The 57,671-nt window shown below is 40.8% G+C and carries 49 protein-coding genes, 4 tRNA genes and 1 pseudogene (2 of these 54 running past the window's edge); 29 read left to right on the top strand and 25 right to left on the bottom strand.

The features are described from left to right. On the top strand, window positions 1–1,813 hold the 3' portion of the coding sequence (locus KSX81_RS24020) for a BamA/TamA family outer membrane protein (RefSeq protein WP_149944210.1). The gene continues 497 nt to the left of window position 1, outside the view; the window shows 1,813 of its 2,310 coding nt (coding positions 498–2,310); its start codon lies off the left edge, out of view; it ends in the stop codon at window positions 1,811–1,813. Here the strand turns inward: KSX81_RS24020 and KSX81_RS24015 are convergent. The 4 genes from KSX81_RS24015 to KSX81_RS24000 all read right to left on the bottom strand — a co-directional run bounded on the left by KSX81_RS24015 (window position 1,767) and on the right by KSX81_RS24000 (window position 3,932). Next, the gene (locus KSX81_RS24015) at window positions 1,767–2,219 is read right to left on the bottom strand and encodes a hypothetical protein (RefSeq protein ID WP_004295890.1); all 453 of its coding nucleotides are present in this window, start codon (window positions 2,217–2,219) and stop codon (window positions 1,767–1,769) included. The two genes, KSX81_RS24020 and KSX81_RS24015, sit on opposite strands and share 47 nt — an antisense overlap. A 93-nt stretch (window positions 2,220–2,312) precedes the next feature. After that, the gene (locus tag KSX81_RS24010) at window positions 2,313–2,864 is read right to left on the bottom strand and encodes a DUF3332 domain-containing protein (protein ID WP_004295891.1); all 552 of its coding nucleotides are present in this window, start codon (window positions 2,862–2,864) and stop codon (window positions 2,313–2,315) included. A gap of 93 nt (window positions 2,865–2,957) precedes the next feature. Further along, on the bottom strand, window positions 2,958–3,407 hold the full coding sequence (locus KSX81_RS24005) for a DoxX family protein (RefSeq protein ID WP_004295892.1): 450 nt from the start codon (window positions 3,405–3,407) through the stop codon (window positions 2,958–2,960). A 90-nt stretch (window positions 3,408–3,497) separates the two neighbouring features. Next, window positions 3,498–3,932, bottom strand: a complete 435-nt coding sequence (locus tag KSX81_RS24000; RefSeq protein ID WP_004295893.1) for a copper resistance protein NlpE — start codon at window positions 3,930–3,932, stop codon at window positions 3,498–3,500. Between the two features lie 144 nt (window positions 3,933–4,076). Here KSX81_RS24000 and KSX81_RS23995 point away from each other — a divergent pair, with 144 nt between their 5' ends. Then, window positions 4,077–4,325, top strand: a complete 249-nt coding sequence (locus KSX81_RS23995; protein ID WP_004295894.1) for a DUF6965 family protein — start codon at window positions 4,077–4,079, stop codon at window positions 4,323–4,325. Window positions 4,326–4,437: 112 nt separating this feature from the next. On the opposite strand, the gene KSX81_RS23990 is transcribed toward KSX81_RS23995, so the two are convergent. Then, complete coding sequence (locus KSX81_RS23990) at window positions 4,438–4,860, bottom strand: BT0820 family HAD-type phosphatase (protein WP_004295895.1); 423 nt, start codon at window positions 4,858–4,860, stop codon at window positions 4,438–4,440. A gap of 96 nt (window positions 4,861–4,956) precedes the next feature. Between KSX81_RS23990 and KSX81_RS23985 the strand changes: the two genes are divergently transcribed. The 4 genes from KSX81_RS23985 (at window position 4,957) to KSX81_RS23970 (ending at window position 7,497) form a co-directional block, all read left to right on the top strand. After that, window positions 4,957–6,345, top strand: a complete 1,389-nt coding sequence (locus tag KSX81_RS23985; RefSeq protein ID WP_004295896.1) for a peptide MFS transporter — start codon at window positions 4,957–4,959, stop codon at window positions 6,343–6,345. Between the two features lie 82 nt (window positions 6,346–6,427). Continuing rightward, on the top strand, window positions 6,428–7,231 hold the full coding sequence (locus KSX81_RS23980; protein WP_004295897.1) for an MBL fold metallo-hydrolase: 804 nt from the start codon (window positions 6,428–6,430) through the stop codon (window positions 7,229–7,231). An 88-nt stretch (window positions 7,232–7,319) separates the two neighbouring features. Next, window positions 7,320–7,392, top strand: a tRNA-Lys gene (locus KSX81_RS23975). Between the two features lie 32 nt (window positions 7,393–7,424). Beyond that, window positions 7,425–7,497 (top strand) — tRNA-Lys (locus KSX81_RS23970). A gap of 152 nt (window positions 7,498–7,649) precedes the next feature. On the opposite strand, the gene uxaC is transcribed toward KSX81_RS23970, so the two are convergent. Continuing rightward, window positions 7,650–9,056 carry a glucuronate isomerase gene (gene uxaC, locus KSX81_RS23965; RefSeq protein WP_004295898.1) on the bottom strand — a complete coding sequence of 469 codons (1,407 nt, stop codon included), beginning with the start codon at window positions 9,054–9,056 and terminating at the stop codon, window positions 7,650–7,652. Window positions 9,057–9,254: 198 nt separating this feature from the next. Here uxaC and KSX81_RS23960 point away from each other — a divergent pair, with 198 nt between their 5' ends. Beyond that, entirely contained in the window at window positions 9,255–10,322 is a 1,068-nt protein-coding gene (locus KSX81_RS23960) for a substrate-binding domain-containing protein (RefSeq protein ID WP_004295899.1), read from the top strand. A gap of 26 nt (window positions 10,323–10,348) precedes the next feature. Continuing rightward, window positions 10,349–11,788, top strand: coding sequence for a tagaturonate reductase (locus KSX81_RS23955; RefSeq protein WP_004295900.1), 1,440 nt, complete (start codon window positions 10,349–10,351; stop codon window positions 11,786–11,788). A gap of 74 nt (window positions 11,789–11,862) precedes the next feature. On the opposite strand, the gene KSX81_RS23950 is transcribed toward KSX81_RS23955, so the two are convergent. After that, window positions 11,863–12,396, bottom strand: coding sequence for an FHA domain-containing protein (locus KSX81_RS23950; protein WP_004295901.1), 534 nt, complete (start codon window positions 12,394–12,396; stop codon window positions 11,863–11,865). 18 nt (window positions 12,397–12,414) lie between these two features. Further along, window positions 12,415–13,500 (bottom strand): SPOR domain-containing protein, encoded by a 1,086-nt coding sequence (locus tag KSX81_RS23945; protein WP_004295902.1) that lies wholly within the window; start codon window positions 13,498–13,500, stop codon window positions 12,415–12,417. Window positions 13,501–13,590: 90 nt separating this feature from the next. Here KSX81_RS23945 and rfbC point away from each other — a divergent pair, with 90 nt between their 5' ends. The 3 genes from rfbC to KSX81_RS23930 are packed head-to-tail and all read left to right on the top strand — an operon-like array spanning window position 13,591 to window position 16,313. Then, entirely contained in the window at window positions 13,591–14,139 is a 549-nt protein-coding gene (rfbC, locus tag KSX81_RS23940) for a dTDP-4-dehydrorhamnose 3,5-epimerase (protein ID WP_004295903.1), read from the top strand. 26 nt (window positions 14,140–14,165) lie between these two features. Beyond that, window positions 14,166–15,479 (top strand): UDP-glucose dehydrogenase family protein, encoded by a 1,314-nt coding sequence (locus KSX81_RS23935; RefSeq protein WP_004295904.1) that lies wholly within the window; start codon window positions 14,166–14,168, stop codon window positions 15,477–15,479. Between the two features lie 36 nt (window positions 15,480–15,515). Then, on the top strand, window positions 15,516–16,313 hold the full coding sequence (locus tag KSX81_RS23930; protein ID WP_004295905.1) for a DUF4738 domain-containing protein: 798 nt from the start codon (window positions 15,516–15,518) through the stop codon (window positions 16,311–16,313). Window positions 16,314–16,364: 51 nt separating this feature from the next. Here KSX81_RS23930 and KSX81_RS23925 read toward each other — a convergent pair whose 3' ends face one another. Together KSX81_RS23925 and serB are read right to left on the bottom strand one after the other, a co-directional pair. Then, a complete protein-coding gene (locus tag KSX81_RS23925) occupies window positions 16,365–17,633 on the bottom strand; it encodes a DEAD/DEAH box helicase (RefSeq protein WP_004295906.1) in 1,269 nt (422 codons plus the stop codon). Between the two features lie 46 nt (window positions 17,634–17,679). Then, complete coding sequence (serB, locus tag KSX81_RS23920) at window positions 17,680–18,909, bottom strand: phosphoserine phosphatase SerB (protein ID WP_004295907.1); 1,230 nt, start codon at window positions 18,907–18,909, stop codon at window positions 17,680–17,682. Between the two features lie 266 nt (window positions 18,910–19,175). Here serB and KSX81_RS23915 point away from each other — a divergent pair, with 266 nt between their 5' ends. Beyond that, window positions 19,176–19,679: a thioredoxin-like domain-containing protein gene (locus tag KSX81_RS23915; RefSeq protein ID WP_004295908.1), complete on the top strand. Its 504-nt coding sequence runs from the start codon at window positions 19,176–19,178 to the stop codon at window positions 19,677–19,679. Between the two features lie 337 nt (window positions 19,680–20,016). Here the strand turns inward: KSX81_RS23915 and KSX81_RS23910 are convergent, their stop codons facing one another. The 4 genes from KSX81_RS23910 to lon all read right to left on the bottom strand — a co-directional run bounded on the left by KSX81_RS23910 (window position 20,017) and on the right by lon (window position 26,325). Beyond that, the gene (locus KSX81_RS23910; protein WP_217726205.1) at window positions 20,017–21,375 is read right to left on the bottom strand and encodes a transposase; all 1,359 of its coding nucleotides are present in this window, start codon (window positions 21,373–21,375) and stop codon (window positions 20,017–20,019) included. 256 nt (window positions 21,376–21,631) lie between these two features. Continuing rightward, window positions 21,632–22,729, bottom strand: a complete 1,098-nt coding sequence (locus KSX81_RS23905; protein WP_004295909.1) for an LptF/LptG family permease — start codon at window positions 22,727–22,729, stop codon at window positions 21,632–21,634. 3 nt (window positions 22,730–22,732) lie between these two features. Beyond that, on the bottom strand, window positions 22,733–23,863 hold the full coding sequence (gene tgt, locus KSX81_RS23900; RefSeq protein ID WP_004295910.1) for a tRNA guanosine(34) transglycosylase Tgt: 1,131 nt from the start codon (window positions 23,861–23,863) through the stop codon (window positions 22,733–22,735). Further along, entirely contained in the window at window positions 23,860–26,325 is a 2,466-nt protein-coding gene (lon, locus tag KSX81_RS23895) for an endopeptidase La (protein WP_004295911.1), read from the bottom strand. The genes tgt and lon overlap by 4 nt, the downstream gene beginning before the upstream one ends. A gap of 215 nt (window positions 26,326–26,540) precedes the next feature. Here lon and KSX81_RS23890 point away from each other — a divergent pair, with 215 nt between their 5' ends. Further along, entirely contained in the window at window positions 26,541–27,251 is a 711-nt protein-coding gene (locus KSX81_RS23890; RefSeq protein ID WP_004295912.1) for a tRNA1(Val) (adenine(37)-N6)-methyltransferase, read from the top strand. A 282-nt stretch (window positions 27,252–27,533) separates the two neighbouring features. Here the strand turns inward: KSX81_RS23890 and KSX81_RS23885 are convergent, their stop codons facing one another. The 3 genes from KSX81_RS23885 to KSX81_RS23875 form a co-directional block, all read right to left on the bottom strand. After that, on the bottom strand, window positions 27,534–28,043 hold the full coding sequence (locus KSX81_RS23885; protein WP_004295913.1) for a hypothetical protein: 510 nt from the start codon (window positions 28,041–28,043) through the stop codon (window positions 27,534–27,536). 536 nt (window positions 28,044–28,579) lie between these two features. Next, window positions 28,580–28,654 (bottom strand) — tRNA-Pro (locus tag KSX81_RS23880). A 35-nt stretch (window positions 28,655–28,689) separates the two neighbouring features. Beyond that, window positions 28,690–28,764, bottom strand: a tRNA-Pro gene (locus tag KSX81_RS23875). Between the two features lie 734 nt (window positions 28,765–29,498). Between KSX81_RS23875 and KSX81_RS23870 the strand changes: the two genes are divergently transcribed. After that, window positions 29,499–29,693 (top strand): hypothetical protein, encoded by a 195-nt coding sequence (locus KSX81_RS23870; RefSeq protein ID WP_004303066.1) that lies wholly within the window; start codon window positions 29,499–29,501, stop codon window positions 29,691–29,693. A gap of 63 nt (window positions 29,694–29,756) precedes the next feature. Here KSX81_RS23870 and KSX81_RS23865 read toward each other — a convergent pair whose 3' ends face one another. Together KSX81_RS23865 and KSX81_RS23860 are read right to left on the bottom strand one after the other, a co-directional pair. Next, a complete protein-coding gene (locus KSX81_RS23865; protein WP_004295918.1) occupies window positions 29,757–31,028 on the bottom strand; it encodes a sensor histidine kinase in 1,272 nt (423 codons plus the stop codon). Continuing rightward, window positions 31,025–32,401 (bottom strand): sigma-54-dependent transcriptional regulator, encoded by a 1,377-nt coding sequence (locus KSX81_RS23860; protein WP_004318225.1) that lies wholly within the window; start codon window positions 32,399–32,401, stop codon window positions 31,025–31,027. The genes KSX81_RS23865 and KSX81_RS23860 overlap by 4 nt, the downstream gene beginning before the upstream one ends. Before the next feature lie 191 nt (window positions 32,402–32,592). Here KSX81_RS23860 and KSX81_RS23855 point away from each other — a divergent pair, with 191 nt between their 5' ends. The 6 genes from KSX81_RS23855 (at window position 32,593) to KSX81_RS23830 (ending at window position 43,256) form a co-directional block, all read left to right on the top strand. Then, window positions 32,593–34,065 carry a TolC family protein gene (locus KSX81_RS23855; protein WP_004318226.1) on the top strand — a complete coding sequence of 491 codons (1,473 nt, stop codon included), beginning with the start codon at window positions 32,593–32,595 and terminating at the stop codon, window positions 34,063–34,065. A 75-nt stretch (window positions 34,066–34,140) separates the two neighbouring features. Then, window positions 34,141–35,391 carry an efflux RND transporter periplasmic adaptor subunit gene (locus KSX81_RS23850; protein ID WP_004295921.1) on the top strand — a complete coding sequence of 417 codons (1,251 nt, stop codon included), beginning with the start codon at window positions 34,141–34,143 and terminating at the stop codon, window positions 35,389–35,391. Window positions 35,392–35,416: 25 nt separating this feature from the next. Continuing rightward, a complete protein-coding gene (locus KSX81_RS23845; RefSeq protein ID WP_004295922.1) occupies window positions 35,417–37,795 on the top strand; it encodes an ABC transporter permease in 2,379 nt (792 codons plus the stop codon). A gap of 12 nt (window positions 37,796–37,807) precedes the next feature. Further along, complete coding sequence (locus tag KSX81_RS23840; RefSeq protein WP_217725921.1) at window positions 37,808–40,204, top strand: ABC transporter permease; 2,397 nt, start codon at window positions 37,808–37,810, stop codon at window positions 40,202–40,204. Window positions 40,205–40,232: 28 nt separating this feature from the next. Further along, entirely contained in the window at window positions 40,233–40,907 is a 675-nt protein-coding gene (locus KSX81_RS23835) for an ABC transporter ATP-binding protein (protein WP_004295924.1), read from the top strand. A gap of 27 nt (window positions 40,908–40,934) precedes the next feature. Then, window positions 40,935–43,256, top strand: a complete 2,322-nt coding sequence (locus tag KSX81_RS23830; RefSeq protein ID WP_004295925.1) for an ABC transporter permease — start codon at window positions 40,935–40,937, stop codon at window positions 43,254–43,256. Between the two features lie 81 nt (window positions 43,257–43,337). Here the strand turns inward: KSX81_RS23830 and spt are convergent, their stop codons facing one another. Beyond that, entirely contained in the window at window positions 43,338–44,522 is a 1,185-nt protein-coding gene (gene spt, locus KSX81_RS23825; RefSeq protein WP_004295926.1) for a serine palmitoyltransferase, read from the bottom strand. Window positions 44,523–44,742: 220 nt separating this feature from the next. On the opposite strand from spt, the gene KSX81_RS23820 reads away from it, so the two are divergent. The 3 genes from KSX81_RS23820 to KSX81_RS23810 all read left to right on the top strand — a co-directional run bounded on the left by KSX81_RS23820 (window position 44,743) and on the right by KSX81_RS23810 (window position 48,026). Beyond that, a complete protein-coding gene (locus tag KSX81_RS23820; protein ID WP_217725920.1) occupies window positions 44,743–45,768 on the top strand; it encodes a diacylglycerol/lipid kinase family protein in 1,026 nt (341 codons plus the stop codon). A gap of 108 nt (window positions 45,769–45,876) precedes the next feature. Then, window positions 45,877–47,640, top strand: coding sequence for an aspartate--tRNA ligase (gene aspS, locus KSX81_RS23815; RefSeq protein ID WP_004318227.1), 1,764 nt, complete (start codon window positions 45,877–45,879; stop codon window positions 47,638–47,640). Next, on the top strand, window positions 47,637–48,026 hold the full coding sequence (locus KSX81_RS23810) for a GtrA family protein (protein ID WP_004295929.1): 390 nt from the start codon (window positions 47,637–47,639) through the stop codon (window positions 48,024–48,026). The genes aspS and KSX81_RS23810 overlap by 4 nt, the downstream gene beginning before the upstream one ends. A 121-nt stretch (window positions 48,027–48,147) precedes the next feature. Here the strand turns inward: KSX81_RS23810 and KSX81_RS23805 are convergent, their stop codons facing one another. The 3 genes from KSX81_RS23805 to KSX81_RS23795 all read right to left on the bottom strand — a co-directional run bounded on the left by KSX81_RS23805 (window position 48,148) and on the right by KSX81_RS23795 (window position 50,847). Further along, window positions 48,148–49,032, bottom strand: a complete 885-nt coding sequence (locus tag KSX81_RS23805; protein ID WP_004295930.1) for a carbon-nitrogen hydrolase — start codon at window positions 49,030–49,032, stop codon at window positions 48,148–48,150. 67 nt (window positions 49,033–49,099) lie between these two features. Continuing rightward, complete coding sequence (locus KSX81_RS23800) at window positions 49,100–50,221, bottom strand: agmatine deiminase family protein (RefSeq protein WP_004295931.1); 1,122 nt, start codon at window positions 50,219–50,221, stop codon at window positions 49,100–49,102. 83 nt (window positions 50,222–50,304) lie between these two features. Further along, window positions 50,305–50,847 (bottom strand): ferredoxin domain-containing protein, encoded by a 543-nt coding sequence (locus tag KSX81_RS23795; protein WP_004295932.1) that lies wholly within the window; start codon window positions 50,845–50,847, stop codon window positions 50,305–50,307. Between the two features lie 180 nt (window positions 50,848–51,027). On the opposite strand from KSX81_RS23795, the gene KSX81_RS23790 reads away from it, so the two are divergent. Genes KSX81_RS23790 through KSX81_RS23775 form a run of 4 tightly spaced genes read left to right on the top strand, consistent with a single transcriptional unit; the run spans window position 51,028 to window position 54,376 of the window. After that, window positions 51,028–52,584, top strand: coding sequence for an ATP-binding protein (locus tag KSX81_RS23790; protein WP_004295933.1), 1,557 nt, complete (start codon window positions 51,028–51,030; stop codon window positions 52,582–52,584). A gap of 36 nt (window positions 52,585–52,620) precedes the next feature. Next, window positions 52,621–53,241 carry an ATP-binding cassette domain-containing protein gene (locus KSX81_RS23785; RefSeq protein ID WP_004308918.1) on the top strand — a complete coding sequence of 207 codons (621 nt, stop codon included), beginning with the start codon at window positions 52,621–52,623 and terminating at the stop codon, window positions 53,239–53,241. A gap of 47 nt (window positions 53,242–53,288) precedes the next feature. Next, window positions 53,289–54,083: an ABC transporter permease gene (locus tag KSX81_RS23780; RefSeq protein ID WP_004295936.1), complete on the top strand. Its 795-nt coding sequence runs from the start codon at window positions 53,289–53,291 to the stop codon at window positions 54,081–54,083. Then, a complete protein-coding gene (locus KSX81_RS23775; RefSeq protein ID WP_004295937.1) occupies window positions 54,080–54,376 on the top strand; it encodes a hypothetical protein in 297 nt (98 codons plus the stop codon). The genes KSX81_RS23780 and KSX81_RS23775 overlap by 4 nt, the downstream gene beginning before the upstream one ends. 19 nt (window positions 54,377–54,395) lie before the next feature. Here KSX81_RS23775 and KSX81_RS23770 read toward each other — a convergent pair whose 3' ends face one another. Then, complete coding sequence (locus KSX81_RS23770) at window positions 54,396–54,809, bottom strand: DUF4891 domain-containing protein (protein ID WP_004295938.1); 414 nt, start codon at window positions 54,807–54,809, stop codon at window positions 54,396–54,398. Window positions 54,810–55,040: 231 nt separating this feature from the next. Further along, window positions 55,041–55,545: pseudogene (locus tag KSX81_RS23765) on the bottom strand (RNA polymerase sigma factor). A 278-nt stretch (window positions 55,546–55,823) separates the two neighbouring features. On the opposite strand from KSX81_RS23765, the gene KSX81_RS23760 reads away from it, so the two are divergent. Together KSX81_RS23760 and KSX81_RS23755 are read left to right on the top strand one after the other, a co-directional pair. After that, window positions 55,824–56,918 (top strand): Nif3-like dinuclear metal center hexameric protein, encoded by a 1,095-nt coding sequence (locus KSX81_RS23760; protein WP_004295941.1) that lies wholly within the window; start codon window positions 55,824–55,826, stop codon window positions 56,916–56,918. 5 nt (window positions 56,919–56,923) lie between these two features. Further along, window positions 56,924–57,671, top strand: the 5' portion of a protein-coding gene (locus tag KSX81_RS23755) for a zinc ribbon domain-containing protein (RefSeq protein WP_004295942.1). 83 nt of this gene lie beyond the right edge of the window; only the first 748 of its 831 coding nucleotides appear in the window; it begins with the start codon at window positions 56,924–56,926; the stop codon falls past the right edge of the window.

Genomic DNA, 57,671 nt, shown 5'->3' with positions numbered 1-57,671 from the left:
ACAGGATTCTGCCAGAAGTTTGCTGAAGGAAGGAATGTATTTTGATGTGAATGTATTGGATGCGGACAGGCAACGTATCACGAATAAGTTACTTCGGAATGGTTACTATAAGTTTAATAAGGATTATATCGGATATACTGCCGATACCGTTCGTAATACTTATAATGTAGATCTGACTCAACATTTGCAGATGTATAAAGCTCATGCGAATGATTCTGCAAGAGCACATCGGCAATATTGGATCAATAAGATTAATTTTATTACGGATTATGATGTTTTGCAGTCCTCGGCAATGAGCAGTGTGGACATCAATGATTCGGTACATTATAAGGGATATCCGATTTACTATAAGGATAAACTCTATTTGCGTCCTAAAGTTCTTACGGATAACCTTCGGTTTGCTTCCGGTGATCTGTATAATGAGCGCGATGTGCAGCAGACCTATTCCAGTTTTGGACGTTTATCGGCATTGAAATATACGAATATCCGTTTTATTGAGACTCAAATAGGAGATTCAACGATGCTCGATTGCTATGTGATGCTGACCAAGAGCAAACATAAATCAGTGGCTTTCGAGGTAGAGGGAACTAATTCTGCCGGTGACTTGGGAGCGGCTGCTTCCGTCTCTTTTCAAAACAGGAACCTTTTTCGCGGATCGGAAACTTTTATGATAAAATTCCGTGGAGCGTATGAAGTCATTTCCGGACTTCAGGCAGGTTATTCGAATAATAACTATACAGAGTACGGGGTGGAAACGAGTATCAACTTCCCTAATTTTCTGTTCCCTTTCATTTCCTCTGATTTTAAACGGAAAATCAGGGCTACAACAGAGTTTGGTTTACAGTATAATTATCAGTTGCGACCGGAGTTCTTGCGTACGATGGCTTCTGCTAACTGGAGTTACAAGTGGACACAACGTCAGAAGATACAACACCGTATTGATTTGATAAATATTGCTTTCCTTTATTTGCCCCGTATCTCTGAAAGGTTTAAAGAAGACTATATAAATAAAGGACAGAACCATATATTCCAGTATAATTATCAGGATCGACTGATTATAAATATGGGATATAGCTATAATTATAATAGCGTGGGAGGATCGATTATCAATAATACGATTGCTTCTAATTCATACTCCATCCGTTTTAATTTCGAATCGGCGGGAAATGTAATGTATGCTCTGTCAAAGGCTGCAAACATTCGGAAGAACAGTAATGGTGAATACGCTATTCTGGGAATTCCTTATGCTCAATATCTGAAAGGGGAGTTTGATTTTGCTAAGAATATCAGAATCGATTATCGTAACTCTTTTGCGTTTCATGCTGGTGTGGGAATAGCTGTACCTTATGGAAATGCGAAGACTATTCCGTTTGAGAAACAATATTTCTCTGGTGGAGCCAATAGTGTCCGCGGATGGAGTGTTCGCGATTTGGGACCGGGCTCTTTTGCAGGAAATGGGAATTTGCTCGATCAATCCGGAGATATTAAACTGGATGCCAGTATTGAATACCGAAGCAAGTTATTCTGGAAGTTTCAGGGGGCGGTATTTATTGATGCTGGTAATATCTGGACCATCCGGAGTTATGCCAATCAACCGGGAGGGGTTTTCAAGTTTGATAGGTTTTATAAGCAAATAGCAGTGGCCTACGGATTAGGTCTCCGCCTGGATTTGGATTTCTTTATTTTGCGTTTTGACGGAGGTATGAAAGCTGTCAATCCTGCCTATGAAACGAGGAAAGAGCATTTCCCCATCATTCATCCTAAATTCAGTCGTGACTTTGCTTTCCATTTTGCTGTGGGATATCCTTTCTAATCAGCCATTTATTATTTACTCTTACTAATTCGAGCGTATCTTGCAGGGAACTTACGTATTCCATTTTTCCTCCGATGGGATGAATGACGAATGCATTTTTGATTTGGCAGACAACCGACGCTTCTTCTAAATTAGCATCTATCTCACTTGAAATAACAGAAACTTTTGCAGCGCCTCGTGTCTTAAGTTGCTCCAGATGGGGTTGCCCGACATTAGATGCTAAGAAACTAAGATAAGATTGAGAAGAAGGCGTGCTCCATTCTTTGGCGACCGGATAATTGAAATTATAAAAGGCTTCACAGAAATCTATGGCTGTCTGTTCTATTTGAGTTTGAGGAGTCTGTTGCTGACAAGATAGACAGGTGAAGATTAGAACAGAATAGATAAGTGTATGTAGTTTATTCATAGTACAAAAGATTCTTGATAGAAGAAGATAAGATTGAAAAAGGAGATGAAACTCCTATATGATGTTTCATCTCCTTCGTATTTGTTTTTATTTTTAGCGGGCGGCAAACATAAAATTGCTCATTGTAGCCTGGCGTGCTGCCAGCATGCCTTGAGCATCCAGCGTTACATTCATCTTTTCGCCATTTGGCAAGAACAAATCAGCAGTGCCATCATTGTTCATTTTTACTAATTCAGCGCTTTCACCGTTTGCAACGACATTCCATGTGTTGGCTTCTTTGTTGTAGATCAGGTCCATTGAAGCAGTTTCGCCCTCTTTAGTAATGGAATATCCATTCTCAAGAGTTTTCACCATGTAGTTGCCGTTTTCTCCTTTTACTTTCTTTACGTCACCTACATTAGCCATCGGATTGGAGCCACTCCAGAATTCGATTGAGTTGATAACTAAAGCATCAGCCAGGTAAGCTACACCATAAACCGGAACAATGTTGAAAGCAAGGAATACGAGTTCGTTTACAAACTTGTTTCCAACTGATTGATTCCAGGAAGACAGGCGGTTGAATAAACCAAATGATCCTACACAAGAACTGAATAATAAGCTACCACTAAGTACTACTGCGACTAAAGTCAGTTTTCCTCTTTTCATGTTAAAATGTTTTTGATTAATAAAAAATATTGATAATTTCTCTCTTATGTGTATGCAAATATAATATTTTTTAATTAATCGGGGCTGTTATTTCTAATTTTTGTATACTCTTGACTTCCGCCGTGACAATTCGTTTCCTATGATATGGTCTATTGAAAATTTACCGGGACCGGCAATATACATCAATATAAATACAACTAAATAGATGAAAGCTAGCTCTTTAACCGCAAATACGTCATTAGCATGAACAACAAAGAAGGCTACTATCATTGTGAAAATCATCGGGATCATTGCCAAGCGATACAGGAATCCGATGATAAATGCCATCGAACATACGAGTTCGCCAAAAATTGCTAATCCGAGAGATAGGGGACTTCCTATTCCAAGCGGATCAGGAAATACTGCTGACATCTCCTGGAAGTTACTCCATTTCTGGATACCGTGGTTCATTAATAATATACCGAAGATGATCCGGACAGCCAATAGCAACAAAGATACTTTCGTTGTATTCGATTTTGTGGGAAATAAAAAACTATAAATCATAAGTTGTTCTATTTTTAAGTTTATATCTATTTATATAAACATAAAAAATATTGAATTTGTTCTCTATTGATAGCAAAATTTGTTTGGACCTTATTCCTTATTTAAAACATAATGGTCTGCAAGTTCTCCGGTTATTTCTTGTTTATCCATTGTTAGTTTGCGTAAATGATTTTCTTCTACTTTATAATAAGAAAGTTCTCCGCCTTCTTCATTAAGAGTCAATAGGTTGTCTTTTAAAGTATATGTACCTTTTTCGTCAAATGAGCTGTCTCTATCGATATATACGGAATGGAGGCTGAATGTTTTGTCCGGATTTAATGTCAGGGTTGTTTCAATACCCGGACAATCGGCAGCGGGGAAAACTCCTTTATAAGTTCCTTCGTAATCAAGTGAATTTTCCGCATTATGGATATCGGTTACTTCGATTGAAGTACTGTCTGCACCGGCACTCTTGTTTGTTTTCGCGCTATTGTTGCATGCTGCCAAAAGAGCACATGAACATACTAAAATGAAAATTTTCTTCATAATTATTGTTTCTATTAGTTAGTCTAATTGAGTATATTGGACGTAAAGGTATAAATTTAAAATGGAATCTTTATAGTAAAAAGAAACGAACAACTTTATTTATGAATAAATAAACTTTGTATCTTTGCGGAAAATTCTAAAGATATGGCACAACATACTTATGACAATGAAGCTGTTCAGGAATTATTGAACTGGGCAAAAAAGATGATTGAGACAAAGAATTATCCAACAGAAAGATATCAGGTCAATAAATGTACTACCATTATTGATGGTAAATCGTATTTGGAATCTTTGATTGCAATGATTTCCAGAAACTGGGAGAATCCGACTTTTCATCCCACTATTGAGCAATTATGGGAGTTTAGGGAAAAGTGGGAAAATAAAGAAGCGTAGCAAATTGCGATTCAATGTTGAATGATAAATCATTTATGAATATAGAAATGCACTCTAATCATGTCAGATAAGAATGCATTTCTATTTTATTAGTTTGATATTTATCAGCTTCCTAAAAAGGCAGCCATCTTTTCTTCTTTTTCAGGGATGTTTTTTCTTCTTCTCCGTTTTGGCTATAGATATCTGCAAACGTCTTTTTCTCTTTAATCATTTCGTAAATGACTCCCCAGTCTGGTAAACCACCCAGATTTCGATCGTCAATGAACATGTCGGCTTTCAACTTTCGAGAGAATCCCTGATGGCCTTTCTGCTCTTCAGGATAATCCTTATTAACGGCATAAAATTCTAAACCTCTGGCTTTACACCATTCGACAGCTTCGTCCAGAAGTGCTCCTTCACGCACACTCCACAGTATTAAACGATGCTTTTCTTGTTGCAATAACTTCAATGTGTCAACAGCGAATGGAATCTCTTCACCAATGCGTGGATAACGATGTTCTACAATCGTTCCGTCAAAATCAACAGCTATAATCATAGTTTTTAATTACCTAATTTGGAACAAAGATACGGACAGTAAGCCAAAAAAACGTATCTTTGTCTCAAATTAACATTTTAATAAAAATATAAATACATGAACAATTCCCCTCAGCGTGCTGCTAAAGGCTTTACGAGAGCATTTTGGGTCAGCAACACAGTCGAACTGTTTGAGCGTATGGCATATTATGCCGTTTTTATCGTTCTCACTATTTATCTATCTTCCATTTTAGGTTTTAATGATTTCGAAGCAAGTATGATTTCCGGGCTTTTTTCCGGTGGATTGTATCTGCTTCCTATTTTTTCCGGTGCTTATGCTGACAAGATCGGTTTCCGGAAATCAATGATTATAGCATTTTCCTTATTATCCATCGGATATTTAGGGTTGGGTGTACTGCCCACTTTACTGGAAGCTGCCGGTTTGGTTAGTTATGGTGCCACTACTCAATTTAATGGTTTGCCTGATAGCTATACCCGGTGGATCATCGTGCCGGTTTTGTTTGTACTTATGGTGGGAGGTTCTTTCATTAAGTCCATTATCTCCGCTTCTGTGGCTAAAGAAACAACGGAAGCAACCCGTGCCCGTGGTTATTCCATATTTTATATGATGGTAAATGTGGGTGCTTTCACCGGTAAAACGATTATCGATCCTTTGCGTAATGTCATTGGTGAACAAGCGTATATCTATATTAATTATTTCTCCGGTGCGATGACAATAGTTGCTTTACTTGCTGTTATTCTTCTTTATAAATCGACGCATACGGCAGGTGAAGGAAAAAGTCTCCATGAGATTGGACAGGGATTTATGCGAATCATCACAAACTGGCGTTTATTGATTCTTATTTTGATTGTTACAGGTTTCTGGATGGTGCAACAGCAGCTTTATGCCACTATGCCTAAATATGTGATTCGTATGGCTGGAGAGACGGCAAAACCGGGTTGGATTGCCAACGTGAATCCGTTTGTGGTGGTTTGCTGCGTTAGTTTTATCACCCGTTTGATGGCCAAACGCAGTGCGATTACTTCGATGAATGTGGGAATGTTTTTGATTCCTATTTCGGCATTACTGATGGCATGTGGAAATTTGTTGGGTAATGATCTTATTACAGGTATGAGCAATATTACTCTGATGATGATTGCGGGTATAGTTGTGCAGGCGCTTGCCGAATGTTTCATTTCACCGCGTTATCTGGAATATTTCTCTTTACAGGCTCCGAAAGGAGAAGAAGGAATGTATTTAGGATTCAGTCATTTACATTCATTCCTTTCTTCTATTTTCGGTTTTGGTCTGGCGGGAATTTTGCTCACTAAATATTGTCCGGATCCGGCTTTGTTCGAGACGCGGGAAGCATGGGAGGCAGCTAGTGGAAATGCCCATTATATATGGTATTACTTTGCTGCTATAGGCCTGATTGCCGCTGTAGCGCTACTATTATTTGCAAAAATCACCGAATCCATCGACAAAAAGAAGGAGGCTTCTCGGTAATTCTCTGCTTTTTTATGTATATTTGCCGTCACTTTGCTGTAAAAGTTGACGGCATTTTGCATTTTAATAAAGAGGATAAAACATGAAAGTAAAATTTATAAGCCTGGCGAGTGGCAGTAGCGGGAACTGTTATTATCTGGGCACTGAAACCTATGGGATACTGATAGATGCCGGAATCGGCATACGTACTATCAAAAAATCACTGAAAGATTATAATATCTTGATGGATAGTATTCGTGCGGTATTTATAACGCACGATCATGCTGACCATATTAAAGCAGTGGGTAATCTGGGAGAAAAAATGAATATTCCTGTTTATACAACCGCACGTATTCATGCTGGAATTAATCGTAGCTATTGTATGACGGAGAAACTTAGCTCGTCAGTTCGTTATCTGGAAAAGCAAGAGCCTATGACGCTGGAAGATTTTCACATCGAATCTTTTGAAGTGCCACACGATGGAACGGACAATGTGGGGTATTGCATTGAAATTGATGGCAAAGTCTTTTCTTTCTTAACCGACCTTGGAGAGATTACTCCTACAGCTGCTCATTATATCAGTAAAGCCCATTATCTGATACTTGAAGCCAACTACGATGAGGAAATGCTCAAAATGGGGCCTTATCCTCAATATCTGAAAGAACGGATTGCAAGTAAAACCGGACACATGAGTAACTCTGATACTGCAGAGTTTCTGGCGGAAAATATTACTGAACATTTGCGATATATCTGGTTATGCCATTTAAGTAAAGACAATAATCACCCGGAGCTGGCTTATAAAACGGTGGAATGGAAATTAAAGAACAAAGGTGTTATTGTAGGCAAAGATGTGCAACTACTTGCTTTAAAGCGAAATACGCCTTCCGAGCTTTATGTGTTCGAATAAAGACGAAAAAAGATAGTAAAAAAGCTGCATGATTGTTTGGTCAAATAAAATAAAAGACCTACTTTTGCAACCGCAAACGAGGAATTAAGCACTCTTAGCTCAGTTGGTAGAGCAACTGACTCTTAATCAGTGGGTCCAGGGTTCGAATCCCTGAGGGTGTACAAATTCGACGTTGCAATAAAAATAAAATGTTGCACTCTTAGCTCAGCTGGTAGAGCAATTGACTCTTAATCAATGGGTCCAGGGTTCGAGTCCCTGAGGGTGTACAAAGATTATTAAAAGGAGAACTTAAAAGGTTCTCCTTTTTTGTTAAGAGCTTTTTGGGGTGTTACTGTTCAGCTGTAGGAATAAAAAATACCGCTACTCAAAGCTATATTCGACTTTGGTAGCGGTTTTTTTATAGTGTAACTACTATCTATTAGAACTTGAAGAAGTTCTTGGCATTGTTGTAGCTGATATCTTCAATCATTTGGTTTACACGCTCCATTTCAGATACCGGAATTTCTCCGTTTTCTACGTCACGTCCTACCAGGTTACACAATGTACGGCGGAAATATTCATGACGCGGGTAGGATAGGAATGAACGAGAGTCGGTCAACATACCTACGAAGCGGCTCAAAAGACCGAGTACTGACAAAGCATTCATTTGTTTTTCCATACCATCCTTTTGATCGAGGAACCACCATCCGGAACCAAATTGGATTTTTCCCGGGATAGAACCATCCTGGAAGTTACCCAGCATTGTTGCAATTACTTCGTTGGCGCATGGGTTCAAGTTGTAGAGGATTGTTTTAGTCAATTTGCCATTAGTGTTCAGGCGATCAAGGAATTTAGCCATTGCTTTGGCGGTTGTAAATTCACCGATAGAATCGAAACCTGTATCAGCACCCAGTAATTTAAACATCTTCGTGTTATTGTTACGAATAGCGCCGTAATGGAATTGTTGAGTCCATCCTTTTTCCCAGTCCATTTCACCGAAGATCACAAGCATTGCCGATTTGAATTTCAGAATTTCTTCCTTGGTCAATTCTGCGCCACCATATACCTTATTAAAGATGGCTTTGATTTCAGCATCTGTATAATCTTCTGCGTAGAATTCTTCAATACCATGGTCAGACAGACGGCAGCCTTGTTCTGCGAAGAAGTCATGACGTTTGCGTAAAGCAGCGATCATATCATCAAAGTTGGAGATGATAACACCACTTACCTCTGCCAGTTTTTCTACATAACTGCGGAAATCTGCAGGGACTTCTACAGCCATAGCCTTATCAGGACGCCATGTTGGTAACATCTTGATTTCAAATCCGCTTTCGCGTGTTTTGATATGATATTCCAATGAATCGATAGGATCATCCGTTGTGCAAACGGCTTCTACATGATAACGACGCATCATTCCACGAGCTGAATATTCGGGTTGAGACAGTTTCTCGTTACATTCATCGTAAATTTCACGTGCGGTTTGTGGATTCAATATTTTATTGATACCAAATGCCGTTTTCAGTTCAAGGTGAGTCCAGTGGTACAATGGGTTGCGGAAAGTGTAAGGTACTGTTTCCGCCCATTTTTCAAATTTTTCCCAGTCTGTGGTATCTTTTCCCGTACAGAAACGTTCGTCTACACCGTTTGTACGCATTGCACGCCATTTGTAGTGGTCACCGCCCAACCAGATTTCAGTCAGTGATTTAAACTTGTAGTCGTCAGCTACCATTTGAGGGATAAGGTGACAGTGATAGTCGATGATCGGCATTTTAGCCGCATGCTCGTGATACAACTTTTGCGCAGTTTCTGTTTGCAGCAAGAAGTTTTCGTCCATGAAGTTCTTCATTATTACTGTGTTTTAAGTATATAAAATTATTACTTTCTATATTTATACCTATATAGTATTGATTTTAAAGCTAATAGGCGTAAATCTTGTTTTAGTTTTATTAACCGTTATCGAACACAAAAATAGAAAATTTACTTGGAGTAACAAAATAATTCGTATATTTGCAGCGATTATTTATAATATTTAAGTTTTAGCACTATGGAGGACCAGAACTATACCATTAAAGACATTGCCCGTATGGCCGGTGTTTCCGCCGGAACGGTTGACAGGGTGTTGCACAATCGCGGTGACGTGTCTCCCAAAAGCAAAGCCAAAGTACAAAAGGTGTTGGATGAGATTCATTATCAGCCCAATGTGTTTGCTATCGGTTTGGCTGCTAAAAAGAAATATTCTTTCCTCTGTTTGATACCTTATTATATAGAGCATGATTATTGGCATTCGGTAGTAGGGGGGATTGAGCGTGTCCGGCAAGAATTACGTCCTTTTAATGTGAGTATAGATTATTTGTGCTATCACCATGGGGATGAGAAGAGTTATCAGGAAGCCTGCCTTTCTATAAAAGAAAAGAATGTGGATGCGGTATTGATTTCTCCGAATTTTCGGGAAGAGACACTGGCGCTGACAGCCTATTTACAGGAAAATAAGATTGCTTATGCTTTTGTCGATTTCAATATGGAAGAAGCGAAAGCGTTGACGTATATCGGGCAGGATTCATATAAGAGCGGATATATCGCAGCGAAAATATTGATGCGCAATTATTCGGCAGGAGAAGGCCAGGAGTTGGTTTTGTTTTTAAGTAACAATAAAGATAATCCGGCTGAAATACAGATGCAACGCCGTTTGGATGGTTTTATGAGTTACATTGCCGAAGAATATAATAACTTGGTAATCCATGAGGTAGTACTTAATAAATCCGATCAGGAAAGTAACCAACAGACATTGGATGAGTTTTTTCAGGCGCATCCGAAGGCTTTACTGGGAGTTGTATTTAATTCCAGAGTGTATCAGTTGGGAGAGTATCTTCGTCATGCGGGACGTAGCATGAAAGGACTGATAGGATATGACCTTCTGAAAGCAAACGTAGATTTATTAAAATCCGGTGATGTGCATTATTTAATCGGGCAACGTCCGGGTTTGCAAGGATATTGTGGGGTGAAGGCTTTGTGCGATCATGTCGTGTTTAAGAAGTCTGTTGAACCTGTAAAATACATGCCTATTGATATCCTGATAAAGGAAAACATTGATTTTTATTTTGAATTTGTATAATATCAACTTTATAAATTACAACTAACATGAAAGCATTAAACAAAGAAACTGCTCCTAAAACACAACGTCCGGAGCGTATTATCCAATTTGGCGAAGGTAACTTTTTGCGTGCATTTGTAGATTGGATTATTTATAACATGAACCAGAAAGCTGATTTCAACAGCAGTGTAGTAGTGGTTCAACCGATTGATAAAGGTATGGTCGATATGCTGAATGCACAGGATGATCTTTATCATGTAAACCTTCAAGGATTGGATAAAGGAGAGGCTGTTAACAGCTTGACAATGATTGATGTAATCAGCCGCGCTTTAAACCCATATACTCAAAATGACGAGTTTATGAAGTTGGCAGAGCAACCTGAAATGCGTTTTGTTATTTCAAACACTACAGAGGCTGGTATTGCTTTTGATCCGGCTTGTAAACTTGAGGATGCTCCTGCTTCATCTTATCCGGGTAAGCTGACTCAATTACTCTATCATCGTTTTAAAACATTCAATGGTGATAAGACAAAAGGTTTGATTATTTTCCCTTGCGAGCTTATTTTCCTGAATGGTCATAAGTTGAAAGAAACAATTTATCAATATATTGAATTGTGGAACCTGGGTAATGAGTTTAAAACTTGGTTTGAAGAAGCTTGTGGTGTATATGCAACATTGGTAGACCGTATTGTTCCGGGATTCCCGCGCAAGGATATTGCTGCTATCAAAGAAAAACTGCAATATGATGATAATCTGGTTGTTCAGGCTGAAGTTTTCCATTTGTGGGTTATTGAAGCTCCGCAGGAAGTTGCAAAAGAGTTCCCGGCTGACAAGGCAGGCTTGAATGTATTGTTTGTACCGTCAGAGGCTCCTTATCACGAACGTAAGGTTACTTTGTTGAATGGCCCGCATACTGTTCTTTCTCCGGTTGCCTATCTCTCGGGAGTGAATATTGTACGTGATGCTTGCCAGCACGAAGTGATTGGCAAATATATCCACAAGGTAATGTTTGACGAACTGATGGAAACTTTGAACTTGCCGAAGGATGAGTTGGAGAAATTTGCAAATGATGTATTGGAACGCTTCAACAATCCGTTCGTGGATCATGCAGTAACCAGCATCATGCTGAATTCTTTCCCTAAATACGAAACTCGTGATTTGCCGGGATTGAAGACTTATCTGGAACGTAAAGGTGAACTTCCTAAAGGACTGGTACTTGGTTTAGCCGCTATCATTACTTATTATAAAGGTGGTGTACGTGCTGATGGTGCTGAAATTGTTCCGAATGATGCTCCTGAAATCATGAACCTGCTGAAAGAACTTTGGGCAACAGGTTGCACAAAGAAAGTTGCCGAAGGTGTTCTGGCTGCAGATTTTATCTGGGGAGAAGATTTGAATAAGATCCCGGGATTGACAGAAGCCGTAAAAGCTGATTTGGATTCTATCCAGGAAAAAGGAATGCTTGAGACCGTTAAAGGTATTCTGTAATTAGAAGACTAAATAAAAAATAGCGCCACTGTTCTCTGAACAAGTGGCGCTATTTTTTATTATCAAGTTATTTATTATTCTTGTTCAGCCGTATGCAAAATAAATGTAGTAGCTCCAATTGTCACAATAGCGCCATCTTCAATACGTACACGGTCTTTATCTCCCAGAATTTCATTCATAAGGAAAGTACCTGTGAGACTAGGAGCATCTCGTAATGTGTAGACTAGCTTTCCTTGCTTATTACGCTTTATATTGATGATGCAATGGCGTCGATCCATGCTCATATCACCACTTTCAATGGGAGTATTAATGTTTGTTCCTACACAACGGCGGCCTATGACATTGTCACCTTCCTGCAAGGGAAGTAACTGTTTAAAACCAAATACATTTTCGATAACAGTGATATATCCGAACTCTTCTTTATGAGATTCAGCTTCTTCTTCCAGGTTTTCTTCCTTTCTAAGAGCCTTAACTTTACTTTTTCCTAACCGGATACTGAATTGCTTGCCACAATGTTCGCATTCAAATACCAGTGATTGGCCTTCGCTATACTTGGTTTCATCAAAATAAAGATAATTCTCACATTTAGGACAAAGAACTCGTTTCATGCTTTTTAAAAGGGGTTTTTATTTAGCCAGTAACCAGGCATTCTTATAAGTTTCGTTTTTTCTTAGCTCAAGTAATTGCTTGGTCGCTTCATCACGGTTGTTAAATGAACTGATACTGACACGTACTTTACCATCAGTGTTCAGAGCTTTTGCATCTGCAAATCCTTTTGATTTTAATTGGTTCGCAATAACTTCTGCATCTTTTAGGCTGATTCCTCCTGCCACAATGATATGAAAAGGATGATTTGCACTTTCTTGAGATTTCACCGCAGGAGCAGGAGTCGCTGTTTCCTGTTTTACCACTTTCACTTCTCTTACTGCGATCGGTTTGGAAGTCTTGGCTTTATCCGTTGTATGCTTTTTAGCAGATGAAGTTTTGGTTGAAGCAGAAGAAGCAGAAAGCTTCTTTGCTTGTTGCGCAACATCGTTCTTAACATAAACAGGAGTTACTGCAACCGATTGCTTTTCTATTTGCTCAAAAAGCTCGCTGGGCAATAACTGTGCATAATTGTTCTTTTGAACGTCGGTATTCTCTACCGGAGTTGAAAAGGCAAAGAACAGTACGATGGCAGCAATCATTGCTGCAGCATTGCGGAGATACGCGCGGTTGATACTAATTTCAAAAGTCTTCTTTTCCTTTTCCTGATAAGTCGGTACCAATACTTTTTCTTTCTGCTGCAGAGCCGAAAGTTCATGTATTTTAAAAGAGTCGAGACCATACAATGAAGGAGTTGTTATCTTATAATCATAAGGAACGAACTCGTAGTTACCATAAATGTTATAATGAATCTCGCCTATATTATCCAGATGGGCTTTCCCTTCCTCATGAAGGAGACCGATAAATTCGTTTACTTCTTTTTCTACTATACGGCTGGCGTCAGCAAAACTTGTGTCGTATGCTGACATATAAGATTGCACCAGTACGCCGTCATTCAGTTTTAATTGAGGATTAAAACCGATTATACGGGTAGGAGGTAAAAATATATTTTCTTCCTTTACGCGGGTTGCGGGCGAATAATGTGCTACAAAACCACCAAATCCCGGAACAATGACGCAGTCGTTTTCCAGTAGTAAAGTCTCTATATGTTGTGCCAATTCAATCATGTCTGCAAAATTAAGAGATAAATTGAATATATCCCAGAAAACTTCGAAAAATTCACTACTTTTGCATCGTTTTATTTATCACTATCAATAATGAACTATATACAGACAGAAATAGACGGAGTATGGCTGATCGAGCCTAGAGTTTTCTCCGATGAACGGGGCTATTTTATGGAAGCCTATAAGAAAGAAGAGTTTGAAGCCAATATTGGTCCCGTAAACTTTATACAGGACAACGAGTCGAAATCATCTTTTGGTGTATTGCGTGGATTGCACTATCAAAAAGGAGAACATAGTCAGGCGAAACTGGTTCGTGTTCTTAAAGGAGAAGTGCTCGACGTTGCCGTTGATTTGCGTAAATCATCGCCTACGTTTGGAAAGCATGTTTGTGTATTGCTTAGTGAAGAAAACAAGAGACAATTTTTTATTCCCCGTGGTTTTGCTCATGGCTTTGCTGTCTTGAGTGAAGAAGCTGTTTTTACATATAAGGTAGATAACAAGTATGCTCCGCAGGCAGAAGCCTCTATTTTATATAATGACGAAGCATTGGGGATCGACTGGCCGTTGGCAGAGTCGCAAATGTTATTATCTGCGAAAGACAGAGAGGGAACTGCTTTCAAGGACGCCGTTTATTTTGAATGAATTTCTAAACAAACAATAGATTAAGTATGAAAATTGCAATCGTGGGAACAGGGTATGTGGGTCTGGTGTCAGGCACATGTTTTGCCGAAATTGGCGTGAATGTAACGTGCGTAGACACGAACAAAGAGAAAATCGAATCTTTGCAAAAGGGGAACATTCCAATTTATGAAAATGGATTGGAAGAGATGGTACTCCGTAATATGAAAGCAAAGCGATTGAAGTTTACTACCTCATTGGAAAGTTGTCTGGATGAAGTGGAAGTTATATTCAGTGCAGTTGGAACTCCTCCGGATGAAGATGGCAGCGCTGATTTGAAATACGTATTGGAGGTGGCCCGTACCATTGGTCGCAATATGAAACAGTATAAATTGGTAGTTACCAAAAGTACCGTTCCGGTAGGCACTGCCAGTAAGGTTCGTGCGGTTATTCAGGAAGAACTGGATAAGAGAGGCGTGACGGTTGATTTTGATGTGGCTTCTAATCCGGAATTCCTTAAAGAAGGAAATGCTATCAGTGACTTTATGAGCCCGGACCGCGTGGTAGTGGGAGTGGAGTCGGCACGTGCGGAGAAATTGATGTCCAAACTATATAAACCATTCTTATTGAATAATTTCCGTGTGATTTTCATGGATATTCCGTCTGCGGAAATGACTAAATATGCGGCAAATTCGATGCTGGCAACCCGTATAAGCTTTATGAATGATATTGCAAACTTGTGCGAGATTGTTGGTGCGGATGTGAATATGGTGCGTAGTGGGATAGGTTCGGATACTCGTATCGGACGTAAGTTTCTGTACCCGGGTATCGGATATGGTGGTTCCTGCTTCCCCAAAGATGTGAAGGCATTGATTAAAACAGCAGAACAGAATGGTTATACCATGCGGGTACTTACGGCTGTGGAAGAAGTGAATGAGAACCAAAAAAGCGTCTTGTTCGAAAAGTTAATGAAACAGTTTAATGGTGATTTGCAGGGTAAGACTGTTGCTTTGTGGGGATTGGCATTTAAACCGGAAACGGATGATATGCGTGAGGCTCCGGCATTAGTCCTGATCGATAAATTGCTGAAAGCAGGTTGTAAAGTACGCGCATACGATCCGGCTGCCGTGCAAGAATGTAAGCGCAGGATTGGTGATACTATCTATTATGCTTGCGATATGTATGATGCCGTACTGGATGCTGATGTGTTGATGTTGGTTACCGAATGGAAAGAATTCCGTCTGCCTTCATGGGCCGTTATCAAGAAAACGATGTCCCGGCAGATTGTGTTGGACGGACGTAATATATATGATAAAAAAGAGATGGAAGAACTCGGATTTATTTATCACTGTATTGGTAAATAAAAAAATAAGAGTATCTTTATATAAAAACTAAAATAGATGATGAAAAATGTGGCTGTATCGTTAATGGCAATCTTTTTCGCGGCATGTAGCGGCAATAAGAGTCCCCATTCTCTTCAACAAGAGAAAGAGGATCTTAGTGCAAAAGGACTACTGCAGGGAATTTGGCTGGACGATGAAACGGAGAGCCCGTTGATGCGTGTAGAAGGAGATACTATCTACTATGCAGATGTACAAAGTACTCCCATTGCATTTAAAATAATACGGGATACTCTTTATACTTATGGAAATGATACTACTTATTACAAGATTGATAAGCAGGCAGAACATATATTCTGGTTTCATTCCATAACGGATGATGTAATTAAGTTGCATAAATCCGAAGATGCCAATGATTCAATCTATTTTGTCCGTCAGGAATTAGTCATTCCGGCATATACGGAAGTAACCAAACGCGATAGTGTAGTGACCTATAATGGCACTCGCTATCGCGCATACGTATATATTAATCCTTCTAAAATGAGAGTCATCAAGACGACTTATTCCGAAGACGGGATTAGCATGGATAATGTATACTATGATAATGTGATGCACATTTGTGTGTATGAAGGTAAAAAGAGCCTGTTTGCCAGCGATGTTACCAAACAGATGTTTGACAAAGTACTTCCTGTCGATTTTCTGGAGCAATCCATCCTGTCAGATACAAAGTTTATGAAAGTAGACCGGAACGGTTTTCATTATCAAGCTGTCCTGGCCATTCCGGAAACTTCCATATATAGCATTGTAAATATGGAAGTAAGTTTTAAAGGAGATTTGACTATCACTTCATCCAAATAAAAAAGCACCATACATTCAGATCGTATAGTGCCGGATTAAAAAAGCCTTGCTTTAATTTTGTCTGGGGGGAGACGGACGGTTATTTCTCTTTCCTCCGTTATTATTATTCCTTTTTCCCCGGAAATCTTTTCTTTTGTAGTTGCCACCCTTGCCCTTGCTAAAAGAACGCGGTTTGTATTCCGGAGCTTCTCCCAATTCTTCAGGAATAGGAATTTTATAAATCTCTTTTTCCAGAAAGTTCTCAATACTTTTGAAGTTACTTTGTTCTTTCTCGCTGATGAACGTAAGTGCTACACCATCATTGTTGGCACGTGCTGTACGTCCGATACGGTGTACATAGTCTTCGCTGTCGTGAGGCACGTCGAAGTTGATAACCAGGCGGATATCATCGATATCTATACCACGTGCAACGATGTCCGTAGCTACCAATATATTGATTCGTCCGGCTTTAAACTCATGCATAACAGTTTCCCGTTGAGCCTGTTCCAGATCCGAATGCATTTCCCCTACGTTCAGTTTCATGGATTTCAAAGCCTTGGCTACTTCCTTGACCTTGATTTTAGAAGATGCAAAGACAATCACACGTTCCGGAACTTCATCCATAAAAAGACTGCGTATGATTCCCAGCTTTTGATTTTCGTAGCAAACGTATGCTGCCTGAATAATCTTTTCTGCAGGTTTGGAAACTGCGAGCTTTATCTCTGACGGATTATTTAAGATTGTGTTTGCCAATTGCTGAATCTTTGCAGGCATTGTTGCAGAAAACATGATTGTCTGTCGTTCCTTCGGCAGATATTTCGCAATTTGCATGATATCTTCATAGAATCCCATGTCGAGCATCCGGTCTGCTTCATCCAGAATAAAATAAGAAACCTTGGAAAGATCTACATATCCAAGGCTTAAATGGGCGATCAGACGTCCGGGAGTAGCAATAACAACATCAGCTCCTAAAGTGAGTCCTTTTTTCTGTTGTTCGAACAATATTCCATCATTTCCACCGTATACGGCAACACTCGATACCGGCATGAAATAGGAAAACCCTTCCATTTGCTGGTCGATCTGTTGGGCCAATTCCCGGGTAGGAGACATGATGACACAATTAATCGCATCTTCCGGATGTTTACCTTCAGATAATTTATTCAATACAGGCAGTAGAAACGCGGCCGTTTTACCTGTTCCTGTCTGTGCTACTGCGATCAAATCTTTACCCTCAAGTATGATTGGAATTGCCTGCTCCTGTATAGGCGTACATTCGTCAAATCGCATGGCATCAAGCGCCTCAAGCACATTTGCATTTAATTGTAGTTCGGAAAACTTCATTCTTTTATTTAATTTGTCAGCAAAGATAATCTATTTTTTGGTCTAATTACATATTCAAGTAAGAATCTTTGAATCCGAGGAAATAGAGCACTCCATCCAGTCCGATGGTGTTGATCGATTGCTTGGCATTTGCCACCACTTTAGGCTTTGCGTGGAAAGCAATTCCCAGTCCGGCAACCCCTAGCATAGGGAGGTCGTTAGCTCCGTCTCCTACGGCGATGGTCTGTGCAATATCCACCTTTTCCACTTGTGCAATGAGGCGGAGCAGTTCGGCTTTCCGTTTTCCGTCTACTACATCTCCCAGGTAACGTCCGGTCAGTTTGCCGTCAATAATTTCCAGTTCGTTGGCATAGACGTAATCTATACCGTATTTCTTTTGCAGGTATTGACCGAAATAAGTGAATCCTCCCGAAAGGATGGCGATTTTGTAACCGTACTTCTTCAATACATACATCAGCCGTTCTACGCCCTCTGTGATAGGCAAACTCTCGGCTATTTCCTGCATGACCGATTCGTCCAGCCCTTTCAATAGTGCTACACGGCGGGTAAAGCTCTCTGTAAAGTCTATTTCTCCACGCATGGCGCTTTCTGTGATGGCCTTTACTTCGTCGCCTACACCGGCACGGATAGCCAGTTCGTCAATCACCTCTGTTTCGATTAATGTAGAGTCCATATCAAAACAGATCAGACGGCGCATACGACGGTACATATTATCCTGTTGGAAAGAAAAGTCCATTTCCAGTTCGCTGGCCAACTTCATCAGCTTCTCCTGCATCGCAATGCGATCTTTCGGAGTACCTCTCACTGAAAATTCGATGCAAGCCCTGGTGCGTGCATCTGCCTGACATTCATCCAACGGGATACGACCTGTCAGACGTTTGATAGCATCAATATTCATGCCCTGCTCGGCCAATATGCTTGTAGCGGCAGAAATCTGTCGGGCGGAAAGCTTGCGTCCCAGAACCGTCAGGATATAACGGTTTTTCCCTTGCATACCTACCCAGTTTTCATATTGCTCGGTGGTGATAGGTTCAAACCGGATGGTCACTCCCAGAGAAGAAGCCTTGAACAACAGTTCCTTCATAATGAATCCGGAATGTCTTTCTTCACTCTTGAACAGGATACCCAGCGATAATGTATTATGAATATCTGCCTGGCCGATATCAAGAATCGTGGCATCATATTTGGCAAGGATTTCGGTCACGGAAGCAGTCAGTCCCGGGCGATCTTCGCCGGTAACTCGAATCAGAATCAATTCAGTATTTGATGGTTGCATAAAAAATAGACTTTAACGCTGCAAAAGTAGAGAAAAAAGTTCGTTTTTATGCTAAATAACATAAAAAGTTATACCCCAAAAGTAAGATTTTTGCTTATTTGCTTGGAAGTTAATTTAATATTTACTTACCTTTGCACCCGGTTTCAAAAATAAAGGCTCTGATAATCAGCGGATTCCTCTTCGCCTGATGCCTGAAAAGACAACGTTTCGGGAAGAAACCACTGTTTAAGGACAGTCCCGGATAGTATTAACTAAAACCGAATTACATGAAGCATGTAAAATGGATTTTTGTTGTATTACTGATTTGTTCCTTGACCGCTTTCGTTGAGAAAGACAAACCTACCGGAGGTTTGAGTGAGGGTGACGTAGCCCCTGATTTTAAAATCGAATCTACGTCAAACGGGCAACCCGCCTTTAAATTGGGAAATTTGAAAGGTAAATATGTGTTGCTAAGTTTTTGGGCAAGTTATGACGCGCAGTCCCGGATGCAAAATGTAAGTTTGAGCAATGCGCTTCGTTCTTCTCATAATGTGGAAATGGTTTCTATTTCATTTGACGAATATCAGTCAATATTTAAGGAAACCGTTCGTAAGGATCAAATAGTTACGCCCACTTGTTTCGTGGAAACAGAAGGCGAGGATTCCGGTTTATTTAAGAAGTACCGTTTAAACCGGGGATTTACTAACTATTTATTGGATGGAAATGGTGTAATTATAGCCAAAAACATCTCTGCTGCAGATCTTTCTGCTTATGTAAAAGAAGTCGGTTAACGATTTTAAGAATGTAAGGAGAAAGAGGGATTTTCCAAATCACCGTCAGGTGAAAATAATGGAGAATAGACAAAAGAGGAAATGGATACAACAAAAAAGTTCCGCCTACACTTGGGGATATTCAGTAAATGTTCCTCTTTCTAAAAAATCAAGAGAAAAGCTTTGCTTTACGTGAGCTTTTCTCTTGATTTTTTCGTTCAACTCTCCCAGTCTTCTATCTTTTTTGTACAATATTGTTTACATATTCTTGTTTTTTCCTTCCCACCCTTGCATTATGTACATGTCTTTTTTAGGGGAAGTTAAAACCTCTCCTGTTTTTCCTGTTATTTTAGTCAGATTATGCTGCCTTTCTTTTTTTCTTTTCGACCTTTTCTATCATACATACCGCATTGGCTGTATGTATCCCAAAGAAAATCCAAAGTACTTCCGTTTTCCTGTTTCTAGCTTTTATCCTGGCCAGTGAGTAATGTTGTTTCTGCGTTCCAAAACTTCCTTCCAGGCGGGTAGCTCTTTCACGGCTGAGTTCCGACCGTAAGATTTTCCGAAGCGGCTCATCTTTGGCAGCTCTGCCCTTACGCTTAAAGGAAGTACTTATATGATATTTTGTACAAAATTTCCGGTTGGCATTATTGGCATAGATTGAATCCGCCGCAAGCGCCTTAACCCTGACCCCGGTCAGTTGTTGTTGCAGATGAATACAGTCTTTCAAACGTACTCCTTCGTTAAAAGCCTTAAAGGAGATATGTTCTATAAAGGAGATTCCGTCTATCTGTATATTGTTGACTTTGGCTCCGAATTCAACGGATTTGGTTTCCTTGCCTCTGATAATGGGACGAAGGTAATGCCGGTCGATACTCACGATACGGTTGGACACTTTTTTGCCTGCAAATAAATTTTTCCCTTGCTCAAGGACTGTCTGTATGACCGAGAAACGTCTTTGGTAATCAGAGGATAGTGTAAGCCTGTTCCTGTAGGATGAATGAAGCTGCTCCAGCTGGTCAAGTAACTTTTCCAATAACTGAAGTAACCTTCGTGTAATCATACGAGTCTGTGATTTCTTGCGTTTACGCAGTTTGCTATAAGCAAGATAGGCACGGCGTACATCAAGATACTTGTTACGGGGACGTTGTATGTGCAAGGTCTGGCAATGTTTGCACAGATGACGATGAAGCCATACAATACCTTCCCATAAGAGTTTGGTATCAGTAGGAAAGCGCAGATGACTTTCATAACAGGTGGCATCGGTCATACAGACATGAAGGTTCTCAAGATAAGGTTTCCAATGCTCGGCAAGAATGAGCTGGAGGGACTCAATATCAAGGCGATCCGCTAGTTCCTGACGAATTGCACTGACGATTTTAGGATTGGTCAGTGGATGAAGCGGATCAATCTGAATACCACAAAATAACTGGTAATGAATATTACCGTTTAAATGCTCAATCAGTTGTGCATCGGAAAAGTTGGTATAGGACTTCAAGACCATCAAGGCTATTTTACCTTCGGGAGAAAAATAACTTTTACGCCCCAAAGGAGAGGACTTCAAATGCATTTGTCGGGCCAGTTCCGAGAAAGGGAACAGAGAATGGAGTCGACCTAATTCACTCGTTGCAAAACTTTGACGATATTTTTTAAGCATATCGAACTCGGTAAAACCTAAACAAGGTTCGATTTCTGAGATTTTTTGTATCTTTACCATGTGTTTTTATTTTTAATTCCCCCCGTTTTGGCCGTCAAACCGTTTTTGGGGGGGAATGCTTAAAGATACAAAAAAGGCAACTAACTCGCAATGAATTAGTTGCCTTAAATTTTATTATTTTAGGAATATCCCCACTTGCATTAGCAAGAATAGGCGGAACTTCTACTTTTATACTCTTCGTTTATCCGGTGCATCCAAAACCTTAGGGCAATCTATGGATAGAATCCGTGAAGACTGCGGAAGGCTTGCCTACCTTTTATTTAGGTGCCTTCTGGTACAAGAAGAATGCGATACCCGCATAAAGGATATTAGGAATCCAGACTGCAACGGCAGGCGGCACATTTCCGTTCACGGCAAAGGTGGAAGTAATCGTCTGGAACAGGATATAAGAGAAACTTAATCCTAATCCGATACCCAGATGAAGCCCCATACCGCCTTTCGTTTTTCGGGACGAAAGCGATACACCGATGATAGTAAGGATGAAAGAGGCGAACGACATAGCGATTCGTTTGTGATATTCAATCTCAAACTCCTTGATGTTGGCAAATCCTCTTCGTTTCTGTTTGGCGATATAATCGCTTAACTCGGGACTGGTCAGCATTTCCTGCTGGTTTTTCATGATAAGAAAGTCAGAAGGTTCCATGTTGATGATAGAGTCTATCCGGTCTCCCTTAGTGATCTTTTCCTTTAAACCATCCAGTTCGCGTACCATATAATCGTGGATCGTCCATTTATGAACGGTGGTGGTATCGTAGGTAATCCGTCGTGCAGTCAAATGTGAAACCAGCTTTTTATCCACAAATTTGTCCAATGAAAAGCGGTTACCGGTTTTCATTGCGTTGTTATAGTTGTCGATATATGCAATCACTCCGCTATCCACTTCCAGCTGCACATTGCTTACCGAGTTTTGTTTCTTTGGTTTGATATACCGGTCTTCAAAATTCAGACGCGTAACACTTCCTTTCGGAATCACATACGAACTTAGTGTGAAAGTGACGAGGGCGATGATAGCGGCAGAAATCATGTAAGGGCGCATCATCCTCTTAAAGCTCATACCGGTGGAGAACATCGCAATAATTTCGGAGTTTTCTGCCAGTTTGGAGGTAAAGAAAATAACAGCAATGAATACGAACAACGGACTGAACAGATTGGAGAAATAGGGGATAAAGTTCATGTAGTATTCAAAGATAATTTTATCCCATGGAGCTTCATGCTCCATTAGTTTGTCCATCTTTTCGTTGAAGTCAAATACCACTGCAATAGAAATGATTAGTGCAATAGCAAATACGTATGTCCCCAAGAACTTCTTGATGATATACCAGTCCAGCCGTTTTATAAATCGATTGCTTTTCATTTCTTATAATCTAGTTGATACTCTTTTGACCATCATCGGTTTCCAGGTCGAGAAATCTCCGGCGATAATGTGCTTTCTTGCTTCCCCTGCCAGCCACAGATAGAATGCCAGATTATGTATGGAAGCGATTTGCATAGCCAGTAGCTCTTGCGCATGGAAAAGATGGCGCAAATAAGCCTTGCTGTATAATGTATCCACGCAAGAGGCTCCGTCGGCTTCGATAGGAGAGAAGTCCGTTTCCCATTTCTTGTTCCGCATATTGATAATGCCATCTTTGGTGAACAACATGCCATTTCGTCCGTTTCTTGTAGGCATAACGCAGTCGAACATATCCACGCCGCGTTCTATTCCTTCAAGAATGTTGACAGGAGTTCCGACACCCATAAGGTAACGGGGTTTGTCTTTGGGGAGTATTTCATTGACAATCTCGATCATTTCGTACATCTTGTCTACCGGTTCGCCTACCGCCAAACCACCGATGGCATTCCCGTCAGCACCTTTGGACGCTACAAACTCTGCAGATTGCTTGCGCAGGTCGGGATAAACACATCCCTGCACGATGGGGAAGAGAGACTGATTATAACCGTATTTAGGTTCTGTCTCGTTAAAACGTTGTATACAACGGTCGAGCCATCTGTGGGTTAATCCTAATGACTTTTTGGCATACTCGTAATCCGAGTCGCCCGGAGGACATTCGTCAAAAGCCATCATAATATCCGCACCGATGGTACGTTCTATGTCCATCACCTTCTCCGGAGTGAAGATGTGCTTGCTTCCGTCGATATGCGAACGAAATTCGGCTCCTTCTTCACGCAGTTTTCTGATTCCGGCTAATGAAAATACCTGAAAACCACCGCTGTCAGTCAGCATGGGGCGGTCGAAACCGTTGAAACGGTGCAGCCCGCCTGCTTTCTCGATCACATCCAGTCCCGGACGCAAATAGAGGTGATAGGTATTACCCAGAATAATCTGTGCCTGGATATCTTCTTTCAATTCGGTCAGATGTACTCCCTTCACAGTGCCCAGTGTGCCCACCGGCATGAAGATAGGTGTTTGTATCTGCCCGTGGTCTGTTGTTATCAGACCGGCACGGGCATTACTTTTAGTGTCTGTATATTGTAACTCAAATGTCATTCCTGGCTGGGTTTCTTAACAGATAAATCAATAGGATCCGCTACTTTCTCGTTAGTCAATGCAATAGCGAATACCTCTTTTATATCGTTTACATAGTGGAAAGTCAGTCCTTTCAAATAAATATCTTGAATTTCATCTATGTTCTTTTTGTTCTCGGCACTCATGATGATTTCCTTGATTCCGGCACGTTTGGCTGCCAATATCTTCTCCTTGATGCCACCCACAGGAAGCACTTTGCCGCGAAGAGTGATTTCTCCCGTCATGGCAATGTTGGCTTTCACTTTTCTTTGAGTCAGGGCAGAAGCCAGTGAAGTGGCCATCGTGATACCTGCTGACGGACCATCTTTCGGAATAGCCCCTTCAGGAACGTGGATATGGATATTCCAGTTATCAAAAATCTCTTCATTCAGACTAAGGACAGAAGCATGCGCCTTGATATATTCAAGTGCCAGCATAGCAGATTCTTTCATCACATCTCCCAGGTTACCGGTCAATGTAAGACGTCCGCCCTTGCCCCGGCTTAAACTGGTTTCTACAAATAAGATTTCGCCTCCGACAGCTGTCCATGCCAATCCGGTGACTACACCTGCGTAATCATTTCCCTGATACTTGTCGCGTGTATATTCCGGTGCTCCAAGGAAATCATACAAATCTGTCGGTTTGATTTCCGTCTTGGCGAAATAACCGTCCGTAGCATATTGACGGGCTGATTTGCGAAGAATCTTACCGATCTTCTTTTCCAGCTCACGAACACCGCTTTCACGGGTATATGACTCGATTATGGCTTCCAGTGTATCTTTGGGAAGTTTAATATCTGTCTTTTTAAGTCCGTTGGCTTCCAATTCTTTGGGGAGCAGATGCTTGCGGGCAATCTCTACTTTTTCTTCTGTGATATATCCGCTTACCTCAATCAATTCCATACGGTCGAGCAACGGGCCGGGGATTGTATTCAGGTTATTGGCTGTTGCAATAAACAATACCTTGGAGAGGTCATAGTCTACATCCAGGAAGTTATCATGGAAAGATGTATTCTGTTCCGGGTCGAGCACTTCCAGTAATGCAGAAGAAGGGTCCCCCTGACGGTCAGCACTGACCTTGTCTATTTCATCCAAGATGAAAACAGGATTAGAAGCACCGGCTTTTATCAAGCTCTTGATGATTCGTCCCGGCATAGCGCCAATATAAGTCTTACGATGACCGCGAATCTCTGCTTCGTCATGCACACCGCCTAAAGACATACGTACATATTTCCGTTTGAGCGCAGATGCGATGGATTTTCCAAGAGATGTTTTACCCACTCCCGGAGGGCCATACAAACAGATAATCGGTGATTTCATATCACCTTTCAGCTTCAATACGGCTAGATGTTCTAAAATACGTTCTTTTACTTTCTCCAGTCCGTAATGATCTTTGTTCAACGTCTTTTCTGCGTTTTTAAGGTTCAGATTGTCAGTTGTATAAGTACCCCATGGGAGATTGAGCATCGTTTGCAGATAGTTGAGCTGTACGCTGTAATCCGGAGATTGCGGATGAGTGCGTTCCAGTTTGGCAAGTTCTTTCATGAACGTGTCTCTGACTTCTAAATTCCAGCGCATTCTTTCTGCCTTCTGGCGCATTTCCTCTATTTCCTGCTCCTGACCGCCGCCACCCAGTTCATCCTGGATGGTCTTGATCTGCTGTTGCAGGAAGTATTCGCGTTGTTGCTGGTCGATATCTTCGCGGGCACGCATTTGGATGGATGCCTTGATTTCTGCCAACTGCACTTCACGGTTCAGAATTTCCAGTAAGTGATAAGTGCGTTCACGCAATGAGTTGATGCTCAACAAGTCCATCTTCTCATCTTTCTTGAACGGCAGGTTTGAGCAGATGAAATTGACCAGGAACATTGAGTTGTTGATATTTTTAATAGCAAACGACGAATCCTGATGCATCACATCTGATGATTTGATGTATCTCATTGTCAAGTCCTTGCAAGTTTCCACCAGGGCTTGAAACTCTTTATCATCTTTGCCAGGGACATCTTCCTCCAAAAGTTCTATTTCACCTTTCAGGTACGGATGAGTTTCGATGATGCTAGTCAGACTTAAACGTTTCATTCCCTGAAGAATGACAGTTGTTGTCTGATCGGGCATTTCCAATATCCGCACAATTCGTCCTACGGTACCGATATTGTGTAAATCTTCCAGTTTCGGATCTTCTGTATGTGCCGATCTCTGGCATACTACTGCAATATCTTTATGTTTCTTGTCAGCATCTCGTACGAGTTTCAGTGAAGACTTACGGCCTACCGTGATCGGCAGGAATACTCCAGGAAACAATACCATATTACGTAAGGGGAGTACCGGAAGAATTTCACCAGATTTCACATTTACATCAAATGCTTGTTCATCGTTCCCATCATAGTCTGTGATTAGCGAGAAGCTGTTATCGCCTCCATCTTCCAATAAATATCTTTCTTTCATCTTTTCGTTTTAATTTAGTTTATGCCATACTGATATGCATAAATCGTTTGCAAAGTTAATTGATTCTCTCTAATAATAAAGCACTGCGTAGAATAAAAACACAAAAACAATGCCAAAATATCGGCTTGTAAAGGGAGTATTCCATAATTATTATTTATTTTTGGCGATTTGCAATAAAATAATAGTATAAAACGGCTTTAAGATAAACGGATAAAATGTCGAATCCTTATTTTCAATTTAAGCAATTTACGGTATGGCATGATAAATGTGCCATGAAAGTCGGTACGGATGGGGTGCTTCTGGGAGCTTGGACTTCCGTTGAAAGTGCGCACCGGATTTTGGACATTGGGACGGGAACAGGGTTGGTAGCTTTAATGTTGGCGCAACGCAGTTTGCCGGATGCAAATATTGTAGCGTTGGAAATAGATGAAGCGGCTGTCGGGCAAGCCAGGGAAAATGTTATTCGTTCGCCCTGGAAGGAGCGGGTAGAGGTGGTGCAGGCTGATTTTAGGAAATACAGGTCTTCGGATAAATTCGACGTAATTGTTTCTAATCCTCCTTATTTTGTCGATTCGCTGGAATGTCCGGATCGTCAGAGAACCGCGGCGCGTCACAATAATTCTTTGAGCTATGAAGATTTGTTGGAAGGAGTAAGCGGATTATTGACAGAAAACGGATTTTTTACAGTGGTGATTCCGGCAGATGTAGCTGAACGGGTAAAAAAGATAGCTTCTATAAAGAAATTATATGCAGTCCGTCAACTGAATGTAATCACTAAACCCGGCGGTATTCCGAAACGTGTTTTGATTACTTTTTCTTTTTCCAATCAAGAGTGCATTGTAGAAGAACTATTGACAGAACTGGCTCGTCATCAATATAGTGAGGAATATATGACGCTAACCCGGGATTATTATTTGAACATGTAAAAGGGTGACGCTATCCGGTAAAGATAGTGACGGTATATGCTTGCGATAGTGACGGTATCGCTGTCATATACCGTCACTATTTCAAAGCTAGTTCAAAAACGCTATTTTGAGATCTTCGTTCTATTCCTTTCTAACTCATAATTCAAAAGAGTAATTTCTAGCTTTTGAACACTATTTTCTAGCAGTACTTTCTGAAGTTGCTCTTGAAGTGAAATTATTATTTTGTCTTTTGATAGTCTTAAATTCAATAAGCTGCTACAATAACTATACTACTCTTTTAAATTATTTGTTTTGTATATGCTTTATTTTAAATTCTTTCAGTGACTTTTCTATCTTTTGATAAAGGTCTGTTGTTTTTGTTGAGTATGTAGATAAAGAGCCCCTAGGCTCATCTGCGAATCTGAATAATTCATCTGTATCTGCATATATTGATACTAACTCATTATAAGCATCTTTACAACTGGAAGGATAATCATTTAGTTGTGGCATTATAGCCTCGATTGAATCTCTCTTTTGTTTTAGTCTCTTATAGGTATCTGTTGTGATAATAAACTCCTGATGCTTCGCTAAGGCTTCATTGAAATCAGTGCAATATTCTCCATTGTATTCATGATCGTAAATTACTTTTCTCCAAGTATCACAATAATGAAGAGTTATTGCTTCACTTAAATCAGCTTCTTTCTCAATCATAGAAGCGGTATTAGAGAGTTTTGCTATATACTCCTTTTCTGAATTACATGAAACCAAAACTATGGCTAGTATCGCACTCAAATAAAAAAACTTTTTCATCATATCGTTATTTTTGTTACACAATCAATTTATTAGAATCCTGTTTGTAATACTGTATTAGAGTATTACAAGATTGATATTTTATATTCAAAAAAACATTTATTTTATTACTTGAAGAATATCCAATGATACGCTTATTTGATTCTTCTGGAATTCTAAAATTCAGAAAGGGACTTTGTGAATGCGAATATAGTGAAATGAAAATAACAACGAGCATCAGCAGAGTTTTCTTCATGTGTTTAAGTATTTTGTTTGTTATCGTTTTCTCTATAAACAATGTTTGTATTTCCGCTATAAAGTTAACGCAAAACATTGATAACGCCAAAATAAAAGGGTAGTAAAGTTAACAAAATAGATTTTTACTCTAAATTAAATAAGAAAATGAGGATAATGCTAGAAACCTGTTCAAAGATAGTTCAAAGAATTGCCCTTTTTATTTGCCCCCAAACGGGGATAATTACACTTATCCTATATATAATAAAAAAGCCAATACTAATTGTACTGGCTTTATTTTGTGAATCTTGACTTGATTTTCTTCGTCGGGGTAGCGGGATTCGAACCCACGACCCCCTGCTCCCAAAGCAGGTGCGCTAACCGGACTGCGCTACACCCCGAAAAACTTTTAACTTAATAACCCTCTTTTTTGTAGTCGGGGTAGCGGGATTCGAACCCACGACCCCCTGCTCCCAAAGCAGGTGCGCTAACCGGACTGCGCTACACCCCGCTACTTTTTTGAAGGGTTGTTCTTTTCAAAAGCGGTGCAAAGATAGGGAGTATTTTTTAATTAACAATAGCTAAACGAATGTTTTTTACCTATTATTTCTCAATACCTTGAATCTCATCACTTTGCGACCGCACTTTTTTTTCTTGTCAGAGATTAGAAGTATCATCGGACATCGTAATTCATCTTTTCATCTCCTCTTTCACCTTTTCTCTGTCTCTTCGATGAATAGGGAGTTTGCGGGTGAAGGGCAACAACTTCACCACCTCTTCACCTGTAAGCGATTAGGTTTCAAAAATAGTTTCAATCCTTGAAACACTTCGTTTCTCGGTGTGAAACACTTTGTTTCATTAGGAGAAACACTTTGTTTCAAGGCGTGAAACTTTTAGTTTCAAATGGGGTTGAAACTAATAACGAAATAGCTTGACTAATCTTGCTCAATGATGTAATCAGGGTAAGCGGCTATTTGATTTTGTTCACGATGAAAAGAAGGTGAAAGAACGGCTCTTCACCTGCAAACTCCCTGTTAATCGGTGATACAGAGGAAGAGTGAAGGGGATGGAAGAATTGTGCCTATTATAGAGAAAGAATATTAAATTGTTCATAACTGTACCGGAGTGAACAAGCTCATAATGGTATATTGGGGGTGGTTGCCCCGTACATAAATTATCTGTGAGTATGAACTATCTTTCGATGTTTGCTGTTTTATAAATAAGAATTTTAAAATGAAAAGCCTTATGAAAACAAGAAAACAAAAAGAAACAGGTGAAAAAGAAGTGCACTTGTTAGAGCAAAAAGGATATGAAAGAATGGTGAATGAGATTGTCCCCGTTCAACAAGCGGAAGCATATCGCAAGCCAACTAATAAAGCGGTCAAAGAGGCGGTTAAGGAGTTAAATCCCGATACAAATAGTCTGGGTAGTAGAGGATAAGTAATTCCTCTACTACCCAGACTAATCATCGTATTAAAGGATTCGGGAGGCTTTCGGTGGTTCTCATTTAGGGAAAGTAAGAATAAAACAGCTTCCTTTCCCTATTTCTGATTTTACGTTAATACTTCCGTCATGCAAAGTCATGATCTGTTTGCACAGGCTCAATCCGATGCCCGAACCGGATGTTTTGGTGGTGAAGAAAGGAACGAAAATCTTGTCCAAAACATCTGTTAGAATTCCCTCGCCATTATCAGATATTGTTAATGTCGGGTTGTCTTTAGAGAAAAACTTTATCTGTATCTCTTTATCTATTTTTCGCTCGCATGTTTCGCGGGCGTTTTTTAACAAGTTGATAAGCACTTGCTCTATCTGTGCCCGGTCTACATATAAAAATAAATCAGATGCAGGCATTTCGAAATGAATATACTCTTCCGGGAATAATTTCTTTAAGTCCATAAACAATTCTGCAACAGATACTTTAGTACGGACAGGTATCGGAATTCGTGTCAGTCGCCGGTAATTCTCCACAAATCCTAGTAATCCCTTACTTCTTCTGTGAATAGTCTGCATAGCTTGCAACATAGCAGAATACTCCTTTTCTCCGAGTGATTCGGGGATTCCCCTTTCACTTAACGTTTCCGAAAGAGAAATAATAGGAGTGATGGAGTTCATGATTTCGTGTGTTAATACACGAATCAGCTTTTGCCAGGCCTCCATTTCATTACGTTCCAGTACAGAATGAATATTCTTCAGACTGATTAACCGCTGTTTCTTCCCCTGTGTAGCAAATGTGGTGCAGGAAATAGCCATTTCCAGAACGATACCATTCTGCTCGATGCGGATCATGGACATATCATTGCTGATAGAAGCCTCCTGAAGTACGTCCGGTAGTTGTGATATTTGCCCCAGATGGGCCACTGCAGCCTGATTCATCCATTCAATGTGCCCGGAAGCATCGGTTACGAGTACGACAGTATCTACTTTATTTAATAAACTCTCGTAATACTGATGCTTGACTTCCTCTGCCAATAACTTTCCCCGAAAGTCCTTCAATGCATTAGAAAGCTCCTGTGCCCACTCATCCATCATCTTATTTTTGAAAGGCGGATGAAGATTCTGCGTCATATCGTTGTAGCGAAGTCCATCCGTCAATCGTCGTAACAAGGTGATTTGCTTGAACTGTATTCGGTAGAGATGCATACCGGCACCTATCAAAAAGAGAATACAGACGGTAGTGCTGAACCATAACTGTCTTTGATACAGCAGACAACTGCCGATAGAAAGCAGAAAAATAATTAAGATGTGCAATGCTACTTTGAACTCAAATCGTTTCATAAGCCTAATTTTTCAAGTTTGCGATACAATGCAAAACGGGTAATCCCTAAATATTCGGCAGCACGGGAGATGTTTCCGTCGCTGATCCGGAGCGCTTTCTCAATGGCCTGCCGTTCCAGTTGTTCGAGATTCAGTACCATTTCTTCGTCCTTTTTCTGTTTAGGTGTCGCATGAAAAAGGAAGTTTTCAGGTTTTAGCATGGAGCCGTCTCCCAAGATTACAGCACGTTCTATCGTATGTTGAAGTTCTCTCACATTTCCAGGCCATGCATATTTCAGCAGTTTGTTTTTGGCTTCCCGTGTCAGTCCGTGCATTTCTTTTTTATATTTGCGGGCATAATGGTTCAGAAAGTGTTCGGCAAGCAGGATGATGTCATTGCCGCGTTCACGGAGTGGAGGTATATGTATTTCAATCGTGTTGATACGATATAATAAGTCCTGACGGAAATTCCCGTCTTCCACCATCTGACGGATATCAGCATTGGTGGCACATATTAAACGGACGTCGATGGGAATGGTTTGCGTACTTCCCAAACGACTGATTTGCCTTTTTTCGATAGCAGTCAGTAATTTAGACTGCATAGGAAGTGAAAGATTGCCAATTTCATCCAAAAACAAAGTCCCGTTGGTCGCCACTTCCATTCGTCCCGCTTTTGATTTCTTGGCATCGGTGAAAGCGCCTTTTTCGAAACCGAACAGTTCACTCTCAAACAATTGTTCGGGTATACTTCCCAGGTCAATCGTGACAAAAGGTTTGCCGTATCGTGGAGAACAACGATATAATAGTCGGGCAATCACATCCTTTCCCGTACCGTTTTCTCCGAGAATCAGTATATTGGCATCCGTATTACTTAGTTTATTTATCGTGGCAAACACTTCCTGCATGGCCGGTGACTCTCCAATAATATCATTTTCCGAAGCATTTTGCCCGCTAAGAATTTCTACTTGCTCTTTCAGCATGTTGACTTCCTGCTGTGACTGACGCAGTCGCATACCCGAAGTAAGCGTAGCCAGCAATTTATCCTTTTCCCAAGGCTTGGGAATAAAATCGGTAGCACCGGCTTTGATGGCCCGGACGGCCTTGTCCGTATCCGCATAGGCAGTCATAAAAATAACAATAGCTTGTGGGTCAAGCTGCAATATCTGCTTCAGACTTTCAAATCCCTCTTGTCCGCTGATGGCATCCCGGCTGAAATTCATGTCCAATAAGATAAGATCGGGATGAAAGGTGGTCATGAAATGCTCGATCCGATCGGGGGTAGTAGCCACCTTTATTTTCTCCGTATACGGTTCCAGTAGGAGGTTGAGGGCAAAGAGCACGTCCTCGTTATCATCTACTATGAGTATCTTTCCTAATTTGTTGACTTCTTCCATATCTTCTATCCATTTAAACTCCGGGAGCAAAGATATGGATAAATCTCATGTGTTGTGTGTGCGATTGCGCACTAATTTTGTGCGTATATGCACACTGAATGAATGAAAGGAATATTACTATATTATTGAATGATAACTGTTTATCTGAATGGCACATCTTTTGAATGATAAATAACAAATATAACCAACGAATGAATCTGAAATTAATCTTCATATCTCTCGGACTATTGTTGACAGAACTATTGACTGCTCAAGATCAAACCACAGAGCTGTCATTGAAGCAAGTCATAGAGATTGCCCGTATGGAATCTCCCGATGCACAGACGGCACGCCACAGTTTCCGTTCTGCGTATTGGAACTATAAATATTATCGTGCCAATTATCTGCCGTCTTTAAGCCTGACATCCGATCCGAATCTGAACCGTGCCATTAACAAGATAACGATGGGAGACGGTTCGGTAAAGTTTGTCGAACAAAATCTATTGAATACAGATTTAACCCTGAATCTTTCACAGAACTTATCCTGGACCGGTGGCTCTTTCTTTCTCGAAACCTCCGCTCAACGCATGGATCTGTTCAGCGAACATAAATACTCATGGCAGACTTCCCCCATAATGATCGGTTATCGCCAGTCTCTTTTTGGCTACAATAGTTTGAAATGGGATAGACGGATAGAGCCCGTGCGCTATCAGGAGGCAAAGAAAAGCTACGTAGAGACGCTTGAACTCGTATCAGCCAATGCGATTAATAAATTCTTTGCCTTGGCCACCGCCCAGAGCGATTACGATATTGCTTCCTTTAATTACGCCAATGCCGATACACTTTACCGTTATGCGCAAGGCCGCTATAACATAGGTACCATCACAGAAAATGAAATGCTGCAACTGGAACTTAACCGTTTGACGGAAGAGACAAACCGCATGAATGCCCTTATTGAAATGGATAATTGTATGCAGGAACTCCGTTCCTATCTTGGTATTCACGAAGATCGGGAATTACGTGTCCTTGTCAGTCCTCAAATTCCGGATTTCAGTGTGAACCTGAATGAAGCACTGGCACTGGCTTACGAAAACAGTCCGGATATACAGACGATGGAAAGGCGGAAACTGGAAAGTGAGAGTGCTGTGGCGAAAGCCCGCGCCAATGCCGGCCTGAAAGCAGATATCTATCTCCGTTTCGGATTGACGCAGACTGCTGACAAACTGCCCGACGCTTATCGAAATTTGTTGGACCAGCAATACGTAAGTATCGGCATTTCTCTTCCTATCCTAGACTGGGGACGTGGAAAAGGACAGGTGCGAGTAGCCCGTTCCAATCGTGATCTGGTTTACACACAAGTCGAACAGAGCCGGACGGACTTTGAACTGAACGTTCGTAAACTCGTCAAACAATTCAATCTGCAAACGCAACGTGTCCGGATCGCTGCCCGCACGGATGAGACAGCCCAACGAAGAAGTGAAGTGGCCCGCAAACTCTATCTATTAGGTAAATCTACCATTCTTGACTTGAATGCTTCCATTTCAGAGAAAGATAGTGCCCGCCGTAACTATATTTCGGCTTTATATAATTATTGGAGTTTATATTATACACTCCGTAGCATGACACTATATGATTTTGAGCGAAATACGATACTGACAGAAGACTACCATCTTCTGATTGAATAGAGAACAACGAAAAGTCAGTAAAGAATAGTGATGGAACCCTAATTAATAGAAACTTGTAAAACACCAGATAATCTCATGGATATAAAATTAGAAAAGAAACCGTGGTACATTCGTTACAGATACTATCTGATAGGAGGGCTTTTATTTGCCGCCTTTTTGATTTATGTGATTACTTTGTCTTTAGGTCCCAGAAAACTACGGATAGATGCCGAAAATATACAGATTGCAGAAGTGAAAGAGTCTGATTTCATGGAATATGTAGATGTGGAAGGGCTCATTCAGCCTATACTGACCATCAAGATCAATACTCGTGAAACTGGAAGCGTGGAAAGGATTGTCGGTGAAGAGGGAAGTTTGCTTCAGCAGGGAGACACCATTCTTATTCTTTCCAATCCCGATTTGCTCCGCAATATTGAAGACCAGCGTGACGAATGGGAAAAGCAAATGATTACCTATCAGGAGCAGGAGATTGAAATGGAACAAAAAAGTCTGAACTTGAAACAGCAAGCCCTGACAAATAGCTACGAATTGGAACGCCTGAAAAAAAGCATCGCTCTCGACCGCGAAGAATTTCAGATGGGAGTGAAGAGTAAGGCGCAGTTGCAGGTAGCTGAAGATGAATATTGTTACAAACAGAAAAACGCAGCCCTGCAACAAGAGAGCTTGCGACATGATTCTGCTGTCACGATGATACGTAAGGAATTGATTCGTAACGACCGGGAGCGGGAACGGAAAAAGTACGAACGTACTCGCGAACGACTGAATAGCTTGGTGGTCACAGCTCCACTGAAAGGTCAGCTTAGTTTCGTAAAGGTCACTCCGGGGCAGCAGGTTTCCTCCGGTGAAAGCATTGCTGAAATAAAAGTGCTCGATCAATACAAAATCCATACTTCACTTAGCGAATATTATATCGACCGGATCACCACCGGACTACCGGCTACCGTGAACTATCAAGGAAACAAATATCCGCTGAAAATAACAAAAGTGGTTCCCGAAGTGAAAGATCGTATGTTTGATATTGATCTTATTTTTACCGGAGATATGCCCGATAATGTAAGAGTCGGCAAGAGCTTCCGGGTACAGATTGAATTGGGACAGCCGGAGCAAGCGCTCATTATTCCGCGAGGCAACTTCTATCAGTTTACAGGCGGACAATGGATTTATAAAGTAAATGCATCAAAGACAAAAGCAGTTCGCGTGCCATTGAATATTGGTCGACAGAATCCGCAACAATATGAAATAGTAGAAGGTTTACAGCCGGGAGATTGGGTTATTACCACCGGATATGATACCTTTGGCGATGCGGAAGAATTGATCTTGAAATGAATGAAAAATAACAAATAGATAAAACATGAAAACATTGTACTATGCGATACGCTTTTTGTTGCGTACAAAATCATATACTATTATTAATTTGCTCGGGTTAGCCTTTAGTTTAGCTTGTTGCATTATTTTGCTTCGTTATATTCATCGTGAGCTTACAGTAGACACACATTGCATTGATCGTAATCAAGTGTATGGTGTACAGACAACGTTTGAAGGAAATCGGGTATTAAGTGTGGCTGAAATAGGGAGCCGGGATAGTGTTTACATTGATAATAGTGGCATAGTGACGCGTTCACGCATCGTGTTGCTCGAAAATGATTATTTGACCTATCAGTCAAATCGTATTCCTGTTCAAGCTATGGCAGCAGATAGTGCTTATTTTGAACTTTTCCCTTACCGTGTGTTACAAGGTTCAGTGTCCTTGGAAGATCCGGCGTCAGTTTTGTTAATGGAGGGTTTTGCTAAAAAACTTTTCGGCAAAGAAAATCCTATTGGCAAGATTCTCACTTATTCGAATGGAAAGGAGATTAGGGTGACAGGCATATTAGAGGAACCAATTAATAAGCGGATGTTTAATTTTGACTTGGTCCTCTCTTCAAAACTATCATCATTATGGGAGCGTATGCCTTTGGATTTTATCCGTTTCACTTCAGAAACGGAAGTAATGAAAGCCAATAAGGCCGGGAGTTATCCCCGGTTTATCAATCAGGATGCTCGTAGCGGGGATAGTCGGAAATACACTTTCTCTCTAGTTCCTATAAGTGATATGTATTGGGATCGGGCTTTAATTGGTCGATCCGGACCAGATATGCTAGTTAGCGGAAACCGTTCCCAACTATTTATTTTAGGAGGAATTTGCCTGTTGATATTACTTGCAGGTGTGATGAATTTCATCAATCTTTATCTGGTATTGATGGTGAAACGAGGTAAGGTGTATAGCTTGCGGAAAGTTTTTGGAGCTGATAGAAAAGCGTTGTTTAAGCAAATATTCATAGAAAACTTTTTATTGATCGCTGCTTCCATGATAGTAGCCTGGCTCATTGTAGAGGTGACAAATATTCCTGTATCATCTATGTTTGGCAGTCAGCTGATGTATACTGCATTTGATGGGATATTATCATTCTCTATTTTGTTGTTTTTGCCTCTGTTAGTATCTATTTATGCGTTTGTGCAGTGCCAACGTTCTTTGTTGGCTGTTTCAATCCGGAAGGTAGGTACAGATAACCATTCGGTTCGTTCACGTATGATCTTTCTTTTTCTGCAATATATGATTACTTTCCTGTTAGTGGTATTATCAATCTATTTCAGCAAGCAACTGAATTTTATGTTACATACCGATCCTGGTTTTCGTGTAGAGTCTGTAATTCAAGCAAACTTGATATATGAATCACGAGATTTCGCAGTTTACACTATGGAGACTATCAAACAACGGCAAGAGAGGATTACTGAAATAGACCAACTCATGAAGAGTTGTCCGGATATTCAGTATTGGACGACGGGACATTCATCTATTTTGGGAGACTATTATTCTACAAACTTTCAAAGTGTAAAAGGAGAAACAGTTGCGTTGTTGCAATCTTATGTTACTCCTGATTTCTTTAAAGTTTTCAATCTTGCGTTTGTGGATGGAAGTCTGCCGGAAATGGATGAAGACTCAAGAAATAGAGTGGCCGTTGTAAATCGTGCGGCATTGAAAGCCTTAGGATATACGCAATGTGAGGGAGCTATGCTGGTTGATGAAATGATGAAAAGAAACGTCCCGGATTTTCCGGCTCAACCTATTGTTGCTGTAATAGACGATTATTATGACGGACATATTAGTACAGGTGTCCATCCGATGGTCTTTATGGTTGGTAGTCAATTAGACGGTGATTTATATCAGATATATTGCCACTCCGGCAAAGAACAGGCAGTTATTGACTATTTGAAAAGCATTCAAAAGAAAGTGTATGGTACAGAGGATTTTAAATATTCTTTGTTGAAGGACGATGTGGCTGAACTTTATAAAAATGATCGCCAGATAGCTTCTGTTTATGCTCTTTTCGCTTGTATAGCTATTGTAATAGTTTGTCTTGGCTTGTTTGGTATTTCATTATTTGACATTAGGCAGCGTTCCCATGAGGTTGCAATTCGCAAAGTGAATGGAGCATCACTGAAAGATTTATATCTTTTACTAGGACGCAAGTATCTTGTCATATTAGGTGGGGCTTTTGCAGTAGCTCTTCCATTATCCTGGTATCTGATATATGAATACACAAAGGATTTTGTAGTGAAAGCTCCTATAGGTATAGGAATCTTTTTGATAGCTTTGTTATTGGTTGGTGGTATTTCTTTAGGGACTCTATTCTGGCAAATAAACAAGATTGCGCATATTGATCCTGCTAAAATTATAAAAACTGAATGAATCTAAGATATTATGATAAAACACTATTTCAAAGTAGCATTTAGAAACTTGTGGAAGTACAAGGCACAGAATATAATTTCCACCATCGGATTGGCAGTAGGACTACTGTGTTTTAGTATATGTATGTATTGCAGTCGTTTTGTAGAATCTACCAATCATTGCTTTGACAATTATTCCCGCATAGCCGAGTTAAATCTCTATAATGAACAGACTGGTGACTATTTTTCCGGCACACAAGTAGCATTATCCGAAGAACTCCGTACTTGGGCTATGGGTGAAGTGGAAGCGATCTCTTGTATGGCATATCCCCGTGAACGCTCTTTTCAGGTTGAACTGTCTCCGGATAAATCATTGCCATACGATCTTGAAATTATAGAAGTCGATACCCTATACAATAAAGTCTTTACTCCGCAAATGGTAGTTGGTAACTGGCGGACAGCAAGCCGGATGCCCAACGCGGTTATTATAAGCCGGTCCACTGCCATAAAGATATTTGGTCAGGTGGAGACTGCCATTGGCAAACACCTGACTCTTACAAGACGGCTTTATACTTCTCCGGACAGTACACCAAAGACAGGAGGTATTGTGTACACAATCCAAGCAGTGATGGAAGATCTTCCACTGAACAATGATTTTAATTTTATGTGTCATACCGATGCATTGGTTATCAACGACAGTGAGGGACTTTTTCAGAGTCCGAAACGTCGCGATATAACGGGAGCCCGGACATACGTTTTGTTATCTCCGCAGGTTGGCATTACTGGTTTGGAAAAACAATTTTCCAAGCGCGACTATACTTATAGCCTATATAACGAGACTTATACCGTTGTTGCCCGTTATATAGGAGACCGGTCGCAGGAGAAAGGTATTTATATTCTGGGATGGGTCACCGGAATTGTCGGCATATTGATATTGTTGGTTGGATTGATTAATTTCTTTCATTTTCTCATCGGCTCTTTCCTGAATCGCACTAAGGAATACGCCATAATGAAAATGCTTGGTTCTGATTGGAAACGGCTGTTCTGCCTGTTATTAACACAGTCACTGATGATTGTATTTGCATCCTCATTTTTGGTGATATGGGGTATCGAACTAATTGGAGATAGAATGGATTTCTCTTTGCCAGGCCTCACAATGACTTTCCCTCCTGAAACACTATTAAAGCATATTCTGCAATACATTGTTTTTCTTGCATTGCTTTGCATGGCAGTCTGTCTGCTGGTATCCGTCCGTATTCGCAGGTCTTCCATACAGACAGGTATCTATGGAGGTCAAAAACGTCGCGGGAAACAGTGGGGACGTAACTTTATGCTCGGCGTCCAGTTCTTTATTTGCTGGATATTCGTAACGCTGACTGTCAGCCTGTTTTTGCAATCAGGAAAGGTGACTGAAACCTTATTTCATACGTTAAGTCAGGAAGATAAAGAAGCGATTCTTAGTATTCCGCTGGACTATCCATTTCTGGAGAATCAAGAAAAACAGGAAATGGTGGAACGTTTCAGGCAGCATGCCGGTGTGAAAGATATTTTGTTATCTGATATATCTTATACTCATGGAATATCCGGAAACTTGTTAATGACGGAGAAAGGAAATGATAACTCTTGGATTGATATTAATGTAATGTGTGTACCATTGAATTTCTTCACCTTTATGAATATTCCGATAACGGAGGGCAGGACGATCCGGACAAAAAAGGATCTCGTAATGGATGAAGTCTGGCAGAAAAGACAAAAGAAAGATATCATCGGAATGAACTTTTACGACCAGACCAGTGATTTCACCGTTTGTGGAGTATGTGCCCCCTTTCAAACAGATGTACATAACCATAATGGCGGATATGCTTTCACACTTTATGATTCTTCTGAATACATAGGTCACTGCTATGTGAAATGTTACCCTGAACAGCAAAAAGAAGTCATGAAATGGATGGAAACCATCCGTCGTGAAGTGCTGCCGGAGAATATTTCTTCCCAAGTACGTACATTTCAGGATGATTTGTACGAAGTGCAGGCAGTGGAATATATTCTGAAAGATATCATCTCGTTTTTTGCAATTGTAAGCATCATCATTACCCTGTTGGGAGTGTATTCCAGCATTACGCTCGATACAGAACGCCGCCAGAAAGAGGTTGCCATTCGCAAAGTGAACGGAGCCGGAATACGTTCCATCATCTGGCTGTTTGCACGTTTGTACCTGATTTTGCTGATGGTGACTGCCGCCATCACCTTTCCGCTCATTTACGTGGTATTGCAACTGTGGAAACAAATGTACACCGTATTTTTTAATGATGGAATATTATATTGGGGAAGCATATTTTGGGGAGTAACCTTATTGACAGTAATTACCATTATCTTTAAAATACTGCGGATTGCACGTCTCAATCCCGCAGAAGTAATCAAAAACGAATAAAATTAATAATTCTAAAAACAATACAGTTATGATTAAGACCATTGACTTACAGAAGATTTTCAAAACGGAAGAAGTAGAAACTTGGGCGTTGAATAACGTCAGTATCGAAGTGAAACAAGGTGAATTTGTAGCCATCATGGGTCCCTCCGGCTGTGGCAAGTCAACATTGCTCAACATTTTGGGGCTACTTGATAACCCGACAGGAGGAGAGTATTATCTGAACGGAACGGAAGTCTCCCGGTATACCGAGTCGCAACGTACCAGTCTTCGCAAAGGCGTGATAGGCTTCGTATTTCAGAGCTTTAACCTGATAGACGAGTTGAACGTATACGAAAATATCGAACTTCCTTTGCTTTATATGGGTATTTCCGCTGCCGAACGGAAAAAGAGGGTAGAGTCAGCTATGGAGAGAATGGCCATTACTCATCGTAGTAAACACTTTCCGCAACAACTTTCCGGTGGTCAGCAGCAACGTGTTGCCATTGCCCGTGCCGTCGTGGCCAACCCTAAACTGATTTTGGCCGATGAGCCAACCGGTAACCTGGACTCCAAAAACGGTAAAGAAGTGATGGGGCTATTGAGCGAACTGAATAAAGAGGGAACCACCATTGTCATGGTGACCCACTCACAACACGATGCCGGTTATGCCGACCGTATCATAAACCTGTTTGATGGACAGGTGGTGACCGAAGTTAGTATGTAAGCACAAGCTATCAATAAAAAGTATATCATGATAAAACATTATCTGAAAGTAGCCTTTCGTAATCTGATAAAGTATAAAACACAAAGTCTTGTTAGTATTATCGGATTAGCAGTCGGCTTTACCTGTTTTGCGCTGTCGGTATTATGGATACGTTATGAAATGACGTATGATAATTTTCATGAGGGAGCCGATCGCATTTATCTGGCAGGCAGTAGCTTTCGTCTTTATGGAGACGGATTTACCTATAATTCATCTAGTTTTCTAGCTGATTATTTGGCAAAGAATTGTCCGGAGATAGAGAAAGTATGTCGTATATTTTATGACTGGAATGAAAAAAAGATTAAGAATGAGGATGTTGAGTTTGTGGTACGACGTATAGAGGTAGATTCAAATTTCATTTCAATGTTTAATATTAAAGTATTGGATGGAGATAACCATCTACAGCTAAAAAAGGATGAAATTGCTATAACAGAAAATACGGCAAAGCGAATATTTGGGAAAGAATCTCCGATAGGTAAACACTTGATTTTAGAGGAAAGTAACGAAGAAAAAATAATCGTTGCAGTTGTAAAGTCATGGGAAGGACACTCTTTGTTTTCATTTGATATATTATTGCCATTTCATGATACAAACCCCAATTGGGGGAACCAACGATGCCAAACGCTTTTTCGTATTTATCCCAACTGTGATATAGAAGCATTGAAACAGAGGTTGTCAGAATATGAAGTACAACAAGATGGTCATAAATATCCAAATTCTACGCTTATTGCTCCATTATCCACATTGCGGAGTAGTCATCCGAGGGAAGATGTGAATGTGAAGTTGAATCATATTCGTCTTTTTGCATGTATTAGCGGTTTGGTTATAATTTGTGGAATATGTAATTATTTAACAATGTTGATAACTCGTATCCGGATGCGTAAACGTGAGTTAGCGTTGAGGAAAGTCAATGGTTCATCAAATGGTGGGTTACTCACTTTACTTCTTACAGAACTTGTCTTGTTACTAATTTTATCTTCAGGAATAGGGTTGGTATTGATAGAACTCATCCTGCCGACTTTTAAACGTTTGTCACAAATCTATGAGGGTGCTTCATTTTTTTATATCGAAGTATTTGTTTATATACTATCATTGATTGCCGTGACAGTTGGTTTTGCATCTCTGCTTATACGATACATTAGCAAGCGAACTCTACTTAGTAATATAAACAAAAAATCTAATCTTCATCTCTCCGGTTGGTTTTATAAGAGTAGCATTTTATTTCAGTTGTTTATTGGTATAGCCTTTGTTTTTTGTACTTTGGTGATGATGAAGCAACTTAACTTCTTGTTGAATACCAAAGAACTTGGAATAGAACGGCATAATGTGGGAGCTGTTGTTTATTGCTCTGAAAATGTTCCTTTTAAAGAAATATTAGAACAGATGCCCGATGTTACAAAGTATTTGAGTGGCTTTCAGACACCTATTCCCAAAATGTATTTTTCAACATTCAGGATAAAGGAGTGGGAAGGAAAGACAACTGATAGTGAGCAATATATAGATCTAGAAGATGAGACGATCAATCAAGAATATGCCGATTTCTTTGGAGTTGAGGTGCTGGAGGGAAGCATGCTGGATGAAAAGGATGGAAAAAATATGGTTGTTATAAATGAAGCTGCTGTGAAAGCTTTCGGATGGACACAACCGGTTGGAAAGAAAATTGATAAATTAGGAAGGCATTATATAGTGAAAGGGGTTATTAAAAATATTTCATATAATGCCCCAATACACCCGGTAGCCCCTGCTATGTTTTTTTTGCCGGATAATACAGGCAGAGGAGGTATTATATTCAAAGTGAAAGAAGGGACTTGGAACGTTGTTTCTGAAAAGATAAAAGCGGAAGTGAATAAAGTTAATCCAAATGCAGAATTGATGTTGTCTAATATGGAAGAGGTTTATGACACTTATATGAAATCAGAGAGAACTTTGTGTCAATTGTTGAGCATAGTTTCTTTTATATGTATAGCGATTGCCGTATTCGGCATATTTTCATTGGTGACTTTATCCTGCCAGCAACGGCGTAAAGAAATAGCTATACGCAAGGTAAATGGAGCCAATATAGGAATAATCCTGAATCTATTCTTTAGAGAATATTTACTTTTACTTGTGTTTTCATCGTTCTTTGCTTTTCCGTTGGGATATGTCATGATGAAACATTGGCTAGAAAATTATATAAAGCAAACACCGATAGAATGGTGGCTCTATGCAGTCATATTCATAGGAATGGGATTTGTCATTTTCCTAAGCATCATCTGGCGTGTATGGAAAGCCGCCCAGCAAAATCCGGCGGAAGTACTTAAGGGTGAATAAGATAAAATAAAAGTCCGGCACATTGATTTGTGTCAGACTTTTCTTTTATTCACCCGATAAGAGTGATATATTTCTCGTAGATTATAAAAGATCCAATGCTTTAAATGCCTTAACTAGCTTTTCTACAGCACGGTCAATTTGATCTTTTGTATGAGTAGCCATCAATGCCACACGTACCAAAGTGTCTTGCGGTGCACATGCCGGAGGAATAACCGGATTGATAAATACCCCCTCGTCGAAAGCCAATTTAGTGACCATGAATGTTTTTTCCGTGTCACGTACATAAAGAGGAATGATAGGTGATTCTGTTGCACCGATTTCAAATCCTGCTTCACGGAAACGCTTCAATGCATAGTTGGTAGCTTCCCACAGCGCTTCAAGTCTTTCCGGTTCATCCTGGATGATGTGGAGAGCTTCAAGAGCAGATGCAGTAGCAGCCGGAGTGTTGGACGCACTAAATATATAAGTACGTGCGTTGTGGCGTAACCAGTTGATGATAGAAGAATCAGCAGCAATGAATCCACCGATAGAAGCCAATGATTTGCTGAAAGTACCCATAATCAAGTCAACTTCGTGAGTCAGACCGAAATGGTCGCAAACACCACGTCCTTGTTTTCCAAATACACCCAAGCCATGAGCTTCGTCTACCATGATAGTAGCGTTGTATTTATGTTTCAAGCGTACGATTTCGGGCAAGTTTGCCAGGTCGCCTTCCATAGAGAACACACCGTCTACTATGATGAGCTTCACTGAATCCGGGTTGCACTTTTGAAGTTGCTTTTCCAGATCCGCCATATCGTTATGCTTATATTTTAATTGTTGAGAGAAGGAGAGACGACGGCCATCTACGATAGATGCGTGGTCGCGGTCATCGCAAATGATATAATCATTGCGGTCTGTCAAAGCAGGGATAACTCCGGAATTCACCGTAAAACCGGTTGAGAAGCAGAGCGCTTCATCTTTGCCTACAAAGGCAGCCAGTTCTTTCTCCAACTGAACGTGCAGGTCAAGCGTACCATTCAAGAAGCGCGAGCCTGCGCAACCGGAACCATATTTATGCATGGCTTTGATACCTGCTTCAATCACTCTTTCATCTCCCGTAAGGCCAGTGTATGCATTGGAACCGAACATCAACACTTCGTGTCCGCCCATTTCTACCTCTGTACCCTGCTTTCCTTCTATCTCACGGAAATATGGGTAAACGCCCTGTGCCATAAACTTTTGTGGCAGGTCGTACTTAGCTAACTTCTCTTGTAATAATCCCATGAATTATAATTTATTATACTCATACTCAGATCGTTCGCTGACGATCTTACATCCTTTTATCTTAACAAGTGTTTAAAAACAGGGGGCAAAGATAACAAAATTTGCTTTTATCTGTTCTTTTTAAGAGAAAAAAGTTGCTCTCGTATGATTAGAAACCTCTAATAGATTAAAATTTAAGATATTTATATTACTTTTGTCGTCTACAATCGACAAGAATAGCATGAACGAAAGAATGAAAAAAATAAAATTCGTCGTCAATCCTATTTCGGGAACACAAAGTAAAGAATTGATTCTTAACTTGCTGGACGAAAAAATAGACAAGGCGAGATACTCTTGGGAAGTAGTGTATACGGAAAGAGCCGGTCATGCAGTAGAAATAGCTGCCAAAGCTGCCGAAGAGAAAACAGATATAGTAGTGGCTATTGGTGGGGATGGAACAATCAATGAAATAGCTCGTTCGTTGGTGCATACTGATACCGCGCTGGGAATTATTCCCTGCGGATCGGGCAATGGACTGGCGAGGCATCTGCATATACCGATGGAACCGAAGAGAGCATTGGAAGTGCTGAACGAAGGTTGCGTGGATGTGATAGATTATGGTAAGATTAACGGTACGGATTTTTTCTGCACTTGCGGAGTGGGATTCGACGCGTTTGTCAGTCTGAAGTTTGCGCATGCCGGTAAACGGGGGCTATTGACTTATCTGGAGAAAACCCTGCAGGAAAGTCTTAAATATGAGCCGGAAACGTACGAACTGGAAACGGAAAACGGAGTTTCCAAGTATAAAGCCTTCCTGATTGCCTGCGGAAACGCGTCGCAATATGGAAACAATGCTTATATCGCACCGCAAGCCACTCTGACAGATGGTTTGCTGGATGTGACTATTCTCGAACCGTTCACCGTATTGGACGTTCCTTCATTGGCCTTTCAATTATTCAATAAAACAATCGATCAGAATAGCCGTATCAAGACTTTCCGCTGCAAGCAGTTGTGCATCCGCCGGACTACTCCGGGTGTCGTGCATTTTGATGGTGACCCCATGGAAACGGATGCCAATGTAAATATTCAGCTGATTCAAAGAGGATTGCGCGTGGTAGTGCCACGAGCACCGGAAAAGGATGCAGCCAATGTGCTCCAAAGAGCGCAGGAATATATGAATGGCATCAAATTGATGAATGAAGCCATCGTTGACAATATAACAGATAGAAACAAGAAAATATTGAAAAAGCTGACAAAGAAAGTCTGATAAAATAACGGATTACTGACACCGAATTACAAATTATTGCGTACTTTTGCGCAGTTTTGGTTCGATCAAAATAAAAACGCGAGTGATAATCGTTTAAATAAAAAATATATGTTTAGAACGCACACATGTGGAGAGCTTAGAATCTCTGATGTAAACAAGCAAGTCACGCTGTCCGGATGGGTACAGCGCAGCCGTAAGATGGGAGGGATGACTTTCATTGACCTTCGCGACCGTTACGGAATTACCCAATTGGTTTTTAATGAAGAAATTAATGCTGAACTCTGTGAACGTGCTAATAAATTGGGACGTGAGTTCGTCATTCAAGTGACAGGAACGGTTAATGAACGTTTCAGCAAGAATGCAAACATTCCTACCGGAGACATTGAAATCATTGTTTCCGAACTGAACGTACTAAATACTGCCATGATTCCTCCGTTCACTATCGAAGATAACACGGATGGGGGTGATGATATCCGCATGAAATACCGTTATCTGGATTTACGCCGTAACGCTGTACGTTCCAATTTGGAACTGCGTCATAAAATGACAATTGAAGTTCGCAAATATCTGGATAGTCTGGGTTTCATCGAAGTGGAAACGCCCGTTTTGATCGGTTCTACTCCTGAAGGCGCACGCGACTTCGTGGTGCCGTCACGTATGAATCCGGGACAGTTCTATGCACTTCCGCAGTCTCCGCAGACCTTGAAACAGTTGTTGATGGTTTCCGGTTTCGACCGTTATTTCCAGATTGCGAAATGTTTCCGCGACGAGGACTTACGTGCCGACCGTCAACCGGAATTTACACAGATCGACTGTGAAATGAGCTTCGTTGAGCAAGAAGATATTATCTCTACTTTCGAAGGAATGGCTAAACATTTGTTTAAGACTCTTCGTGGTGTGGAACTGAATGAACCATTCCAACGTATGTCTTGGGCGGACGCCATGAAATATTATGGTAGCGATAAACCGGATTTGCGTTTCGGCATGAAATTCGTGGAACTGATGGATATCATGAAAGGTCACGGATTCTCTGTATTCGATAATGCGGCTTATGTGGGCGGTATCTGCGCCGAAGGTGCTGCGACTTATACCCGCAAGCAACTGGATGCATTGACCGAATTTGTAAAGAAACCGCAGATTGGTGCGAAAGGAATGGTTTATGCCCGTGTGGAAGCCGACGGAACGGTGAAATCGAGTGTAGATAAATTCTATACGCAGGAGGTGCTCCAGCAAATGAAAGAAGCATTCGGAGCTAAACCGGGTGATTTGATTCTGATTCTGTCTGGCGACGATGTAATGAAAACACGTAAACAACTTTGCGAGCTTCGTCTGGAAATGGGTGCTCAACTGGGATTGCGTGATAAGAATAAGTTTGTTTGCCTTTGGGTGATTGACTTCCCGATGTTCGAATGGAGCGAAGAGGAAGGCCGTCTGATGGCTATGCATCATCCGTTTACTCATCCGAAAGAGGAAGACATTCCGATGTTGGACACTGATCCGGCAGCTGTACGTGCAGATGCATACGATATGGTAATCAACGGTGTGGAAGTTGGCGGCGGATCTATCCGTATCCACGATGCGAAATTGCAGGCGAAGATGTTCGAGATTCTTGGATTCACTCCGGAGAAGGCAGAGGCACAGTTTGGCTTCCTGATGAATGCCTTTAAGTATGGTGCGCCTCCTCACGGTGGTTTGGCATACGGACTCGACCGTTGGGTGTCTTTGTTTGCAGGATTGGATTCTATACGTGACTGTATTGCGTTCCCGAAAAATAATTCCGGACGTGATGTGATGTTGGACGCACCCTCTGCAATCGACCAGAGCCAGCTTGATGAACTGAATTTGATCGTAGATTTGAAAGAGGGCGAGTGAAAGAATCTGTACGCATATTCCGTTTTATAGTCATCGGTACAATGAACGCTTTGATTATGGCGTTGGTTGTATGGTTAATGATGAAAGAAATGTCATTTGACGGCGACTATATGGTGGCTAATATAACAGCGTATCTGATAGCTCAAATCCATAACTTTATCTGGTGCAAATACTGGATATTCCCCGTAGAAAATAAAAAGAATAGTATCTGGAAACAGATACTACTCTTTTGCTCTGCTTTTGCCGTGGCTTACACCGCACAGTTTTTATTTCTTGTGTTATTGGTAGAAGGATTGGACGTGAATGAATATCTGGCTCAATTCTTGGGATTGTTTATTTATGGAGGGGCTAATTTCCTAGCCAACAAAAAAATAACGTTTCAATGAGATAGTTATTTATGATGATATATTGAAAGGGTACAGAGTTCTAAATTTAGATTTGAACTCTGTGCCCTTCTTTTTTCTTTATTAGATAAACCTCCTGCAATGAAGGTATGTGGGTAAGCCTTTAATCCAGAAAGCGTTTGGTAAGTCCATCATATTCGTCAATCCGACGATCACGAAGGAAAGGCCACCAACGGCGAACGTTTTCCGAACGTTCCATATCTATTTCCACTACTATGTTTTCCGGGTGATCGTTTCCGGCTTGTGTCAGAAATTCCCCTTGTGGTCCTGCTACAAAACTGTTTCCCCAGAATAAGATACCGTTTGTCTGTCCGGAAGGATCAGGTTCGTGTCCTACACGGTTGACGGAGATAACAGGAAGTCCATTGGCAACGGCATGAGCGCGTTGTGAAATAATCCAGGCATTGAGTTGGCGGGCTTTTTCATCGTCCGTGTCGCTGCTTTCCCAGCCAATGGCGGTAGGATAAATTAAAAGTTCCGCACCTTTTAGTGCCATCAGGCGGGCAGCTTCCGGATACCATTGATCCCAGCATACTAATACGCCCAGTTTTCCTAAAGATGTTTGAATCGGTTCAAAACCAATGTCTCCCGGAGTGAAATAGAACTTTTCGTAGTAAGCCGGATCATCGGGAATATGCATTTTTCGGTATTTTCCTGCAATGCTTCCGTCGCGGTCGAATACGACAGCGGTATTATGATAAAGTCCGGGAGCACGTTTCTCAAAAAGAGAGGTGACAAGGACTACTTTATTAGCTGCTGCCAACTCGGAATAAAAGCCTGTGGAAGGCCCGGGAATTGGTTCGGCAAGATCAAACAGGTTAGTGTTTTCTGTCTGGCAGAAATAAAGTGAATTGTGCAACTCCTGGAGCACAATCAGTTGTGCGCCGTGAGCGGCACAAGCCTCGATACTCTTTGCGAGGTTCATCAGATTGGCTTTTATATCTGCGGTATTGGATTGTTGGATGATTCCGACTTTTATCTTTCTCATGATGAATAATTAGTGGGTTGATTCATTCATTATTTTATAATTCCTTTATAGCTCCTTTGTAATTCTTTTATGACTCCTTTATAACACCCAGCGGATATTGCATGGTGACACAGTGTAGGGAACCGTGCTGTTTAATCAGGGCACGGCAGTCTATTCCAATTATTTGATGGTTTGGAAAGGCTTGCTGCAATACTTCTCCTGCTTTTTTGTCATTCACCGGCTGATTGTATGTCGGGTAGAGAATAACGTCGTTCATAATCAGGAAATTGGCGTAAGTTGCAGGCAGGCGTTCGCCGTCTTCTTCTATCTTGTCTGCCATGGGTAAGGCCAATAGGCGATAGGGCTCTCCTGCTAAGGTGCGGAATGTTTTCAGCTGTTCTTCCATTGCGAGCAGTGCTTCGTAATGTTCGTCTTCTTTGTTTTCGCATTTCACGTAAGCGATGGTGTCGGTAGAACAGAAGCGTGCCAAAGTGTCGATGTGGCTGTCAGTATCATCACCGGCCAGATAACCGTGGTCTAACCAAAGCACCTTTTGCAGGTGGAAGGTTGATTTCAGGTATTCTTCTATCTCTACCTGGTTCAGTCGTCCGTTTCGTTGGGGAGAGAGCAGACATTTGGAAGTGGTAAGCAATGTACCCATTCCGTCGCTTTCGATAGAACCTCCTTCGAGTACGAAGTCGAGGTGGTCTATATACTGGCCTTTCAAGGCTCCGGCTTCTACGGCATGTTTAGTAATTTGATTATCCAGTTCGGAAGCAAATTTCAGTCCCCAGCCGTTGAAGGTGAAGTCGAGCAGGGAAGGGGTGCCGGTATCTATCATTGTTATGGCTCCGTGGTCGCGGGCCCATGTGTCATTGGTGGCACATTCCAGAAAGCGGACGTTATTCATATTGACAGTAGCAGCTATCTGCTTTTTCACTTCTTCCGGTTCGGGAGTGACGATCAATAATAATTCACGCTTCGCTATTTCTCTGGCAATATTGATAAAACACTCTTGCACTTCCGCCAGCATGTAGGCCCAATCTGTACCGGCATGTGGCCATGTTAACTGTATACCGCTCTGCATGTGCCATTCGGCAGGCAAATGAGATGCTCTCATTTCTACCTGTACGGTCATGTTTTTGCCGAAGTTCAACTGCAAATCTTTCTCCGAGCCGCTTGGGCTGGGGAGTCCAACCATGATTCCCATTAGACTATATATATTTAGTTATTTATAAAATCAGTTTATTGTCTGCATCTAAAGTCAGTTTGTTTTCTGCATCGATGTGACTGTTATGCATTGGTTTCCTGTTTCGGCTTCCGGTCAAAGAACGGATTCTTGGAGGATGCGCTAACGGGGATTGCCATTACCATCTTGCAGTCTTTCAGCCAGTTCAGGCGTTGTGCTGCCAATCCGGCGGAGAACATGACGCGTGTGTCTACGCGTAAATCGGCTGCCGTGGCGCACGCGGAACCTATTGCGATACCTACATCTATGCTGTTCAATGCGCAGGGAACTCCATCAGTACGTCCGGCACAGGTGGCAAATCCGCAATGGCCGCAGTTCAAGCCCTGTGTCTGCTCGCGTGTTCCTATCAGTACAACACATTCGGCACTTAGGATGTTGTCGGCATCACGAAGGAAGAATTTCATTCCGTGTTCTTCTACCATAGCTATCATAGTGTCCGATAATTGTTTAATCTCTTCATCAGTGATTAGGGCCACTTCAATAATATCGATTCCTTTTCCTTTCGGAGCAGTGCGCGCAGCCGTCATCATCTGACGTGCTACCTGCAATATATGCTCGTGACGAGCGTCTCTTTCGTTCAGTATCATAACTTTCTTGAATTAATTAGTAAGGCAAAGATAAATGAAAATTGGCAAAATTACACTAGATGATGAAATAAATAGGGGCTATCATTTGAGTCTGATATGAAAAAACTTTCGTATCGGACTTTGTGTTATTGGGCGGAAAAGGCTATCTTTGTATCTGTCAACTTATAAAGTTATGAGTATATGAGTAATAAAATTTATCCTATCGGCATACAGAACTTCGAGAAAATCCGTAAAGGAGGTTATTGCTATATAGATAAGACTGCTTGGATATATCAAATGGTGAAAACTGGCAGTTATTATTTTCTTAGTCGTCCACGTCGTTTTGGGAAAAGTTTGTTACTATCTACTTTGGAAGCCTATTTTCAGGGGAAAAAAGGACTTTTCGAAGGATTGGCGATAGAGAAACTGGAAAAAGATTGGATCAAATATCCCATTCTGCATTTAGATCTGAATGCGGAGAAATATACGAATCCTGAAGCACTCGACCAGGTTTTAGAGAGTGCTTTACGGGGGTGGGAAGCTCTTTATGGTGCACAGGATTATGAGAAAACATTCGCTTCCCGCTTTCAAGGTATTATTCAGCGTGCTTGTGAGAAAGAGGGCCAGAGTGTCGTTATTCTTGTGGATGAATACGATAAGCCTATGTTACAGGCGATTGGTAATGATGAACTCCAGAAGAGTTTCCGTGATACATTGAAGGCTTTCTATGGAGCCTTAAAAAGCAAGGATGGCTGCATTAAATTTGGTATGCTTACGGGAGTTACAAAATTCGGAAAGGTAAGTGTATTCAGCGATCTGAATAATCTGGAGGATATTTCTATGCGTCAGCAGTATATAGAAATCTGCGGAATCAGTGATCGTGAGTTGCATGAGAACTTTGAAACTGAATTGCATGAATTTGCCGATGCGCAAGGTTTGACGTATGATGAAATTTGCACAGAAATGCGTGAAAGATATGATGGTTATCATTTCACTCATGATTCTATAGGTATGTATAATCCGTTCAGTGTGCTTAATACCCTTAAATATAATGTGTTTGGCAACTACTGGTTTGAAACGGGCACACCTACTTATCTGGTCGAATTACTAAAAAAACATCATTACGATCTTCACCGGATGGCTCATGAAGAAACCAGCGCTGACGTACTGAATAGTATTGATTCAACTTCTGACAATCCTATCCCTGTGATTTATCAGAGCGGTTATCTTACCATAAAAGGCTACGATCGTGAATTTGAAACTTATCGCCTGGGATTTCCCAATCGTGAAGTGGAGGAAGGTTTTGTGAAATATCTCATGCCTTTTTATGCCAATATAAATGCCGTAGAATCATCTTTTGAGATTCAGAAGTTTGTCCGCGAAGTCCGTTCGGGAGATTATGATTCTTTTTTCCGTCGTCTTCAGAGTTTCTTTGCAGACACTCCTTATGAATTGGTTCGCGATTTGGAATTGCATTATCAGAATGTCCTCTTTATCGTGTTCAAATTAGTTGGTTTTTATGTAAAAGCAGAATATCACACGAGCCAGGGACGTATCGATCTTGTTTTGCAGACTGATAAATTTATCTATGTCATGGAATTCAAGCTGGAGGGTACGGCTGAAGAAGCCTTGCAACAGATCAATGAAAAGCATTATGCTAAACCTTTCGAAAGTGATGGGCGAACACTTTTTAAGATTGGAGTGAATTTTAGTGCTGAAACACGAAACATTGAGAAGTGGGTGACGGAACTTCAATAAATATAATTTTGGCAGGATTTTCAAGAGAACAAATAGATGTTACATATTAATAATGCCTGTATTGCTTTTGGTACGGAAGTGCTTTTCTCCGGTTTCAGTATGAAGTTGGAAAGGGGAGAAACGGCTTGCATTGTCGGTCAATCCGGTTGTGGAAAGACTTCGTTGCTGAATGCGGTAATGGGGTTTGTGCCTTTGAAAGAAGGATCTATACAGGTAGGGGAAACATTGCTTGATATATCGACTATCGATAGTGTCCGCAGACAGATTGCATGGATTCCTCAAGAATTGGCACTACCTTTTGAATGGGTCAAAGAGATGGTGGCTCTCCCGTTCGGACTGAAAGTGAATCGTTCTGTTCCTTTTTCGGAAGAAAGACTTTTCACTTGTTTCGATGAATTGGGGCTGGAACACGAATTATATACAAAGAGGGTGAATGAAGTATCGGGTGGTCAACGCCAACGTATTATGTTGGCTGTGGCTGCAATGCTCAACAAACCTCTCATTATCATAGATGAACCGACTTCTGCTTTGGATGCCGGATCGACCGGTAAAGTCCTGTCTTTTTTCCGGCGACAGGCGGAAAGGGGAACGGCTGTGTTAGCCGTATCACATGATAAGGACTTTGCTTCGGGTTGTCATTATTTAATAGAACTGTAATTAATTGAACTGTAACGCAAATCGGATAGAATTGTTAAGAATATATTGTGGGAACGATTGATATATCATATTATAATCTCTTTATAGGGCTGCTATTGCTTGCCATTCCGTTTTTTTACCTTTGGAAATTTAAAACGGGATTGCTAAAACCTGCCGTGATTGGTACATTACGGATGATTATCCAGCTGTTCTTTATCGGCGTGTATCTGAAATATCTCTTTTTATGGAACAATCCCTGGATTAATTTTCTTTGGGTGATAATTATGGTATTCGTGGCCGGGCAGACCGCATTGGTACGTACCCAGTTGAAACGTAGTGTTTTATTAATCCCTATTACGGTAGGATTTCTTTGTAGTGTTGTATTGGTAGGCATCTATTTTATCGGTATTGTTCTCCAACTGGATAATATATTTAGCGCCCAATACTTTATTCCAATATTCGGAATTCTGATGGGTAATATGCTGTCGAGCAATGTAATAGCTTTGAATACTTATTATAGTGGATTGAAACGTGAACAGCAACTATATCGGTATTTATTGGGAAACGGAGCAACAAGGCAGGAAGCGCAGGCTCCATTTATCCGGCAGGCCATCATTAAATCGTTTAGTCCCCTGATTGCGAACATTGCCGTGATGGGATTGGTGGCTCTTCCGGGCACGATGATCGGACAAATTCTAGGAGGAAGCAGCCCGAATGTCGCTATCAAGTATCAGATGATGATTATGGTGATTACTTTCACAGCATCTATGCTATCGCTAATGATTACTATTTCATTGGCTTCGCGTCGATCTTTTGATGCATACGGAAAACTGCTGGAGGTAACAAAAGAACCTAGGAAATGACTGTTATTGACCAGATATTCTATAAAGTAGCTGAAATAGCTATTCCACACTTCTTTATAACAGTGGAGTTTTCAGCATCCGGCACAGAAATGCCGGAACATATCGAGGCTTTCCTGCAGGAAAAATACGAAGCAATTCTTCGTGGAGCCAGTGGACGTAAATTTATCTATAAGGAAGGAGAGTGGCGGCTTATTTTCACTTTCTTCCCTACGGACAGAGTCATAGACGAACGGTATGCACTGAAAAACAAGATACAAATGATAAATAAGGTGCAAATGAAAAGCAAAAGCTAACCGGTTATTAGCGTGTTTATTATTTGCCTTTCAACATTCCCCATAAGCAGCGAAGCTGCACAAATTGTTCTCCGGGCTGCACATATCCGCCTTCAAACATCTTTTCCGACACTTGAAATTTGAAAAGATGATGGCGTATGTACGTCTCTACAGCCGGGGATTGTTTTTTGGCGAATGACAGCAAATTGACCTTTCCATCTTCACGAATGAGAACTTTTGCTTTGATTGTGCGAAAACCGTACTCTTTGCAGTGTTTGGTTTCTACTTTATCAATCCAGAAGATAGCGGTAGCTTTGACCGTATCTACCGTACAATCTTCGATATTGTCAATCTTTGCAGCCTCGGCTACGGACATTTCGGTACTATCACTTTTCTTGGGCTGGCAAGAAACCATCATAACTAGTAGCAACAGTAAAGTCAAATTTGTTTTCATCGTATTCTTTATTTAGATGGAGTAAAAGTACAGAATTTCAATAAATAACAGAAGTTTTAGGCGAAAATTTATAATTAGTTTTTATTCCGGAACCGGTTTTATCCGTATTTATCCGATGAAAACAGGCAAAAGGCAACAAGAATATAAACTCTTTTTGCCTTTTGCCTATTGATAAAACTGAAAAATGAAATTAACTGTTTAATCTAAAATTTATATGGATATAGTTATGGTTTAGCGGAAGTCTTTCAGTTCTTCCTGTAATTTCTGACGGGTAAAGAAGATCCGACTTTTTACGGTACCCAACGGAAGATTCAGTTTTTCTGCTATTTCGCGGTATTTGAATCCGGAAACGTGCATGGCAAACGGAACCCTGTATTCTTTCGGAAGAGCATTGACTACACGGTGCATCTCTTTCAGGTCGTATGTTCTTTCAGTACTTTCAAACCCTGCATCTTGCGGCAAATATAAGATGATAAAGGTTATCGGTCTTGTCGACAAATGTCTGGTCGCGAACTACCTTACGATAATTATTGATAAAGATATTGCGCATGATGGTGTACATCCATCCTTTGAAATTTGTATCGGGTGTATATTTATCTTCATTATCTAATGCTTTCAATGAGGTTTCCTGCAGCAAATCGTTTGCTTCTTCGCGGTCTGTTGTCAGTTTGTATGCGAAACGTAGTAATTCTTCCTGAACTCCTACCAAATCTTTTCTGAAGCTTAAACTTTTCATATGTGTTGTTTTTAAAATGTGAGTATTCGTTGTAAAAATTTTGATGATGCAAGTTTAAGATATTTTGTCGACCTTGGTAGGGGAGAATCAGACGTAATTTAGGGGGATTTCTATCAACAGATAGTTTTTAGGTCCTTTTTGATAGTTTCTGGGTGGTATTTTATATCTTTTGCGGTGGTCTCAAAAAATGGATAACGATAAATTCTCTAAAAAACGATCACTTAGTATGTTAATTCCTATTTTATTTATTATCTTTGCAATCAAATTTTCTACCAATAATGAAAATTAAGGAAATAGTAAGCGCCCTTGAACGATTCGCGCCTCTGCCATTGCAAGACGGATTTGATAATGCCGGCCTGCAAATCGGATTGACAGAAGCGGAAGCAACAGGGGCTTTGTTGTGTCTTGACGTTACCGAAGCTGTGTTGGATGAAGCTATCGCGCTGGGGTACAATCTCGTTATATCGCACCATCCGCTCATTTTCAAAGGCTATAAATCTATCACGGGCAAAGATTACGTGGAACGCTGCATACTGAAAGCAATAAAGAATGATATTGTGATCTATTCAGCACATACTAATCTTGATAATGCACAAGGTGGAGTCAATTATAAGATAGCAGAGAAAATAGGGTTGAAGAATCTGAAAGTGCTTGAACCGAAAGAGAACAGTTTGATTAAGCTGGTGACTTTCGTGCCGGATGCACAAGCCGATAGTGTGCGCGAAGTATTGTTTGCAGCCGGATGCGGAAATATAGGTAACTATGATTCATGCAGTTACAGTCTGAAAGGAGAGGGAACCTTCCGAGCAAAAGAGGGGACGCATCCTTTCTGTGGAACAATCGGTGAACTGCATCATGAAAATGAAGTAAGGATTGAAACCATTCTTCCTATATATAAGAAAGCGGAAGTTGTAAAAGCGTTATTGTCTGTACATCCTTATGAGGAACCGGCATTCGACTTGTATCCGTTGCAGAATAACTGGTCGCAGGCAGGTTCGGGAATTGTAGGTGAATTGGATGAATCGGAAACGGAACTCGAGTTTCTGAAACGCATCAAGAAAATCTTCGAAGTGGGTTGTGTACGTCATAACAAACTGACAGGGAGAGAAATACAGAAGGTCGCCTTGTGTGGTGGTGCCGGAGCTTTTCTGCTTCCACAGGCAATTCGGACGGGTGCGGATGTCTTTATTACGGGAGAAATCAAATATCATGATTATTTCGGCCACGAGGGTGATATTCTGATGGCAGAGATTGGTCATTACGAAAGCGAACAATATACAAAAGAAATTTTTTATTCCATAATCCGGGATTTATTTCCTAATTTTGCACTCCAATTGAGTAAAATAAATACGAATCCCATAAAATATTTATAAGTAAAATGGCTAGAGAAGCAAAAAAAGATCCGAATGAGTTGACGGTAGAACAGAAACTGAAGACACTGTTCCAACTGCAAACGATGTTGTCTAAGATTGATGAAATCAAGACATTGAGAGGTGAACTTCCGTTGGAAGTGCAAGACCTTGAAGATGAAATTGCTGGTTTGAGTACCCGTATCGACAAGATCAAAGCTGAAGTGGATGAACTGAAATCTGCTATTGCCGGCAAGAGAGTAGAAATTGAAACAGCAAAGGCTTCAGTAGAAAAATATAAGTCACAACAAGACAATGTTCGCAATAACCGTGAATATGATTTCTTGACGAAAGAAATCGAATTCCAGACATTGGAAATCGAACTTTGCGAAAAGAGAATTAAGGAATATTCTGCTGATAAAGAAGAAAAAGAGGCTGAAGTAACGAAGAACGATCAGATTCTTAACGAAAGACTGAAAGACCTTGAGCAGAAGAAGAGCGAACTGGACGAAATTATCTCTGAAACCAAACAGGAAGAAGAGAAATTGAGAGACAAAGCTAAAGATTTGGAAACTAAGATTGAACCACGTCTATTGCAGTCTTTCAAACGTATCCGTAAGAACTCTCGCAACGGATTGGGTATTGTATACGTACAGCGTGACGCTTGTGGTGGTTGCTTTAACAAGATTCCGCCCCAGAGACAACTGGATATCCGTTCTCGTAAGAAAGTAATCGTTTGTGAATATTGCGGACGTATTATGATTGACCCGGAATTGG

The organism is Bacteroides sp. MSK.18.37 (assembly GCF_019129155.2).
Classification (GTDB): Bacteria; Bacteroidota; Bacteroidia; order Bacteroidales; family Bacteroidaceae; genus Bacteroides; species Bacteroides ovatus.
The sequence above is the reverse complement of the archived record's forward strand: the minus strand, read 5'-3'. Positions and strand labels throughout refer to the sequence as shown.

Excerpts from the sequence above, each read along its gene's own strand:
- KSX81_RS24015 (WP_004295890.1), bottom strand. The coding sequence starts at position 2,219 with ATGAATAAACTACATACACTTATCTATTCTGTTCTAATCTTCACCTGT.
- KSX81_RS24010 (WP_004295891.1), bottom strand. The coding sequence starts at position 2,864 with ATGAAAAGAGGAAAACTGACTTTAGTCGCAGTAGTACTTAGTGGTAGC.
- KSX81_RS24005 (WP_004295892.1), bottom strand. The coding sequence starts at position 3,407 with ATGATTTATAGTTTTTTATTTCCCACAAAATCGAATACAACGAAAGTA.
- KSX81_RS24000 (WP_004295893.1), bottom strand. The coding sequence starts at position 3,932 with ATGAAGAAAATTTTCATTTTAGTATGTTCATGTGCTCTTTTGGCAGCA.
- KSX81_RS23995 (WP_004295894.1), top strand. The coding sequence starts at position 4,077 with ATGGCACAACATACTTATGACAATGAAGCTGTTCAGGAATTATTGAAC.
- KSX81_RS23990 (WP_004295895.1), bottom strand. The coding sequence starts at position 4,860 with ATGATTATAGCTGTTGATTTTGACGGAACGATTGTAGAACATCGTTAT.
- KSX81_RS23985 (WP_004295896.1), top strand. The coding sequence starts at position 4,957 with ATGAACAATTCCCCTCAGCGTGCTGCTAAAGGCTTTACGAGAGCATTT.
- KSX81_RS23980 (WP_004295897.1), top strand. The coding sequence starts at position 6,428 with ATGAAAGTAAAATTTATAAGCCTGGCGAGTGGCAGTAGCGGGAACTGT.
- uxaC (WP_004295898.1), bottom strand. The coding sequence starts at position 9,056 with ATGAAGAACTTCATGGACGAAAACTTCTTGCTGCAAACAGAAACTGCG.
- KSX81_RS23960 (WP_004295899.1), top strand. The coding sequence starts at position 9,255 with ATGGAGGACCAGAACTATACCATTAAAGACATTGCCCGTATGGCCGGT.
- KSX81_RS23955 (WP_004295900.1), top strand. The coding sequence starts at position 10,349 with ATGAAAGCATTAAACAAAGAAACTGCTCCTAAAACACAACGTCCGGAG.
- KSX81_RS23950 (WP_004295901.1), bottom strand. The coding sequence starts at position 12,396 with ATGAAACGAGTTCTTTGTCCTAAATGTGAGAATTATCTTTATTTTGAT.
- KSX81_RS23945 (WP_004295902.1), bottom strand. The coding sequence starts at position 13,500 with ATGATTGAATTGGCACAACATATAGAGACTTTACTACTGGAAAACGAC.
- rfbC (WP_004295903.1), top strand. The coding sequence starts at position 13,591 with ATGAACTATATACAGACAGAAATAGACGGAGTATGGCTGATCGAGCCT.
- KSX81_RS23935 (WP_004295904.1), top strand. The coding sequence starts at position 14,166 with ATGAAAATTGCAATCGTGGGAACAGGGTATGTGGGTCTGGTGTCAGGC.
- KSX81_RS23930 (WP_004295905.1), top strand. The coding sequence starts at position 15,516 with ATGATGAAAAATGTGGCTGTATCGTTAATGGCAATCTTTTTCGCGGCA.
- KSX81_RS23925 (WP_004295906.1), bottom strand. The coding sequence starts at position 17,633 with ATGAAGTTTTCCGAACTACAATTAAATGCAAATGTGCTTGAGGCGCTT.
- serB (WP_004295907.1), bottom strand. The coding sequence starts at position 18,909 with ATGCAACCATCAAATACTGAATTGATTCTGATTCGAGTTACCGGCGAA.
- KSX81_RS23915 (WP_004295908.1), top strand. The coding sequence starts at position 19,176 with ATGAAGCATGTAAAATGGATTTTTGTTGTATTACTGATTTGTTCCTTG.
- KSX81_RS23910 (WP_217726205.1), bottom strand. The coding sequence starts at position 21,375 with ATGGTAAAGATACAAAAAATCTCAGAAATCGAACCTTGTTTAGGTTTT.
- KSX81_RS23905 (WP_004295909.1), bottom strand. The coding sequence starts at position 22,729 with ATGAAAAGCAATCGATTTATAAAACGGCTGGACTGGTATATCATCAAG.
- tgt (WP_004295910.1), bottom strand. The coding sequence starts at position 23,863 with ATGACATTTGAGTTACAATATACAGACACTAAAAGTAATGCCCGTGCC.
- lon (WP_004295911.1), bottom strand. The coding sequence starts at position 26,325 with ATGAAAGAAAGATATTTATTGGAAGATGGAGGCGATAACAGCTTCTCG.
- KSX81_RS23890 (WP_004295912.1), top strand. The coding sequence starts at position 26,541 with ATGTCGAATCCTTATTTTCAATTTAAGCAATTTACGGTATGGCATGAT.
- KSX81_RS23885 (WP_004295913.1), bottom strand. The coding sequence starts at position 28,043 with ATGATGAAAAAGTTTTTTTATTTGAGTGCGATACTAGCCATAGTTTTG.
- KSX81_RS23870 (WP_004303066.1), top strand. The coding sequence starts at position 29,499 with ATGAAAACAAGAAAACAAAAAGAAACAGGTGAAAAAGAAGTGCACTTG.
- KSX81_RS23865 (WP_004295918.1), bottom strand. The coding sequence starts at position 31,028 with ATGAAACGATTTGAGTTCAAAGTAGCATTGCACATCTTAATTATTTTT.
- KSX81_RS23860 (WP_004318225.1), bottom strand. The coding sequence starts at position 32,401 with ATGGAAGAAGTCAACAAATTAGGAAAGATACTCATAGTAGATGATAAC.
- KSX81_RS23855 (WP_004318226.1), top strand. The coding sequence starts at position 32,593 with ATGAATCTGAAATTAATCTTCATATCTCTCGGACTATTGTTGACAGAA.
- KSX81_RS23850 (WP_004295921.1), top strand. The coding sequence starts at position 34,141 with ATGGATATAAAATTAGAAAAGAAACCGTGGTACATTCGTTACAGATAC.
- KSX81_RS23845 (WP_004295922.1), top strand. The coding sequence starts at position 35,417 with ATGAAAACATTGTACTATGCGATACGCTTTTTGTTGCGTACAAAATCA.
- KSX81_RS23840 (WP_217725921.1), top strand. The coding sequence starts at position 37,808 with ATGATAAAACACTATTTCAAAGTAGCATTTAGAAACTTGTGGAAGTAC.
- KSX81_RS23835 (WP_004295924.1), top strand. The coding sequence starts at position 40,233 with ATGATTAAGACCATTGACTTACAGAAGATTTTCAAAACGGAAGAAGTA.
- KSX81_RS23830 (WP_004295925.1), top strand. The coding sequence starts at position 40,935 with ATGATAAAACATTATCTGAAAGTAGCCTTTCGTAATCTGATAAAGTAT.
- spt (WP_004295926.1), bottom strand. The coding sequence starts at position 44,522 with ATGGGATTATTACAAGAGAAGTTAGCTAAGTACGACCTGCCACAAAAG.
- KSX81_RS23820 (WP_217725920.1), top strand. The coding sequence starts at position 44,743 with ATGAACGAAAGAATGAAAAAAATAAAATTCGTCGTCAATCCTATTTCG.
- aspS (WP_004318227.1), top strand. The coding sequence starts at position 45,877 with ATGTTTAGAACGCACACATGTGGAGAGCTTAGAATCTCTGATGTAAAC.
- KSX81_RS23805 (WP_004295930.1), bottom strand. The coding sequence starts at position 49,032 with ATGAGAAAGATAAAAGTCGGAATCATCCAACAATCCAATACCGCAGAT.
- KSX81_RS23800 (WP_004295931.1), bottom strand. The coding sequence starts at position 50,221 with ATGGGAATCATGGTTGGACTCCCCAGCCCAAGCGGCTCGGAGAAAGAT.
- KSX81_RS23795 (WP_004295932.1), bottom strand. The coding sequence starts at position 50,847 with ATGATACTGAACGAAAGAGACGCTCGTCACGAGCATATATTGCAGGTA.
- KSX81_RS23790 (WP_004295933.1), top strand. The coding sequence starts at position 51,028 with ATGAGTAATAAAATTTATCCTATCGGCATACAGAACTTCGAGAAAATC.
- KSX81_RS23785 (WP_004308918.1), top strand. The coding sequence starts at position 52,621 with ATGTTACATATTAATAATGCCTGTATTGCTTTTGGTACGGAAGTGCTT.
- KSX81_RS23775 (WP_004295937.1), top strand. The coding sequence starts at position 54,080 with ATGACTGTTATTGACCAGATATTCTATAAAGTAGCTGAAATAGCTATT.
- KSX81_RS23770 (WP_004295938.1), bottom strand. The coding sequence starts at position 54,809 with ATGAAAACAAATTTGACTTTACTGTTGCTACTAGTTATGATGGTTTCT.
- KSX81_RS23760 (WP_004295941.1), top strand. The coding sequence starts at position 55,824 with ATGAAAATTAAGGAAATAGTAAGCGCCCTTGAACGATTCGCGCCTCTG.